The sequence below is a fragment of the Collinsella aerofaciens genome (assembly GCF_964243765.1).
Lineage (GTDB): Bacteria > Actinomycetota > Coriobacteriia > Coriobacteriales > Coriobacteriaceae > Collinsella > Collinsella aerofaciens_BU.
The window spans coordinates 1-57,671 of record NZ_CAXTGI010000012.1; the positions used below are offsets into that span (position 1 = coordinate 1).

Annotated in this window: 52 protein-coding genes (1 of these 52 running past the window's edge); 18 read left to right on the forward strand and 34 right to left on the reverse strand. The window is 60.2% G+C overall.

The window, feature by feature from the left end:
• Positions 1-92: 92 nt before the first annotated feature.
• The 11 genes from ACESSC_RS08305 to ACESSC_RS08355 all read right to left on the reverse strand — a co-directional run bounded on the left by ACESSC_RS08305 (position 93) and on the right by ACESSC_RS08355 (position 10,502).
• The gene (locus tag ACESSC_RS08305) at positions 93-1,406 is read right to left on the reverse strand and encodes a DUF4013 domain-containing protein (protein WP_373162414.1); all 1,314 of its coding nucleotides are present in this window, start codon (positions 1,404-1,406) and stop codon (positions 93-95) included.
• A gap of 149 nt (positions 1,407-1,555) precedes the next feature.
• Entirely contained in the window at positions 1,556-2,578 is a 1,023-nt protein-coding gene (locus tag ACESSC_RS08310) for a YitT family protein (protein ID WP_373162416.1), read from the reverse strand.
• A 206-nt stretch (positions 2,579-2,784) separates the two neighbouring features.
• Positions 2,785-3,300, reverse strand: a complete 516-nt coding sequence (locus ACESSC_RS08315) for an Asp23/Gls24 family envelope stress response protein (protein WP_055251999.1) — start codon at positions 3,298-3,300, stop codon at positions 2,785-2,787.
• A gap of 44 nt (positions 3,301-3,344) precedes the next feature.
• Positions 3,345-3,722: a DUF2273 domain-containing protein gene (locus ACESSC_RS08320; protein ID WP_233502694.1), complete on the reverse strand. Its 378-nt coding sequence runs from the start codon at positions 3,720-3,722 to the stop codon at positions 3,345-3,347.
• Complete coding sequence (locus tag ACESSC_RS08325) at positions 3,715-4,260, reverse strand: Asp23/Gls24 family envelope stress response protein (RefSeq protein WP_373162418.1); 546 nt, start codon at positions 4,258-4,260, stop codon at positions 3,715-3,717. The genes ACESSC_RS08320 and ACESSC_RS08325 overlap by 8 nt, the downstream gene beginning before the upstream one ends.
• Positions 4,261-4,426: 166 nt before the next feature.
• Positions 4,427-5,233 carry a YebC/PmpR family DNA-binding transcriptional regulator gene (locus ACESSC_RS08330; RefSeq protein ID WP_055251993.1) on the reverse strand — a complete coding sequence of 269 codons (807 nt, stop codon included), beginning with the start codon at positions 5,231-5,233 and terminating at the stop codon, positions 4,427-4,429.
• Positions 5,234-5,400: 167 nt separating this feature from the next.
• Positions 5,401-7,584, reverse strand: a complete 2,184-nt coding sequence (locus ACESSC_RS08335; protein ID WP_373162420.1) for a DUF6020 family protein — start codon at positions 7,582-7,584, stop codon at positions 5,401-5,403.
• A 74-nt stretch (positions 7,585-7,658) separates the two neighbouring features.
• The gene (gene lgt / locus ACESSC_RS08340) at positions 7,659-8,480 is read right to left on the reverse strand and encodes a prolipoprotein diacylglyceryl transferase (RefSeq protein ID WP_373162422.1); all 822 of its coding nucleotides are present in this window, start codon (positions 8,478-8,480) and stop codon (positions 7,659-7,661) included.
• Positions 8,481-8,589: 109 nt separating this feature from the next.
• Positions 8,590-8,868: a NifU family protein gene (locus ACESSC_RS08345; protein WP_099432127.1), complete on the reverse strand. Its 279-nt coding sequence runs from the start codon at positions 8,866-8,868 to the stop codon at positions 8,590-8,592.
• Between the two features lie 172 nt (positions 8,869-9,040).
• Positions 9,041-9,565 (reverse strand): deoxycytidylate deaminase, encoded by a 525-nt coding sequence (locus ACESSC_RS08350; RefSeq protein WP_117640262.1) that lies wholly within the window; start codon positions 9,563-9,565, stop codon positions 9,041-9,043.
• Between the two features lie 85 nt (positions 9,566-9,650).
• Complete coding sequence (locus ACESSC_RS08355) at positions 9,651-10,502, reverse strand: type III pantothenate kinase (protein WP_373162424.1); 852 nt, start codon at positions 10,500-10,502, stop codon at positions 9,651-9,653.
• 192 nt (positions 10,503-10,694) lie between these two features.
• On the opposite strand from ACESSC_RS08355, the gene ACESSC_RS08360 reads away from it, so the two are divergent.
• Both ACESSC_RS08360 and ACESSC_RS08365 read left to right on the forward strand, forming a co-directional pair.
• A complete protein-coding gene (locus tag ACESSC_RS08360) occupies positions 10,695-12,398 on the forward strand; it encodes an OPT/YSL family transporter (protein ID WP_373162426.1) in 1,704 nt (567 codons plus the stop codon).
• Positions 12,399-12,613: 215 nt separating this feature from the next.
• The gene (locus ACESSC_RS08365) at positions 12,614-13,753 is read left to right on the forward strand and encodes a DUF389 domain-containing protein (RefSeq protein WP_117756877.1); all 1,140 of its coding nucleotides are present in this window, start codon (positions 12,614-12,616) and stop codon (positions 13,751-13,753) included.
• Between the two features lie 125 nt (positions 13,754-13,878).
• On the opposite strand, the gene ACESSC_RS08370 is transcribed toward ACESSC_RS08365, so the two are convergent.
• The 12 genes from ACESSC_RS08370 to ACESSC_RS08425 form a co-directional block, all read right to left on the reverse strand.
• Positions 13,879-14,328 (reverse strand): hypothetical protein, encoded by a 450-nt coding sequence (locus ACESSC_RS08370; RefSeq protein WP_117637650.1) that lies wholly within the window; start codon positions 14,326-14,328, stop codon positions 13,879-13,881.
• Positions 14,329-14,598: 270 nt separating this feature from the next.
• Complete coding sequence (locus ACESSC_RS08375) at positions 14,599-15,558, reverse strand: 3-hydroxyacyl-CoA dehydrogenase (protein WP_373162429.1); 960 nt, start codon at positions 15,556-15,558, stop codon at positions 14,599-14,601.
• Positions 15,559-15,974: 416 nt separating this feature from the next.
• The gene (locus ACESSC_RS08380; protein ID WP_373162431.1) at positions 15,975-20,756 is read right to left on the reverse strand and encodes an acyl-CoA dehydratase activase-related protein; all 4,782 of its coding nucleotides are present in this window, start codon (positions 20,754-20,756) and stop codon (positions 15,975-15,977) included.
• Positions 20,757-20,768: 12 nt separating this feature from the next.
• Positions 20,769-21,479, reverse strand: coding sequence for a TetR/AcrR family transcriptional regulator (locus ACESSC_RS08385; RefSeq protein WP_373162432.1), 711 nt, complete (start codon positions 21,477-21,479; stop codon positions 20,769-20,771).
• A gap of 246 nt (positions 21,480-21,725) precedes the next feature.
• A complete protein-coding gene (locus ACESSC_RS08390) occupies positions 21,726-21,851 on the reverse strand; it encodes a hypothetical protein (protein ID WP_373162433.1) in 126 nt (41 codons plus the stop codon).
• A 156-nt stretch (positions 21,852-22,007) separates the two neighbouring features.
• Positions 22,008-22,865, reverse strand: a complete 858-nt coding sequence (locus ACESSC_RS08395; RefSeq protein ID WP_373162434.1) for an HAD-IIB family hydrolase — start codon at positions 22,863-22,865, stop codon at positions 22,008-22,010.
• 116 nt (positions 22,866-22,981) lie between these two features.
• Positions 22,982-24,244 (reverse strand): MFS transporter, encoded by a 1,263-nt coding sequence (locus ACESSC_RS08400; RefSeq protein WP_373162436.1) that lies wholly within the window; start codon positions 24,242-24,244, stop codon positions 22,982-22,984.
• Positions 24,245-24,342: 98 nt separating this feature from the next.
• Positions 24,343-25,005 carry a TetR/AcrR family transcriptional regulator gene (locus ACESSC_RS08405; RefSeq protein ID WP_373162437.1) on the reverse strand — a complete coding sequence of 221 codons (663 nt, stop codon included), beginning with the start codon at positions 25,003-25,005 and terminating at the stop codon, positions 24,343-24,345.
• Between the two features lie 74 nt (positions 25,006-25,079).
• Entirely contained in the window at positions 25,080-25,418 is a 339-nt protein-coding gene (locus ACESSC_RS08410; RefSeq protein WP_099432138.1) for a P-II family nitrogen regulator, read from the reverse strand.
• 212 nt (positions 25,419-25,630) lie between these two features.
• Complete coding sequence (locus ACESSC_RS08415) at positions 25,631-26,908, reverse strand: ammonium transporter (protein ID WP_373162439.1); 1,278 nt, start codon at positions 26,906-26,908, stop codon at positions 25,631-25,633.
• Between the two features lie 199 nt (positions 26,909-27,107).
• Positions 27,108-28,127 (reverse strand): putative ABC transporter permease, encoded by a 1,020-nt coding sequence (locus tag ACESSC_RS08420; protein ID WP_373162441.1) that lies wholly within the window; start codon positions 28,125-28,127, stop codon positions 27,108-27,110.
• A 3-nt stretch (positions 28,128-28,130) separates the two neighbouring features.
• The gene (locus tag ACESSC_RS08425) at positions 28,131-28,667 is read right to left on the reverse strand and encodes an HD domain-containing protein (protein ID WP_373162443.1); all 537 of its coding nucleotides are present in this window, start codon (positions 28,665-28,667) and stop codon (positions 28,131-28,133) included.
• Positions 28,668-28,895: 228 nt separating this feature from the next.
• Between ACESSC_RS08425 and ACESSC_RS08430 the strand changes: the two genes are divergently transcribed.
• From ACESSC_RS08430 to ACESSC_RS08455, 6 genes are all read left to right on the forward strand, one after another.
• Positions 28,896-30,677, forward strand: coding sequence for a 1-deoxy-D-xylulose-5-phosphate synthase (locus ACESSC_RS08430; RefSeq protein ID WP_373162444.1), 1,782 nt, complete (start codon positions 28,896-28,898; stop codon positions 30,675-30,677).
• Between the two features lie 455 nt (positions 30,678-31,132).
• Positions 31,133-32,125, forward strand: a complete 993-nt coding sequence (locus ACESSC_RS08435) for a glutamate ABC transporter substrate-binding protein (RefSeq protein ID WP_373162445.1) — start codon at positions 31,133-31,135, stop codon at positions 32,123-32,125.
• Positions 32,126-32,263: 138 nt separating this feature from the next.
• Positions 32,264-32,923, forward strand: coding sequence for an amino acid ABC transporter permease (locus tag ACESSC_RS08440; protein WP_373162446.1), 660 nt, complete (start codon positions 32,264-32,266; stop codon positions 32,921-32,923).
• Entirely contained in the window at positions 32,920-33,753 is an 834-nt protein-coding gene (locus ACESSC_RS08445; RefSeq protein ID WP_373162447.1) for an amino acid ABC transporter permease, read from the forward strand. The genes ACESSC_RS08440 and ACESSC_RS08445 overlap by 4 nt, the downstream gene beginning before the upstream one ends.
• 36 nt (positions 33,754-33,789) lie before the next feature.
• Complete coding sequence (locus ACESSC_RS08450; protein ID WP_373162449.1) at positions 33,790-34,554, forward strand: amino acid ABC transporter ATP-binding protein; 765 nt, start codon at positions 33,790-33,792, stop codon at positions 34,552-34,554.
• A 52-nt stretch (positions 34,555-34,606) separates the two neighbouring features.
• Complete coding sequence (locus ACESSC_RS08455) at positions 34,607-35,416, forward strand: gamma-glutamyl-gamma-aminobutyrate hydrolase family protein (protein ID WP_373162451.1); 810 nt, start codon at positions 34,607-34,609, stop codon at positions 35,414-35,416.
• 110 nt (positions 35,417-35,526) lie between these two features.
• Here the strand turns inward: ACESSC_RS08455 and ACESSC_RS08460 are convergent, their stop codons facing one another.
• From ACESSC_RS08460 to ACESSC_RS08495, 8 genes are all read right to left on the reverse strand, one after another.
• Positions 35,527-36,345 (reverse strand): hypothetical protein, encoded by an 819-nt coding sequence (locus tag ACESSC_RS08460; RefSeq protein ID WP_373162453.1) that lies wholly within the window; start codon positions 36,343-36,345, stop codon positions 35,527-35,529.
• On the reverse strand, positions 36,329-37,153 hold the full coding sequence (locus ACESSC_RS08465) for a hypothetical protein (RefSeq protein ID WP_373162455.1): 825 nt from the start codon (positions 37,151-37,153) through the stop codon (positions 36,329-36,331). The genes ACESSC_RS08460 and ACESSC_RS08465 overlap by 17 nt, the downstream gene beginning before the upstream one ends.
• The gene (locus tag ACESSC_RS08470) at positions 37,150-37,911 is read right to left on the reverse strand and encodes an ABC transporter ATP-binding protein (protein ID WP_316368590.1); all 762 of its coding nucleotides are present in this window, start codon (positions 37,909-37,911) and stop codon (positions 37,150-37,152) included. Before ACESSC_RS08470 ends, ACESSC_RS08465 begins: the two co-directional genes overlap by 4 nt.
• Before the next feature lie 144 nt (positions 37,912-38,055).
• Entirely contained in the window at positions 38,056-38,385 is a 330-nt protein-coding gene (locus tag ACESSC_RS08475) for a helix-turn-helix domain-containing protein (protein ID WP_089572320.1), read from the reverse strand.
• Between the two features lie 8 nt (positions 38,386-38,393).
• Positions 38,394-38,933, reverse strand: coding sequence for a hypothetical protein (locus tag ACESSC_RS08480; protein WP_147345481.1), 540 nt, complete (start codon positions 38,931-38,933; stop codon positions 38,394-38,396).
• Between the two features lie 251 nt (positions 38,934-39,184).
• A complete protein-coding gene (locus tag ACESSC_RS08485) occupies positions 39,185-39,541 on the reverse strand; it encodes an Hpt domain-containing protein (protein ID WP_199407877.1) in 357 nt (118 codons plus the stop codon).
• A 24-nt stretch (positions 39,542-39,565) separates the two neighbouring features.
• A complete protein-coding gene (locus tag ACESSC_RS08490; protein ID WP_373162457.1) occupies positions 39,566-41,446 on the reverse strand; it encodes a diguanylate cyclase in 1,881 nt (626 codons plus the stop codon).
• 211 nt (positions 41,447-41,657) lie between these two features.
• Positions 41,658-42,455, reverse strand: a complete 798-nt coding sequence (locus ACESSC_RS08495) for an alpha/beta fold hydrolase (RefSeq protein ID WP_373162459.1) — start codon at positions 42,453-42,455, stop codon at positions 41,658-41,660.
• A 225-nt stretch (positions 42,456-42,680) separates the two neighbouring features.
• Between ACESSC_RS08495 and ACESSC_RS08500 the strand changes: the two genes are divergently transcribed.
• From ACESSC_RS08500 to ACESSC_RS08510, 3 genes are all read left to right on the forward strand, one after another.
• Positions 42,681-43,457 (forward strand): radical SAM protein, encoded by a 777-nt coding sequence (locus ACESSC_RS08500; RefSeq protein WP_148331948.1) that lies wholly within the window; start codon positions 42,681-42,683, stop codon positions 43,455-43,457.
• Positions 43,458-43,617: 160 nt separating this feature from the next.
• Entirely contained in the window at positions 43,618-44,505 is an 888-nt protein-coding gene (map, locus tag ACESSC_RS08505; RefSeq protein ID WP_373162460.1) for a type I methionyl aminopeptidase, read from the forward strand.
• 130 nt (positions 44,506-44,635) lie between these two features.
• A complete protein-coding gene (locus ACESSC_RS08510; protein WP_373162462.1) occupies positions 44,636-45,571 on the forward strand; it encodes a D-2-hydroxyacid dehydrogenase in 936 nt (311 codons plus the stop codon).
• 237 nt (positions 45,572-45,808) lie between these two features.
• Here ACESSC_RS08510 and ACESSC_RS08515 read toward each other — a convergent pair whose 3' ends face one another.
• The 3 genes from ACESSC_RS08515 to ACESSC_RS08525 all read right to left on the reverse strand — a co-directional run bounded on the left by ACESSC_RS08515 (position 45,809) and on the right by ACESSC_RS08525 (position 48,264).
• Positions 45,809-46,276 carry a type II toxin-antitoxin system VapC family toxin gene (locus ACESSC_RS08515; protein WP_373162464.1) on the reverse strand — a complete coding sequence of 156 codons (468 nt, stop codon included), beginning with the start codon at positions 46,274-46,276 and terminating at the stop codon, positions 45,809-45,811.
• 16 nt (positions 46,277-46,292) lie between these two features.
• Complete coding sequence (locus ACESSC_RS08520; RefSeq protein WP_118081124.1) at positions 46,293-46,673, reverse strand: translation repressor RelB; 381 nt, start codon at positions 46,671-46,673, stop codon at positions 46,293-46,295.
• Between the two features lie 214 nt (positions 46,674-46,887).
• Entirely contained in the window at positions 46,888-48,264 is a 1,377-nt protein-coding gene (locus ACESSC_RS08525) for a M18 family aminopeptidase (protein ID WP_373162465.1), read from the reverse strand.
• Between the two features lie 262 nt (positions 48,265-48,526).
• Here ACESSC_RS08525 and ACESSC_RS08530 point away from each other — a divergent pair, with 262 nt between their 5' ends.
• The 7 genes from ACESSC_RS08530 to ACESSC_RS08560 all read left to right on the forward strand — a co-directional run.
• Positions 48,527-52,309 carry a penicillin-binding Tp47 domain C-containing protein gene (locus ACESSC_RS08530; protein WP_373162467.1) on the forward strand — a complete coding sequence of 1,261 codons (3,783 nt, stop codon included), beginning with the start codon at positions 48,527-48,529 and terminating at the stop codon, positions 52,307-52,309.
• Positions 52,310-52,409: 100 nt separating this feature from the next.
• A complete protein-coding gene (locus ACESSC_RS08535; RefSeq protein ID WP_373162469.1) occupies positions 52,410-53,903 on the forward strand; it encodes an FMN-binding protein in 1,494 nt (497 codons plus the stop codon).
• A complete protein-coding gene (locus tag ACESSC_RS08540) occupies positions 53,896-54,369 on the forward strand; it encodes an FMN-binding protein (protein ID WP_195535551.1) in 474 nt (157 codons plus the stop codon). The genes ACESSC_RS08535 and ACESSC_RS08540 overlap by 8 nt, the downstream gene beginning before the upstream one ends.
• Positions 54,369-55,406, forward strand: a complete 1,038-nt coding sequence (locus ACESSC_RS08545) for a 4Fe-4S binding protein (protein ID WP_373162471.1) — start codon at positions 54,369-54,371, stop codon at positions 55,404-55,406. Before ACESSC_RS08540 ends, ACESSC_RS08545 begins: the two co-directional genes overlap by 1 nt.
• A gap of 89 nt (positions 55,407-55,495) precedes the next feature.
• Entirely contained in the window at positions 55,496-56,569 is a 1,074-nt protein-coding gene (locus ACESSC_RS08550) for an FAD:protein FMN transferase (protein WP_373162473.1), read from the forward strand.
• Between the two features lie 8 nt (positions 56,570-56,577).
• Complete coding sequence (locus ACESSC_RS08555; RefSeq protein WP_373162475.1) at positions 56,578-56,991, forward strand: NusG domain II-containing protein; 414 nt, start codon at positions 56,578-56,580, stop codon at positions 56,989-56,991.
• Between the two features lie 9 nt (positions 56,992-57,000).
• A protein-coding gene (locus tag ACESSC_RS08560) for a Gx transporter family protein (RefSeq protein WP_373162508.1) crosses the window boundary here: on the forward strand, positions 57,001-57,671 show its 5' portion. The gene runs 481 nt beyond the window's last position; the window shows 671 of its 1,152 coding nt (coding positions 1-671); it begins with the start codon at positions 57,001-57,003; the stop codon falls past the right edge of the window.

A 57,671-nucleotide genomic window follows, 5' to 3' on the forward strand; every position in this document is an offset into this window, starting at 1 on the left:
GGGGGCGGACGTTTCGACACGTCCGCCCCCGCTCATTTGTCAGGCTCTATTTCTACCATTTCTACCCCGTCCCCAAATGGCAGGTGGCAGGGCTACTCGTCCTGCGGCTCTTCGTCGGGACTCGGCTCGGGCTCGGGATCGGGCTCAGGTGCGGGCTCGGGCTCCGATTCCGGCATGGGCTCGGGTGCGGGCTCGGGCTGGGGCTCGGGTGCGGGCTCGGGCTGGGGCTCGGGTGCGAGCTCGGGCTGGGACTCGGGCTCAGGCTCGGGCTCAGGCTCGGGCGCAGCATCCGGAGCGCTATAACCCGAAGGAGCGGACTTCTTCTCAAACGGCAGCACAAAGGTCAGAACGTCGTCCTTATCCTCATCGGCCCACTCGCTTGCGTAGCGCGCAACCCAATAGCCAACGGCACGGTGCTTGAGCATCTTGCCAAAGACCGTAAGAAATACGGTGACGAAAGCGACCAGCACCAGGAACAGCACGAGTATAAGGCCACCACCGGAGACAATCGCCTCGATACCCGTGGGGCGATAGTAATAGCCGTACGCGCCAATTCCGGCAATGGCGCCAAAGACGACCGTCAAGATCCATGTGACAACGTTGGCGACCAGGCCCGTCAAAAACTCGGGAAGGAACGAAGCACAGAACAGCTTGGTCTTGTTGTGCTTAAACGCCGCCCAAACCTTGTCGAGCGAAAACGCGCTCTCGACGCGACCGGTCACCGCAAAGTGCATCACGGCGATGTCGGCGAACATCTTAAAGAAGACCCCCAAGACCGCCGTGGCAATCATAGCCAGGACAAGCAGGCCAAGCGAGCCAAACAGCGCTGCCTCGAGTGCATAAGAGCCGTAATACGAATACGAGCCCGCGGCGCCAATTACCACGCTCTCCACCAGCGAAAGCACTACACCGATAACGGGAATGGCAGCGATAACCTCGAGCACGACCGAGATAACGCTCGAAAAGACTCCGAGGCCAAACGACGTGGAACGCATGAGTGGACGATCCATACCGTCATCAACCTTGAGCGACAGATCGCGACCCCACTCAATACCAAAGCCGGAACCACACACGCTCGCAATGCAAGCTGCCAAAAAGCCGATGGCAGCTGCAATGCCGCCAATAACGGGAATAAGCAGCACGAGTACCGACACAACACAAATCAGCGCCGGTAAAAAGGCAATCTGGCACACGCGCTGCAGCACGCCCGGAGTCTTGGTCATATCTTGGAACGCCTGAGCCACACAGCCCTTTGGCGCATTCGCCACGGGCGGTTGAGGGGCAAACTGCTGAGGCTGAGGCTGACCCTGAGGGGCAGAGGCTGCGGCACCGGCATTGGGGGCACCACACGCGCCGCAGAACTTATCGCCATCGCCCATAGGGGCGCCACACTGCGAGCAAAACATAGAATCATCCCTTCGTATCTTGAACGAATCACTTGGATCGCAAACGATGTCTTTAGCATCATTATTGCCCAATGTGGGGTCAAATACTCAAAGATGACCGATTTGCAAGGTACACGGCGCCAGCAGGCGGTTCGTTGAATACGTCTGCGTTAGTTCGTTCCGCGGAAACCCTTGCCGACGATCTCGGAGCTGTCGACGATCGTGATAAAGGCACCCGGATCGACTTCGCGCGCATAGCGGCGCAGCTGCACGGCCTCGCGACGGCTTAGCACGCTCATGATCACCGTCACGCACTTGCCCGAGAAGGCACCGTAGCCGCGGCTGATCGTTGCTGTGCGGTTGAGATGTTTGACGATAAACTCCTCGACCTTAAGGGGCTCGGAGCAAATGACCGTGCAGACTTTGCGCAGGTGAATGCTCTCGATGGCCTTGTCGACCACAAGCGTCTTGGCAAACAGGCCGAGCACGCAATACAGACCGACGCGCGGACCGTACAAGAAGGCCGCGATGGTCACGATGCCGATATCGACCAACAGCAGGGCGCGGCCAATCTCGAGCGTCGTGCGACGTTTGAGGATCATGGCGAGAATGTCCGTGCCGCCCGTCGAGGCGCCGATGTCAAAGACAATGGCGCTGCCGAGCGCCGGCAGAATCACGGCAAAGCACAGGTCGAGCCACATATCGCCCGTCATCGAGACATCGGTCGGAATAAAGAGCTCAAACAGCGAAACATAGGCGGACAGCGCAAACGAGGCAAAGACACTCCACAGGATTGCCTTGCGCTCCAAAAAGATAAAGCCCAGGATGACGAGCACCGCATTGATAATCCACATAAAGACACCGACGGGCAGGGTCGGGAACAACGTGGAGAGAATGACCGACACACCCGAGGTGCCGCCAAAAGCAAAGTGATTTGGGGTTTTAAACGCGACGATGGCAAAAGCCGTAAGAATCAGGCCCAGGTTGAGCTCGGCGAAAAAGCGCGGGAAGCCCGGCTCCTGGCTGCGCTTGCGACCAGCGCGCTCGCCCCGCTCGATAACATCGCGATCGACCACGCGCTCCATCGGCACTACGGGAGGACGATGCACCTCCTCGGCAGCACGCGACGCCGCCTCTGCCGCAGCGGCCTCAATTGCCCATGCCTTGCTTTCTGTTTCGTGCTCGTCGGCCATTACGGCAACCCCTCGTTAACAATTTGGAAACAATGCGCCCATTAGGGTAACGCGGAACGTGGGGATTGCAACCCTTAGTTAGACGAGCGGTATGGCTACATCGGGAGCGTACAAAAACGGCCGGCCACGCTTTTGCTTGCGCGGTCGGCCGTTTAACGTTTTCGCAGATAAAACCTGCCGAAACAAACCTGTCCCTTTTTGGAAGGTTATTCGTGCTGGCTGGTGCGGTGCTCGTACTCCTCGGGGGTGATGACGTCCTCGATGCGCAGGTTGACGCCCGCCACCTCAAGGCCGGTCATCGCTGCCAGACGCTCGGTGACACGTGCCTTAACATCGTCGAAGATCGCGGGCGCATAGGCGCCGTACTCGATGATGACGGAGATGTTGACGACCACGCGATTGTCATCGGTGACCTCGACCGTCACGCCCTTGGTCAGATTCTCGGCACCAAACTGCTCCTGCACAAAGTGCATGAGGTTACCCTTCATGCCCAGAACGTGCGGAACCTCGCGAGTGGCCATGGCAACGATCTTCTCGATCACGCCGTTGGAATAGGTCAGCGAGTCCTCGGACTCGTCTGCTTCCTCGTCGTCCTCATCCGTATCGGACTCGGCCTCGACGAGAGCCTCGTCCTCGAGCGTCACATCCTCAGCTTCGGCGACGACCGCCTCGTTCTCCTCGAGCTCGGTATCGGCTACATCGACCTTCGTATTAAAAGCCATGGTTCCTCCTTATGCCTGCCGCGAATGCGACAGTCGAATACATATTAGCGGCCGCTAAACAGACGACCGAAGAAGTTGACGATCCCGTTCTCGCCGTCGCGAATTTGGCCGATCACAGCGCCGATCAGCACGAAGAATGCAATGACGAGCGTGTCCCACAGGCCCAACGTAAGTACCAGCACGGCGAGGATAAAGCCTGCCACGGCGCCGAGCGTAGTGTTGGGGTGGCGCACGGCGTAGCTCCAGATAGCAGCGCCCGTACCTTTGATGAGACCCATGGCCTCGTCAAAGTCGTTGGCGGCGCTGTCGTGCTGCTCGCCGGCCTCGGGCTTGGTGTCGGCGGACTCGCCTGCCGGCATAGCGTTCTGATCGATCGTCAGGCGCGGCGTGCGGGCGGTCTTATCTTGATTGGTATCACTCACCGGAAACCTCCACGGTCTGGACGGTAGTCTTGGACGGCAAAAAACGGACACGCGCGGTCGTACCCGGCGTGCCGAGCATGGTGTCGCAGGCCTTCTCGATGCGCTGCTGCATCGAGGTGGCAAGAGCGGCAACGTCCTTATCATCGAGCGCGATGGCCTCGACCTTAAAACGGACGTGCGAATCGTCGGAGCCTTGGACGCGGGCCTCGACATGCTCGACCATCACGCGGTCGTCACGCTCGGCAGCAGCCCTGGCGCACGAAGAAAGCGCCGCAAGGGTAACCTCGATATTGCGCTCCCCCGCCGGATGCACGCAGGACGGTTCGCGACGGGCGAACATCAGGCGGAAAAAGCTCAGCAGTACGCCGATCGCCACGACGCCGGCGCACGCCGTCACGACGATGCGCGGCATGGGGTCGCGCATCAGCAGCATAAAGCGATACGTATACGGCCCCCAAAACTGGCAGACAAGCGTACCCAGTGCCACGATGGTGGCGGCAAGATACACGATCGCTAGGGCTCGTTTGAGTACGCGCACGCGGCGCTCCCTTCAAATCTCGGCTCTCGAAATGCAGAACGGTTCGCATCATTATAAAAGAGCCGGGTCCGGTGCTCTACGCACGCGGATCCGGCTCATCTATTCCACGAGGCTTGCATGCTCGCTTCATTATGCCCAGATATGCACGGCTCAATCCGTGCTGGCGCTACTCCTCCTCGAGGGCAGCGATGACCTCGTCGGTCATGTCCATGGTGCTGTAGACGTCCTGGACGTCGTCGAGCTCCTCAAGACGGTCGATGAGGCGCTGGACCTTCTTGGCGTCGGTACCAGAGACCTCGGTCGGGGTGGTCGGGACCATGGTGGTCTCGGAACCCTTGACCTGGACGCCCTGCTCCTCGAGCGCCTTGGAGACAGCCATGACGTCGTTGGCAGCAGTCCAGACGATCCACTCCTCGCCGGCATCCTCGTAGTCCTCGCCACCGGCCTCGGCGATGGCCATCATGAACTCATCCTCGTCACCGGCAGCACCGTTGGCGATCATGGTCTCCTTCTTGGCGTTCTCGTCCAGGATCTCCTTGGCGACGACGATCTGGCCCTTGCGCTCAAACTGGAAGGCGACGGAGCCGGAGGTGCCCAGGTTGCCACCAGCGTGGGAGAAGGCGGAACGGACATCAGCGGCGGTACGGTTGCGGTTGTCGGTCAGGCAGTCGACGTAGACGGCAACACCGGCGGGACCGTAGCCCTCGTACACGATGTTCTCGTAGACGGCGGCGTCAGCACCCGAACCAAAAGCCTTGTCGATAGCGGACTTGATCTTGTCCTTAGGCATGGACTGAGCCTTGGCCTTGGCAACGGCAGCGGCGAGGCTGGCGTTGTTCTCGGGCAGCGGGTCGCCGCCGAGACGGGCAGCAACGGTGATGTTGCGGCTGAGCTTGGAGAAGAGGGCGGAACGCTTGGCGTCCTGCGCGCCCTTACGATGCTTGGTTGTGGCCCACTTAGAGTGTCCGGACATACGTGTCTCCTATCGGTTTCGACCTAAAGCCCAGCGCAGATGCTCGGGCAATATAAACAAACGTCGTTATGATATACCTACTGGCCTGCAAGATAAACCCCAAAATGAAGGCGTCGTGATGATGGCCCCTTTGGTGCAGCAAAGAAACCTGACCCCAATGCACCAGGTTAGGACCAGAGGAAGTCACTGCGGGTGACGGTGGCGCCGATGGCGAAGGGCATGCAGGCGATGACCGGATACAGGTAGCGCATGTAGGTCGAGCCGTTGCACGGACCAATCAGGCACACGGCGAGCACGCCCAACAGCGGCACCCAGATCGCCAGCGCACGCCATGAATGACGACGCAGCAGGTAGACCACCACGGCGATCATAATCCACACATAGGTGGCCGAGCTCATGGTGAGCGAAATAAACGGGATGCGCTGCACCGCCACACGGTACAGATTGATCAGGTGGTCGCACCAGCGCACCACGTTGCTGTCAACCGGATGGAAGTCGAAGTACTTGAGGTTGTCGGGACGCGCCATGATCTCGGCACTACGCGCCGTGCTGTAGACCCAGGCATCGCGCGCGCTCGGATAAAAGTAGCCGTAATAGTTATTGATGAGCGCCGAGATATAGCACTCGGGATCCTTTTTGAACATCTGCGCCCAGACCTCAAAATAGGCCTTGATGTCCTCCTGCGAGGCGTACTCGTTAAAGCAGTTCTTGACGGCATCCGACTTATCCGGGTTGTAACGGCGGCCCAGATTCTCGTACTTGAGCACCCGGTCGATCACGGCGCGCTCCTCGTCGGTCACCAAGCCGTCGCAAGGAGCCTCCACGATGGTGCCGTCCTCCTTTACCGTGGGGTTGACGCCCGAGTTGAGGCCGTCGTGCTTTTGGACGAAACGAGCCGTCTGTTGGAACGGAATCGAGAGGATTTCGCGCTTGGAACCAGGCGTGATGTCGTGCGCCGGCATAAAGACCTTGGTGAAGTACATATTAGAGGCAAGGCAGAGTGCGAGCACCGCGAGGACGCCAACCCAGCGGAAGCGCGGCGTGGCGCATGAGACCGCGGTGCCCGTCTGCTTAGCCGCACGACGGGCGACATGTACATCCCATGCGCAAAACGCCGCCGCAATCACGCAGGCCGCCAACGGAAAGACCAGACCGCCATTGCGCAAAAACGTGGAACCCATAGCAGCCAGCGCAAGCAACAGCCAGTCGTGGCGCGCAAAGAGCACGGGCCTCTGTTCGCCCGCACGCTCGGCATTGGCATCACGACGGGGCAAGCCACATGCCACGAGCTTGACGGTCTGCACCAGCAGCACCAAAAACGCGTCGGCAAAGAGCACGTCTTTGGTAAGCAGGGCCGCGTAGTTAGAGAACATCGGCATAAACGCAAAGAACAGCAGGATCACACCGCGAACCGGCAGGCTCACGCCCAGTTTGCGCAGCGACGAAATGGAATAGGCCATGCAGGCAGCCGTGATGACAAATTGAGCGCAGGTATAGATGATGAGGCCCGCGTTAGCGCTGTTGAACAGCGAAAGCCCCAGTTGAACGCACGAGCCGATAATGGCCGTGTGTACTACGGGATGATGCCCGTTGAGCAGCACGTTGGGGTTGAGTAGGCGCAGGTAGTCGCTCGTGCCGTTGGGATAGTTGAACCACTGGCGAATCTGCGCACCCGTATCTCCCATAAAAAGGCCGGGCAGCGAAGCGATGAGCGTGGGCGCCCAGGCGATCATAAGCACCAGGAAGGGCCCGGCAAAGGGATGGACCGAGAGCACGGCGTGAGCCACACGCCATATGCGGCCAAAGTGCGCCTCGGAAAACGGGATGCGTCGGGAGCTCAGCCAATCCAGACACTCAAAAGCCAGATAGAAGGCCACGATCGCTAGGAGCATCCAGCCCGCGCCGCCAATCCAGGCGCAGATGATGCGGGCCTTGTCGCCAAGAACAATCTCGGCCGAGTCGGTGAGGTCGTAGCTGCGGCCGAACACCATGCAGATGGCGAAAAACAGCGACGGCAGAATAATCGATGGGCGCCAGGTGTCGCCACGGCCAAAGAATACGTAGCGAAACGGCAGCGTGAGCAGGCAGGCAAGCGCAAGCAGCATGACCGCGTCGGTATGGCCGGCAAACGAGAGGAGCACCTCGTAGCACACGTACAGCATGCCCGAGGCTTTGGGGTCAATCGCCAAGACTGCGTTGCTCGACACCGGGGCGGGATCGATGGAAAACGCCGTGGTCGCCAACAGCGCGAGCAAAAATGCGGCGAGCGTCTGCTTGGCGGGGTAGCGCTTAAACCAGACGATGCGGGCCGCGTCGCGCGCAGCCGTTGTGGAGAGATCGGAATCCTTCACAGTCCGAAAGCCTTTCTAGAAACCTATCAAACTCGGCAAAACCACCGCAAAGGTGCCTGTCCCCTTTGTGGTGGTTAGGCGTCGAGGTAGATGCGCTGGGGACGGTTGCGGTGTCGCGCGAAGATGATGAGCGCCAGGCCGGCGATCACGAGCGGAAGACTCAGCAGCTGCCCCATCGTGATGACGCCGCCCAGCAGATAGCCAAGCTGGGCGTCGGGCACGCGCACGAACTCGACGAGGAAGCGGACGATGCCGTATCCCATCACGAACACGCCCATAAACGTACCCTGGGGCAGCAGCGGCTTTTTGCGGCTGAGCACCTGCAGAATGCAAAAGAGCACGATGCCCTCAAGAAATGCCTCGTAGAGCTGGGAGGGGTGACGCGGCATATCGCCCGCAGTCCCGCCAAAGACCACGCCCCATGGCAGATCGGTCGGCTTGCCCCACAGCTCGCCGTTGACAAAGTTGGCGCAGCGTCCCAGGCACAGGGCCAGCGGCGCGCCAATGACGGCAAGATCGGCCAACGTCCATGCATCGAGCTTATACATGCGGCACACGATGATGCCGCCCAAGATGCCGCCGACCAGGCCACCGTGGAAGCTCATGCCGCCCTCGTTGGTGGCAAAGATCTCGAGCGGGTGCGCCCAGTAGTAGCCGTCGCCGTAAAAGATGACGTAGAACAGACGGGCGCCAATGATAAGGCCAAAGACCACGCCGACCACGACACTCGTCAGGTCGTCAATCGTGATGTTAAAGCCCCAGCGACGCTGCGTGCGATACATGACGACCGCCGTGAGCAGAGCTCCGACCACATAGGCCAGACCATACCAGTAAATCGTGATGGGCCCCGCTGAAATCGCGACGGGATCAAGCATATGGTAGAAGTCGTTGAGCATGTCGACCCTCCTACTCCCTACATACAAATGCGGCCGCGGGCCTTACGCTCGCAGCCGCATATTTGGGCGTAACGTCTATGCGGAGTATGCCGTCCGCAGCTTTCGCATCTTAGAACGGCGCGTACTCGTCGTACAGGTCGTCGGTCTCGCCGGAGGCATTGACCTGCTCGACACGGGTAACGCCGGGCACATGCTCCTTCAGGATGCGCTCAATACCCATGGACAGGGTCAGCGAGCTCATGGGGCAGCCGGCGCAAGCGCCCTGCAGCTCCAGTTTGACGACGCCCTCGTCGTCAACGCCCACATACTCCATATCGCCGCCGTCGGCCTGCAGGTTGGGGCGAATCTCTTCAAGAACCTTCTTAAGCAGCTCTTCGTTAACAGCCACAGGGGCTCCTTTCTCACAATTACGCGGGCGCGCCCGCGGACAGAAGCTATGTTACTACAGCCGTGTACCCGCTCACGAGCCGTCCATGCGCGCAGACGCGACTTTCACGAGTAGTCAATTTGGGACGGGGATCTTTTAGCTGCCTGTTGTTACCAGCTGGCGTTGGCACGCGCTACTGCCGAGCCTGTCCCCCGGTACCAATCTGGACATCGACGATAACCTGGCGGTAGCTAATACCGCAGGAGTCGAGAATGCGGCGGCTGATGCGGCCGTCGTCGGTGTCGGCGTACTTGTTGTCCAGGTAGACAACCTCGCCCACACCCACCTGTGCCAAAATCTTGGCGCAGTCGTGGCACGGGAACAGCGTGACGTAGACCGTGGAACCCTCGAGGTCCTTGAGCGAGCCACGGTAGTTGAGCACGGCGTTGGCCTCGGCATGGACCACGTAGTTGTGCTTGTCCTGCAGCGGGTCGTCGCTCGTACCCCACGGGAAAAAGTCGTCGTTGAGCGCCGAGGGCGTACCGTTGTAGCCCACCGAAAGGATACGGTGGTTGGTGCTGGCGATGCACGCACCCACCTGCGTGTTGGGGTCCTTGCTGCGGCGCTGTGCGGCGATGGCCACGCTCATAAAGAACTCGTCCCAGCTAATGACGTCCAGGCGCTTGCCTGACGAAGTTTGATGAAGATCGTCCGACATGGCAGACACCTCCGTAATCGCAATAGTTTGACCCATTGTAGCAGGTGAAAGGTGGGGGGCGTTTGTCCCACCGGCGCCCTCACTTTTACACGCGGCGGGGCTTTTGGTTGATGCGGTAGAGCTCGGCGAGTCCTCGCAACGTCAGCGCGTCGTCTACCGTCAGGCTGTGGCCGACCAGCGACGCGAGCGCCTCGGCATCGTCGCCGGTAATGACGATGGGCACGTCGCCCTCCCCCGCGGCCTTGGTCGCGCGCATCTCGGCGAGCACCATGTCGAGCATGCCGTCGATGCGGGCCACCTCGCCCAGAACCACGCCCGAACGCATGGCCTCGCGCGTGTTGCGGCCGATCACATGCGTGGGTGCCGAGGGCTCGACCTGCGGCAGACGCGCCGCAGCAGCCGAAAGCGAGCGGGCGCCAAGCGCCAGACCCGGCGCGATGACGCCGCCCACAAAGGTGCCGCGCGCGTCGATGACCTCGATATTGGTCGTGGTACCCAAGTCGATCACGATGCACGGAGAGCCGTAGACGGCACGGGCCGCCACGGCGTCGGCAATGCGGTCGGGGCCGATCTCGGCCGGGTCATCGTAGTGCACGGGTATGCCGGTCTTGAGGCCCGGTCCCACGGTGAGCACGCGCCCCGTGCAGGTGCGGGAAAGCGCCGCCTTCCACGGGCGCTCGAGCGCGGGGACCACACAGCTCAGTACGGCAGCCGCGGGCACAAGCGCACCCGGCATGCCCGCATCGGCCGCCAGTGCGGCCATGACCTGCACGAGACGCATGCGCGCCTCGTCTGCTGTGATGCTCGACGGCGTGGTGATCTCGCACGTCGCAAGCGGACATTCCTGCGCCGCGGCCGAATCCCCTGCAAACAGGCCAAAGCGAATGAACGTGTTGCCCACGTCGACCGTCAATATATATGCGCACCCATTAAGCATCGTCGGCGCTCCTTTCGTCTGTCCAGCAGTATATCGCCTACCTAAACCAGTCATCCCAAAATGACTAGCTTGCGGCTATACTGGTGCGCGGTCGCGCGCGAGCTCATGCGGCGGCCCTTGGTAACCCGACTTCCCGCGCCGTATCCGTAACGGCGCTCCCGGGGGAAGCGGATATACGCAAAGGAGTTTTATATGAGCAATCCCTCGAACCGCGCTTCGATGCGCGGGCAACTCACGCTGCGCGGCGTCGTCATCGGCGTCCTTGGCTGCGTGATCATCACGGCAAGCTCGGCCTACACGGCCCTCAAGATGGGTGCACTCCCCTGGCCGATTATTTTCGCTGCCGTCATCTCGCTGTTCTTCCTGAAGCTCATGGGTGACGCCAGCCTCAACGAGGCCAACGTCACCCACACCATCATGTCCGCGGGCGCCATGGTCGCCGGCGGCCTGGCGTTTACCATCCCGGGCGCCTGGATGCTGGGCTATGCCGACCAGATCAGCTGGCTCGACATGTTTATCGTGGCACTCGCCGGCACCATCTTGGGCCTGCTGGCAACGGCGCTCATCCACCGCCACTTTATCGTGGACGCCGCGCTCGAGTTCCCCACCGGCAATGCCGCAGCTCAGACACTGCGCGCCACCGAGGCCGGCGGCAAGACCGGCAAGCAGCTCTTTGGCTCCATGGCCGTCGCCGGCATCTACAGCGTGCTTCGCGACGCTCTGGGCGTGGTGCCCAGCATGCTGTGCACGCTCAATATCCCCGGCGTGACCTTTGCCATCTATAACTCGCCCATGCTGCTCTCCATCGGCTTTTTGGTTGGCTTCGCCCCGGTTGCCTTCTGGTTTGCCGGCGCGCTGCTAGGTAACTTTGGCATCATCGTGGGCGGCACCGCTGCCGGTCTATTCGACGTTGTGACTGCGCAGGGCATCGTCAAATCGCTCGGCATGGGCCTCATGATGGGCTTTGGCGTCGCCGTCGTCCTCAAGGACATCCTGCCGCAGGTCGCCGGCATCGCCCGCGGCCTCGCCGCCGACAGCTCCAGCGACACCGACGAGCAGTCGCTCATCTCGGGCTCGCTTAAGCTCGACGCCGGCATCATCGGCCTGGGTACTGCCGCCATCGCCGTGATCGTCGCCATCGCGCTCGACCTTGGCCCCGTCCCGGCCGTCATCGTCACGCTGTTCACCTTTGTCACCACCATCATGAGCGCGCAGAGCTGCGGCCAGACGGGCATCGACCCCATGGAGATCTTCGGCCTCATCGTCATGCTCATCGTGGCTGCCTTCGCACAGATCGCCCAGGTCAAGCTGCTCTTTATCGCCGGCATCGTGGCCGTGGCATGCGGCCTTGCGGGCGACGTCATGAACGACTTTAAGGCCGGCGCCGTGCTGGGCACCAATCCGCGTGCGCAGTGGATCGGCCAGGCCATCGGCGGCATCGTGGGCGCCCTGGTCGCCGCTGCCGTCATGGTCGCGCTTGTCACCGCCTATGGTCCGGATGCTTTCGGCCCCGACAAGAGCTTTGTGGCCGCGCAGGCAAGCGTCGTCGCCACCATGGTCTCGGGCATCCCGAGCGTGCCGTGGTTCGCAGGCGGCTTTATCGCCGGCATCGTCATGTACTGGCTCGGCATTCCGGCCATGATGATCGGCCTGGGCGTGTACCTGCCGTTCTACATGTCGCTCACGGCCTTCTTGGGCTCCTGCGCCAAGCTCGCCTACGACAAGTGGGCCGCACGCCGCGACGCCGCTGCCGGTCTTTCGGACGAGGAGAAGGCCTCCAAGGATGCCGCCTTCCAGGAGCAGGGCCTGGTCGTCGCCAGCGGCCTGCTCGGCGGCGAGTCCATCGTCGGCGTTATCCTGGCGTTTGTCTCTGTTGGTCTGAGCCTGCTGGGGTAGGCCGAACAACAACGCACCAGCGCAGAGCGCGGGGTCGGAATCAAACCGGCCCCGCGCTTTTTTGTCTATTTGACTCTTATGATCCTCACGGCGTTTTAGCCATGTCGATTGTCCTGACTTCCAGGTCAACAAACCTTGTCTGACACCTCGCCTAACGCGGTGTAGAGTAAAGACGACAGACGCAAGAAGCGGCTCAGAAGCTAAACGAGGTAAGCATGGAACTCGACAAACAACAGATCAAGCGGCTGCGCGAGCGTCATCATCGTCGTCACGGTATACGCCCTGCACACAGCGAGGCCATGGAGAATGCCACCCGTTTCCTTAAGCAGGCGTTCAACATACGCGAGGGACGCGCGCCCTATCACGTGATTCGCAAGCGCTTTGTAAACGGGGCGCGCCTGACTGGCTCGCACTTATGCATCCTGATCATTGCCATGTTGATCGCGAGCATCGGCCTCGATATCGACTCGGACATTGCCATCGTGGGCGCCATGCTCATCTGTCCGCTCATGGGCTCGGTCCTTGCCATGGCATACGGCATCGCCACGCTCGACCGCGAGATTGCCGTCGAGGCAATTGCCGGCCTCGCGCTGCAGATGGTCTTTTGTCTAATCACGTCCACGCTGTACTTTAAGCTCTCGCCCCTTGGCACCACCACGGCCGCCATCATCGACAACTCGACACCGACTGTGTGGGACCTTGCCGTCGCGCTCGCGGGCGGCTTTGCGGGCGGACTGGGCAACTCGCGCGACCAGGAACCCGCCACGCTCATCGCCGGCGTGGCCGTGGCGACCGCGCTCATGCCGCCCCTGTGCGCGGCGGGCTATGGCATCGCCATCGCGAGCGGGTCGCTGTTTCTCTCGGCCCTCTACGAGTTTGGCATCAACGTCGTCTTTATCGCGCTGGCGGCCGAAGCCGTACTACTTCTTTTGCGCGTGCCGCTCAAGCGCGACCTCAACGGCGACGGCATTGTGACCGCCGAGGAAAATGCCGAGGTCGATGAGCTGTCACACAAGGTGCGCCGCCGCATCATCGTGGGTACGGTGATCTTTGCCATCCCCTGCATCGTCATGACCGCGGGGTCCATTGGCTCGGCACAGGCCGGCGTGCAGGACGGCTACGGCGTCACCGAAACCACGCGCGAGCTTGCCGCGGTGCTGCCGGGCTTTAAGGATTACACCGTTGCCGTCGAGACCTCGGCCACCGAAGGCGAGGAGGAGGGCCTTGTCGAGCGCGAGGTTGTCGCCCACGTGACGACAAGCGAGGCGCTTGGGGCACACGACCGCCGTGTAGCCCGCAAGCTCATCGACCTCAATGTGCCCGAGCTCGATCGCGTGGAGTTTGATGTGCAGTAATACGCGACGTGGGATGGATGCGCGCAGCCGCGAGTCACGACATGGCGCAGACGTGACGCGGGCCACGAGCAAATAGCGGGGCGCGGTCCATGGCCGCGCTCCGCTCGCTGATTTATTGCCGTGAATCATCTGTCCGCATCGACATCGCCAGACTCCACTGTAAACGCCGGACCGGTACTCACCAGATAAAAACGGGTCACCCTGGTATCTCTAAATAGGTAGAGCAAGCCCTGATCGCGTCGGCGCGAAATATACGCCACGTGGACCGCACCGAATTCTTCGCCGTTTTCCTTCTTTAATATCAGGATGTTGGGGTCATCCGTACGCTTAAACTGCCCGTCCGTGCAGATTCCGTCTTGGTCGACCAGCTGCCATCGACAGTTGTCCTCCTCAAGAAAAGCCAGGGTTTCCCGACTTGTTTCGTCATCCCGATAGTAACCATCAATGGCAAAGCCTTCGGAAACGCATTCCTGCATATAGGATGTTTCTCGATTTATAGCAAACTGCCCTGCAGCGCCCAGGAGCACAGCCAGGCAGACCACTGCGAGGGCTATCGAGATAGTACGGCGGTTCATGTCAACCAGCCCGATACTTGTTTAACGGAGTGCAAAACATACTTGGTACCTCCGGTATCATGACGAACGTCACCTACGGCCTGCCGGCAATCATATGTTTACAACATCAAACCATATGGCAACCACTCGCGAGAGGAGTATCGGCGAACGGTGCATTTTTGCGTTCTATTGGCCAAACGTCAACGCGCGCTACGGCTCTTGCTCGACCTATTCAGATCTTGTCGCATACTACCGTAGATCCCCAACGCTTCCGCCCCCAAGAGATCATTTTTAGTACGTAAAGAAGCCCTCGCCCGAGCTTTCGCCCAGCTTACCTTCGTCGAGCATCTTCTTGAGGACGGACGCCATAGCCTTAAAGTTGTAGGGCATCATCATCTTCTTGAGCAGCGGGCTCACCAAGCCCGGCACCTTCTGATACTGCATGACGATGTTGTAGGCCGTCTGGATACCCACCGTGTCGAATACGTGGAACGGGCCCTTGGGAGCGCCGGTGCCACGCGTCCATGCGAGGTCAATGCTCTTGGGGTCGCTCACGCCCGAGACGTACAGGTCAAGACCCGAAAGCAACCACGGTACCAGCATGGAGTTGAGCAGGTAGCCGTTCTTTTCCTTGTTGACGGGCAGGGCAAGCATGCGGATGTCGTTGGCGAAGTCGACGAGCTCGTCGAAGTAGCGCTTGTCGGTTTGGTCCTGTGCCATGACCTCGGTCATGTTGTTCTTCCAGATAGAGTTGGCAAAGTGCAGCGACAGGTACTTCTCGGGACGGCCGGTGTACTTGGCAAAGGTGCTCGGCAGCAGCGTGGATGAGTTGGTCACGATGACGGTCTTTTGCGGCAGAACCGGGGCGAGCTTCTTGTAGAAGTCGATCTTTGCCTGGGTGTCCTCGGCCATAGACTCGATGACCAGGTCGGCGTCGGCCACGGCCTTGGCAAGATCGAGCTCCAGCTTGAGTGTGGAGTAGGCACGCTCGACGGCGGCGAGCGCCGCTTCCTTGTCGAAGGGCTGGGTGCCATCGGCGATACCGGCGCACCACTCGCCCGTACCGTCCGCCATGCCCTCGATTGCCGCAATGTACTCCTTGCGCACGCGATCGATCTTGGGCTGGGTGCGGCCGATGCTGCCCTCGCTGCGCAGCCAAATCGTTACATCAAAGCCGCAGTAGGCAGCCTGAAAGGCAATCTGGCTTCCCAACACGCCGCCGCCGGCAACACAAACGGTCTTGTAGCTCATGGAACGGTCCTCTCTTACGTAATTCCATAGATGTGTATTTATTCAACCGTAAGGATGACGCGCGCTGGGGGTGGGTTCTATAAACGGGCGGTATTTCGCGGCAAACGGCTACATATGTTCATTATCTCAGGGTTCCGAGGACAGTTTTTGGTGCCACCGAGACGTCGTTTTTGGAAGTATGCGGCAAATTCCGGAACTCTTGAGCACATCCTGGTTTTTCGCCAATAAAACCGCAGGTACAGAGCTTGGACATATCAGGTGTGCTCGGCCTATTCAAATTTTGCCGCATACTTCCGAAATCTAAGTTCGCAGGGGGTGATAGTTGGACCGTTTACGCAACAGATGTCCAGTAAAAACGGGTGGTAACCGGTACGGCTGCCACCCGTTTGTCCCATATCTAGCCCATAGCAGGCCAGTTACTTCTTAATGCCGCGTCCCAGACGCTCGGCGACCGATGTTACGGCCTCCTCGCTGGCCGGCCCGCAGCTCACGCAGCCATCATGGGCGCGCATCTGGCCGGTGACCTCGTCCATCGCGAGCGGCGCCACCTTCTCGAGCTTAAAGCCCTTGCCGGCGCGCATGTTCTCCTTGGCCACACTGATCATGAGCTTAATACGGTTGAGCTGGTTGACCTCGGATGCACCGGGGTCGTAGTCCACCGCGACGATGTTGCTCTCGGGGTGCTGACGGCGCAGTTCCTTGATCACGGCCTTGCCCACCACGTGGTTAGGCAGGCACGCGAAGGGCTGCGTGCAGATGATGTTGGGCGCGCCATGGTCAATCAGGTCGAGCATCTCGGCCGTGAGCAACCAGCCCTCGCCCATGTTGTTGCACACCGAAAGCACCGTGCGGGCCTTGTCGGCCATGGTGCCGATGCGCTCGGGCGCCTCAAAGCGGCGGGACTTCTCGAGCAGCTCTTCCACCGGCGTACGCATCCAGTCCACGAGCTTAATAAGCGCTTGCATGCCCGCACGCGTCGTGGCAGAGCTGCCCAACTCGTCCTTCTGCAGCTCGGCGTTGCTCATGGAGTACAGGAAGAAGTCGAGCAGGCCCGGCACCACGGCCTCGCAGCCCTCGCGCTCGATGACATCGACCACGTGGTTGTTGGCCGTGGGGTGGAACTTGACCAGGATCTCGCCGACCACGCCCACACGCGGCTTGGTGCCCTCGCCCACAAGTGGCATGGTGTCGAACGCGCGAATGGCCTCACGGCACAGCTTGGTGTAGTTATGCCTGTTGAACTTGGGCGCCAGCTTGCGAGCGCGCGCCATGTACTCCTCATAGAGCGCGTTGGCGGCACCGGGCGTGGCCTCGTACGGGCGGCAGCGATAGAGCATCTGCATCATCACGTCGCCAAAGAGCACCGCGTAGACCGCCTGCTTAAGCAGCGCCGGCGTCAGCTTAAAGCCGGGGTTGTCCTCGCCCAGCGCCACGGCCGAAAGCGAGATCACGGGGATCTCGGGGTGACCGCTCTCGCGCAGGGCCTTGCGGATGAGCGCGATGTAGTTGGTGGCACGGCAGCCGCCGCCGGTCTGGCTGATGACCACGGCCGTCTTGGACAGGTCGTACCGACCGCTCTCGATCGCTTCCATAATCTGGCCCGTCACCAGGATCGACGGGTAGCAGATGTCGTTGTTCACATAGCGCAGGCCAGCCTCGACGGCATCGTGGTCAGTCGAGGGCAGCAGCTCCAAGTTGTAGCCAGCACCGCGGAACACCTCTTTGACCAGGTCAAAGTGGATCGGCGCCATCTGCGGGCACAGGATGGTGTAGCCCTCCTCGCGCATCTGCTCGGTAAAGGGCACCTTGGGCCATGCGGTCGAAGCACTCTCGCGCTGAGCCTCGAACGTGTACTTGCGGCTCGCGAACGCGGGGGCATCCGTGGAGGGAGCCACCGGCGCGGCATCGCCCTGCTCGTAGGCCTCGCCCGCGGCCGTGGCCTCGGCCAAGCGCTCGGCCTCCTGGTCCTTGAGCGCCGCCATGAGCGAGCGAATGCGGATGCGCGCGGCGCCCAGGTTGGACACCTCGTCGATCTTGAGCACGGTGTAGATCTTGCCGCTGGCTTCCAGGATCTCCTGCACCTGATCGGTGGTCAGAGCGTCCAGGCCGCAGCCGAAGGAATTGAGCTGGATCAGATCCAGGTCGTTGCGCATCGTCACAAAACGGGCGACGGCGTACAGGCGGCTGTGGTACATCCACTGGTCGACGACGCGGATGGGGCGCTCGGGCTTCACGAGATGCGCAAGCGAATCCTCGGTAAAGACCGCAAAGCCAAAGCTCGAGATAAGCTCGGGCAGGGCGTGGTTGATCTCGGGGTCGTTATGGTAAGGACGGCCGGCGAGCACGATGCCGTGGCCGCCGTGGTCCTCGACCCACTTAAGGGCCTCCTCGCCCATGGTCTGGATATCCTCGTGGAAGCGCGCATCGGCCTCAAAGGCAGCATTGACGGCGGCATCGACCTCGGAGCGCGTGATCTTGGGTCCGCGCACGCGACCGCGACCGGCCTCGGCATCGGCCACACGGTCGACGGCGAGCACCTGGTACAGGCGGCGCTTGAGCTCGGTCTTGTCGTGATAAGGCACAAACGGATACAGGAACTCGATGTTCTGCTCGCGGATCTCATCGATGTTGAGCGCCAGCGCCGTGGGGTAACTCATAACGATGGGGCAGTTATAGCAGTTGCCAGCCGTCGGATCCTCCTTGCGCTCCCAGCGCACGCACGGCATCCAGATGAAGTCGACGTCACGGTCGATGAGATTCATCACGTGGCCGTGGCTCATCTTGGCCGGATAGCACACGCTCTCGGACGGCATGGACTCGATGCCCGCCTGGTAGGTCTTCTTGCTCGACTGGTCAGACAGCTGCACGCTAAAGCCCAGGCGCGTAAAGAACGCGTGCCAGAAGGGGTAGTTCTCGTACATGTTGAGTGCGCGCGGGATACCCACGGTGCCGCGCGGGGCCTCATCGGGGCTCAGCACCTCGCGGTTAAAGAGCAACTCGTTTTTCTTTTTGAAGAGGTTGGGGGCCTCGGTCTTCTGCTTTTTGTGGCCGGCACCCTTCTCGCAGCGGTTACCGGTAATGAAGCGCCTGCCGCCGCCAAAGTCGTTGACGGTGAGCTGGCAGTTGTTGGAGCAACGGCCGCAGCGGACATGCTTTTGCGTCACGGTGAGGTGCGCGATGTCTTCGGCAGAAAGAATGGTCGAGGTGCCGTCGGCGCCGGCGCGATCGCGGGCGAGCAGGGCCGCACCGTAGGCGCCCATGCAGCCGGCGATGTCGGGGCGCACGGCATGCACGCCGGTGAGCTGCTCAAACGCGCGCAGCGTGGCATCGGACATAAAGGTGCCACCCTGGACGATCACCTGACTGCCGATCTCCTTGGGGTCGCGCAGCTTAATGACCTTGAACAGGGCATTCTTGATGACAGAATAGGACAGGCCGGCCGCGATGTCACCCACCGTGGCGCCTTCCTTTTGCGCCTGCTTGACGCGCGAGTTCATAAAGACCGTGCAGCGGCTGCCCAGGTCGACGGGGGCCTTGGCATGGATGGCGGCATCGGCAAACGCGCGCACGTCCATGTTCATAGACACGGCGAAACTCTCGATAAAGCTGCCGCAGCCCGACGAGCAGGCCTCGTTGAGCATGATGTGCTCGATGACGCCGTCCTTGACGCGCAGGCACTTCATGTCCTGGCCGCCAATGTCCAGAATGAACTCGACGCCGGGCAGGAACGCCTTGGCGCCGCGCAGGTGCGCGACGGTCTCGATCTCGCCCGAGTCGGCCTTGAGGGCCTCGATGAGCAGCGCCTCGCCGTAGCCCGTGGTGGTCACGTGGCCGATGGTGCAGCCCGCGGGGATGTGGTTGTAGAAATCGGCCATGATGACCTTGGCCGTGCCCAGAATGTCGCCGTTGTTGTTGCCGTACCAGGTGTGCAGCAGCTGGCCGTCCTCGCCCACGAGTGCGGCCTTCATGGTGGTGGAACCGGCGTCGATGCCGATGAACACGCGGCCGGTGTAGCCGTCGAGCTTGCCCTTGGGGACGACCTCGGTGTCGTGGCGACCCTTGAACTCGGCAAAGTCCTCGTCGGTGGCAAAGAGCGGATCCAGACGCTCGACCTCGGCACCCTGTGTGTCACCCAGGGCATCGATGGCATCGATGAGCTGTGGGAACGTGCTGAGCTTGTTGGACTCGTGCGCCATGGCGGCGCCGCTCGCCACAAACAGGTGAGCGTTTTGGGGCACGATACGGTGCTCCTCGTCCAGGTTGAGCGTGAGGTAGAAGCGGTGGCGCAGCTCGGAGAGGTACTGCAGCGGGCCGCCCAGGAAGGCGACGTTGCCACGGATGGGACGGCCGCACGCCAGGCCCGAGATGGTCTGGGTCACGACAGCCTGGAAGATGGAGGCGGCCACGTCTTCGGGACGGGCACCCTCGTTGAGCAGCGGCTGGACGTCGGTCTTGGCAAAAACGCCGCAGCGGCTGGCGATGGGATAGATGGTGGTGGCGTTGGCCGCGAGTTCGTTGAGACCGCTCGCGTCAGTGTGCAGCAGGGTGGCCATCTGATCGATGAACGCGCCCGTACCGCCGGCGCAGGTGCCGTTCATGCGCTGCTCGATGCCGTTATCGAAGTAGATGATCTTGGCGTCCTCGCCGCCCAACTCGATGGCGACGTCGGTGGCCGGGATGATGGTCTCGACGGCACGCTTGCTGGCGATGACCTCCTGGACAAACTCCAGGTCGAGCCACTGAGACAGCAGCAGACCGCCCGAACCGGTGATGGCGCAGGTCATTTGGGCAGCCGGCAGCACAGTCGCAGCACCCTCGAACAGGTCGCGGGCGCAGGCACGGACGTCGGTGTGGTGGCGCTGGTACTTGGCGTAGACGATCTGGTTGTCATCGTTGAGCACGGCGAGCTTAACGGTGGTGGAGCCCACGTCGATGCCCAGGTGCAGGTTGCCACGAGCGTTCTCGGGGTTGAAGATCGCGCCTTCGGGGGTGTGGGCGGCGGCTACGGGCTCAGCGGCGGTGGCGGGCTCGCTAGCGATGGACGTCTCCCCTGCCGCGTTCTTGGCATCGGCAACTGCCTCGGCAACTTTCTCGGCTGCCGCGGTCGCGGCCTTCTGCGCCGCGTCCACCACGGCGGGCGCGGCCTCGCGTGCGGCAGCGACCACACGATCCTTGATGCCCTCGACGAGTTTGCTCATCTGTCTCTCCTCTTAGTTGTTGGACTCGACGGTTGCGACGGTGTCGGCCGCGTCCTCGAGCTGCAAGTTCAATAGCTTCATGCCGTATTCCGGCACGTTGATATCGATGGGTTGGCCATACAGGTCACCAGGGCGCACAAAAGCGAGCACCGTCATAATGCGTGCCATGGCCTCGGGCGATTCGGTGAGCCCACGCTCAAACCAACGCTGAATCATGCCGACCTCGGCGCTCACGACGTAGGTGACGTAGTAGTCAAAGAACGTGCCCAGCGCCAGGCCCAAAATGCCCGTCTGCGCACGCGGCACCACAGCCTCACGCGCGGTGTCGATGATCCTTTTAATGAAGGCCTGGTCGCCGCCCGGACCCAGCAGCGCACCGATTAAGTCGCGGTTGGCCGCAAGATAACGCAGCAGCTCAACCGAACCGGGCGCCGGCTCGAGCTCATCGATGTTGTGATAGAGATCGGGCAGCTGAGCTGCGGTGATGAGCTCAATGCGCTCACGGATCTCGGCCAGCAAGCCGTCCTCGATTTGATTGATAAAGTCGGGGATATCGCGGTAGTGCGAATAGAACGTGCGGCGCGTAAGGCCAGCGCGCTCGGTGAGCGACGCGACATTAATGCGCGAAAGGTCGCCGCTTTCGGCAAGCTCGCTGGCAAGTGCCTGGCGAAGGGCACGCTGCGAGCGAAGGGACCGGCGATCGCATTTCTCGAGCTGGGACAAGCGTCCTCCTTGTTACTCAGCCTGTGCGCTATTGCACAGTGCGAGTATTATTGCACACCGTGTGCATCAACACGTAAAGGCAATATTTAGATTGTGGCAAAGGGGCAGTCCCTTTGTCCCTTTGTCCCAGCCTGAAGCGACATTGCCGATTGTCCAAAATGTCATTCGTGGGTAGAATAGTGTCGACGGCAGCCCAAGTTCTGGAAAGCTGGGCAGCGCCGTTGCTTGTTTTAGGGGGTCAACGCCTTAGCGGCGGCGACCCCTTCTGTTACGCTTCGAGCGTTGCTTGAGTGCCTCGGAAAGTCCGATAAGCGTCGTAAGAAGCGAGACCAATGCGGTCAGGAGCCTCACGAAATCAATCAAATCGGTCATGGGCATCACCTCCCATCAGATGGAGGGCGCTGCCCGGCACATGGAACTGCCGCCAACGATACCGATTCTATCAAAGCGCAGTTAAATATGCGAATATATGTTCGTGTTTAAAGAAGCTAGTCCCCACTGTGACAAAGGGACAGTCCCTTTGTCACATTATTCGATGACGGTGCAGGAGTTCTGCTTGCGCATGGTGGCGAGCATGTGTTTGGGGACGGCGTGGACCATGCAGTTGCCGATAGTTGCGCTCGCGGCGGCCTTAGCTGCATCGTTTGCGTTTTTGGTCGCGTAGCTGTGGCGGAAACGCTTGAGCATGGCGATATCGTTGCCGCCGTCGCCGTAGACCGCGACCTCGTCCTCGTCAATACCGTAGTAGCCCGCTAGCCAGGCCACGCTCTCGCCCTTGTTGCACGCCACGTCCGTGATCTCGAACATCACCGGGTCGAACGGCGCGTTGACCACGCGGTTCGATCGCTCGGCCAAATATGCCTTAAGGTCGCGCTCTAGCTCGGGCGAGGTCACGCGACAGTTGATCTTGCACACATCGTGGCGCAAGATGTCGCCGATCGACTGGTCGAAATACTGCTCCTCGTGATAGCCGCCACGTGCACGCATGCCACGCATCACGATACGCTTGATGGGGCTGTCCTTTTTAAAGCCCGCCTGATGCATCTCGAACGATCCACTCGAAAACATGCCGTCGGGCGTGGAGCAGTCAAAACAGATATCCGGAAACTCCTTGAGTAGCTCCTCGGTGATCTGCGGGTCGACGGTCCAGGTTTTGAGCACCTCGCCATGACTGCCGCGCACGATGGATCCGTTGGAGCAGCAGGCGTCAAGCGCCAGGCCTGTAAAGCCATGCTCGCCGATCGGCAGCGTCGAGCGTCCGGTCGCGGGAACCACATGCAAGCCAGCCTCGGTCAGCTCGCGAATGGCGCGGCGGATAGTCCCATCTGCCTCGTGCAGGGCGTTAAGCAGCGTTCCGTCTAAGTCACTCGCGAACATCTTGATCATGGGCATTCCTCTCCTTCGTCTGCACGTTATTTTAGACGAAAGAGAAGCATGCCCATGCAAGGGTGTTCCAACGCGCCAGGACATTCGCTTCCGCAAAGCAACGGTGCCCCAGCACGTTAAGACAATCGCCGCAAGCGATTTTTCAGCCGATAAAACAGAGCCGTCGTCAACGTCAGCACCGCCAACATGGCTGCGAATACAATCGCCGGTGTCCATCGATCATATGCAACCCCGTACGTCAATTGGCCGATAGGTGTTGCGCAGGAAAGGACCATGTAAACGACCGAAAGCACTTTTCCGCAGAGCTCAGTCGGCGCCGCCCGCTGAACAAACGCGATAATTTCAACCGACGCAATGCTTGCCCACACCATGACCCATGCCGAACCAACCGCAAACACGGTGAACATGCATGCATCTGCGCCGAACAGTAGCGTGACAATGATCGGTGCGACTCCAAAACAGATCATCGCAACATATCGACATATGCCATTGAAAGAAAAACGATGCGGCCAAATGCCGACCAGGCCACTGCCGGCAAGACCACCCAAGCCCATAGCCACCTCAACTATCCCAACGCAGGACGATTGCATGCCGAGATGCTTTGTAACAATAATGGGAGCGCCAATCGTTAGCCCAACCAACGCAAAGTTCAAAACAGCCGCAAGCAAAATCACAGCGACCAATGATGCATTTTGCAACAGATACCGAATCGACTCCCAAAAATCGTTTCGGCATGTCGTACGAGTCGCGCCGTCTCCCATCGTTTCAGATGAGGCATTTTGCTTGAGTGCGCCCCCAAACAAGAGAGCTGACATCGCAAACGCCACCGACGCGGTTGTGCAAAGAGCATCGATGCCAAAGCACCCATAGACTGCCGTCCCGACCACAGGGCCCAAGATATTGCTCACCATGGTCATCTGCGAAACCAATGCAGTGGCCCGCTCAACCTTCTCTTCACCCGTCATGCGCACCGTCTCAATTTGGAGCATTGGCTTCAGCAGCGATTGAACACCATATTGAACACAAAGTATCGCTACTACGACGACCGCAAGAGGCAACGAGCGCTTCATGGGGATAGACAGCAGCGATGCAGTCATCAGAGCAATGCCGAGGGCCACGAGGACCTCGCGACGTCTTCCCCTATCCGCCAAGATTCCGCCAGCCGAAGTTGCGAGTACGCCGGGTATGAACGCCGTCGCCACGACGGCGCCATATAATGTTGACGATCCGCTGCAATCGAACAAGTAAAGCGGATACGCAAAGCACAGCGCTGACAGCATCGAATACGTGCACAACTGCGCAACCAGAAGTTCCGCGAGCCTGATTGACCGCACTGTTTTTGATTTCAATGAGACGCCGACGTCTCTCAGCCCAGCCATAAGTCCCCCCTATACATACCGCTAGTATGTATTTAATGACTTGAAAAGGGCAGCCGTGGCTACCCTCACAAATCAATTACATACCGTTGGTATCTATATTACCACCCGGCGCGGTCCCATACGTCCCAAATCTGCGCCGTTGTCTGAAGCACTTCTTCCCCCAAATCGAGTCCCACCGCGGCAGCCATCTGCGCCAAACATTGAGCGCGAGCGAGCATTCGATCCTTGGTCTCAAGCGGACGGAACAGCGGCAGCAGCCAAAGATTCGCCAACAACGATACGGCCTCCGCCGCTTCACGCGGGCATTCGCACGCAATGGAGCCGTCGGCGATGCCCTCCTCGATCACCGGCAAGAGATAGCCATCGGCAGACTCGTTAAACGAGCCCTGGTACTGCATCGCCAGAAGACGCGAGCTTTTTACCGGATCTGCTGCAGGACGCATACGTGCCCATAGCTCAATTTGCGGAACTACGGACTCGGGCGCGTACAGTCGCTTGAGCTTTTGGGCACCGGTCATATTACCGATATCAAGCGTTGAGCGACGGTTCTCAACAATCGGAGCCATTGCCCGATCAAACGCGGCGTTGAAAATCTCTTCTTTGCTCTTGAAGTGGTGATAGACAGCGCCCTTGGTCATGCCATCGAGACGGTCAACGATATCTTGAATGCTCGTCCCCTCATAACCCTGTGCGCAGAATAGCTCCAGTGCCGCGTCGAGAATCTTCGCGACCGTCTCCTCGGGATATTTATTGCGACCCATAATCCGCCCATCCGCAAAGCAAGTCTTGTGCCTCATTGCAGCATTTTAACGTTGCGGATGGCAGACGGTCGATTCTACACCGCGGCGGGGCCGTGTTCGCCGGTGCGAATGCGGATGACTTCTTCGACCGGCTCGACCCAAATCTTGCCGTCGCCGACGGCACCGGTGCGGGCGGCATTGCAGATGATGTCGACAATGCCGTCGACGTGCTCATCGGCGCAGATAAGGGTGAACTGCACCTTAGGGATCGTGTTGACAAGCAACTCGTTGCCGCGCACGTATTCCTTCCAGCCATGCTGTGCGCCGCAGCCCTGCACCTGGTTGATAGTCATGCCGCGAACATCAGCAGCAAACAGCGCATCTTTGAGAACCTCAAGCTTCTCCTGGCGCACGATAGCCGTAATTTTCTTCATAGTGAATTCCTCTCTTCAATAAAAGAAATGAATTGTCCTTCACATGGCACGGGTTTTCCAGGTGCCGCAAACCAACCTCAGAGATCAATAAGTTCAACTGACTGGTCTTAGCAGGTTTCCCAAGTGCCGCAGATTGCCGTGAAAGAGGAGCGAAGCGTACTTAAGTACGTGAGCGACGATTGAACGGCAAGGTGCGGTGCTTGGGGAAGCTGCTAATCGAGTCCGGAGAAAGAAGGATAGGCGCTCTCGCCGTGCTGGCTGGCATCCAGGCCCAGCGCCTCGTCGCCCTCGTCCACGCGCAGGCTGCCGTGGAACAGCGCCTTGACCACCGCGGCGATCACCAAGTCGAGCACCAACACAATGGCGACCGTCACCACAATGCCCAGGACCTGCGAGATGAGCAGCGACACGTCGCCCGTGTAGAACAGGCCGCCCTTACCGGTCCACGAAAGCTCCGGCACGCAGAACAGGCCCGTGAGCACGCCGCCCAAGATGCCGCCGATACCGTGGCAACCGAACGCGTCGAGCGCATCGTCGTAGCCGAACTTGGTCTTAAGATGGCTGATGGCCAAGTAGCAGACGGGCGATACGATCAGGCCCATGACCAGCGCCGCCCACGGCTCGACAAAGCCCGCGCCCGGCGTGACCACCACAAGGCCCGCGACCAGACCGGTGCTGGCACCCACCAGCGTGGGGCGACCGGTATGCACGCGCTCGACGGCAAGCCACGAGACCATGCCCGCCGCGCTGGCCGTAACGGTGTTGAGGATGGCGAGTGCCGCCACGGCGTCGGCCTTAAACTCGCTGCCGCCGTTAAAGCCAAACCAGCCAAACCAAAGCAGACCGGCGCCCAGCGCCACAAACGGCACGTTATGCGGACGGTAGCTCACCATGCCAAAACCGCGACGACGGCCGAGCATTAAGCAAAGAATCAGGCCCGTAAGTCCCGACGAAATGTGCACCACATCGCCGCCGGCAAAGTCGAGCGCACCGATGATGTCACCGATAAAGGAGCCCTCGCCGCCCCAAACCATGTGGGCGAGCGGCGCATAGACCACAAGCAGCCAAATGCCCAGGAAGGCCATCATGGCACCAAACTTAACGCGACCAGCCAGGCTGCCCGTGACGATAGCGGCCGTGATCATGGCAAACGCCATCTGGAAGGCGATGTTGATGGTCTGAGGGTAGACGGCACCGTCCGTAGCACTGCCCTCGGCCGCCTGCAGCACCTGGTTGAGCACCGGCAGGCACAGCAGCTGGTCAAAGCCGCCAATAAACGGGCTGGAACCGTCGCCACCGTAGGCCAGCGACCAGCCGGCGACAATCCACAGCACACCAACCAGGCCAATGGCGCCAAAGCACATAAGCATGGTATTGATGACGTTTTTGCGCCTGGACAGGCCACCATAGAAAAACGCCAGACCCGGTGTCATTAAAAACACGAGCATGGTGCAGATGAGCATAAACGTTGTTGATCCCGTATCGTACATTCGCTCCCCCCTTGGTCGCATGAACGTTGTCGGCGCCCATAATGCGGCCGAGGGGCAACTGGTGTAGACCAGATACGGCGTTGTTAAACGCTGCGTTGTCGAATGGAAACGGTGCCGCAATCTTGGAAACGGCGCAGCAACGGGCGCGAAACGAACGGGAAATGTGCGAACGAGAAGGGCGCGCTTGGCCCCACTCTGGCTAGCGCCGGAACAGCTCGCGGGCTCGGTCGCGGAGGTCGGTAGCTCGGATGACGCCCTCGTAGCGATTGATGCGCAGACGCGGGAAGGCGTTAAAGAAGCGCAGGTCACGACGGCTGAGCGACACACTCGGCACCGGACGGCTCATGCGCTTGCCGGCAAGGCGACGACTGAGCGACGGACGCGGCATGCTCGGCGCGACATCGGCAACGCGGCGGGCAGCGAGCGCCAGGCCGCGAGCACCATCCGAGATAAACGTCGGCATCGAAGCCTTCTCGCGCAGGGCATCGAGCGCGGCGTCACCCAGCTCGGCCAGCCACGCGTTAACGGCACGGCTACGGATGTGCGTCTGTGCCACCGAGTCAATCGTAGAATCGGGAATACGTTCGAGCATAGAGTCGGAGGCGTCGGCAAGCGACTCATTGATGCGGTCGGCAAGGTCGGCACGCACACGCTCAAGCTGATCGGACAGGCGGCGCCAGCTGGCCAACGAGCACACCGCATCGACCATCATCGCGACCGCGACGATAAAGGCGGACAGCCGCACAATCAGCACCGGCAGATGGCCAAGCAGCCCCAGCAATGCCGGCTCCACTAAACGGCAAATACACAACGCACCCAAGCCAAACGCGCAGGCCCAGTACAGGCAGATGCGTCCGTGCAGGTTAAACGGCAGATGCGAGTAATCCCAAAACCGGGCACCCGTCGTTTTTTCCAACAGCACGCCCACACTATATTCGATCACGCTGCATACGAGCGCGGCAGCGACAAACTGGCTCGAGGCGTCTGGGATTCCACGCAGCAGCAACCAGCACGCGATGCCGCCCGCACCGTAGATGGGACAACACGGCCCTAGCAAAAAGCCGCTGTTGGCAAAGCGTCCGTGGTTGAGCATGGCGCAGACCGTCGACTCCCATACCCAGCCGCAAAAACCGTAGAAGGCAAACGAGAGTACCAGCGCCGAGAGCGGACAGGCGGCAAGCGTCGCGCCGTCAAATGCCATGTCGATCGCGGTTCCCACCGTCTACCCTCTCCTCTTTTCGTTCGATTCGCTGCTCACGTCATCGTCCGCCCTGTCTTTGCGCGGCAGACGGCCGGCAATCGTCTCGCGCAGCGCGCACCATTTATCCGCCAGGCACACAATCCATGCCTCGCGACACGTCGGCGGCACCGGTACCAGCGGAAACATATGGCGCGCGATGATATTCCGCTCGCGCGACGTCAGCTCAAAATCTTCCTCCGCACGCGCCAGGGCAAAAAACGGATGCCGAAAGCCATGCAGTCGATGGCTTGGGTCGGGATCGTGCCAGTCATAGAGAAAGTAATCGTGCAGCAGGGCCCCGCGCAGCAGCGACAAGCGGTCGACGGAGATACCGACGCGGCCCAGGCGCTCGGCAAAGGACAGACTTGCCCGCGCCACCGAGGTCACATGCGTATACACCGTCACATCGCCATGCTGGATAAACTCGCGCGTCAGGTCCAGACGGCCCTCCTGTGCCAGTTGACGGGCAGCATGGTCTACTTCGCACGCGATTTTCTCGGCACGAACGGTATCGGACATGCGGCCTCCTTCCGGCGGCGCTCGGCGGCAAGCCACAGCCTGCACGCAATGAATAAAATCATCATGGAACTTATCAGTATGGCATCGGACAAAACGTTTTGCCCCACCAGTTGGCGAATTACCGCGCCGCCGTCACATATCAAACGCCAAAATGTGCGAGACTGTCTTGTGCAATTGTGCCGGCTGAGGGAGCGCCGGCACTCGATTCGCATGGAGTAACCCACAACGATGCTGCTTACGCAAACGACAACGCCCGAGGACGTCAAGGCTCTCGACCGCGCCGAGCTTCCGCTGCTCTGCGGCGAGATCCGCCAGGCAATCCTCGAAAGCTCCGCCGCCGTCGGCGGGCACGTTGCCCCCAACCTGGGCGTCGTTGAGCTCACGGTTGCGCTTCATCGTGTGTTTAACTCCCCCATCGACAAGATTGTCTTTGACGTTTCGCACCAGACCTACGCCCACAAGGCGCTGACGGGGCGCGCGTACACTTATATCGATCCGGAGCGTTATGGTGAGGCTTCTGGCTTTGCCAATCCCGACGAGTCCGAGCACGACCTGTTCGCCATGGGCCATACCTCCACGTCGGTGAGCCTGGGCTGCGGCCTGGCGCACGCTCGTGACCTGGCGGGCGATGCGTACAACGTCATCACCATCATTGGCGACGGCTCGCTTTCGGGCGGCTTGGCGTTTGAGGGCTTTAACAATGCCGCCGATCTCGACAGCAACCTGATCATCATCGTCAACGATAACGACCAGTCCATTGCCGAGAACCATGGCGGCCTGTATCGCAATCTGGCCGAGCTGCGCGCCAGCAACGGCACCTGTGAGCGCAACGTTTTCCGCGCGATGGGGCTCGACTACCGCTATCTGGACGCCGGTAACGATGTGTTGGCCCTAGTCGACGTGCTGCAGGAACTGCGCGATATCGATCATCCCATCGTGCTGCACGTCTCCACCGCGAAGGGCAAGGGCTTTGAGCCGGCCCAGAGCGACCCCGAGCGCTGGCATCATGTAGGTCCGTTTGACATGGCGACTGGGCGCAAGCTCTGCCCGGGCCATCCGAGCGAGCCTGCGCCGCGCACCTATGCCGACATTACGGGCGAGGCCCTGAGCGCTGCCATAGAGCGCGATCCGCAGGTTGTGGGCATCACGGCCGCAACGCCCTACATCATGGGCTTTACGCCCGAGCTTCGCGCCGCGGCAGGCAAGCAGTTTGTTGACGTGGGCATTGCCGAGGAGCACGCCGTGACCTTTGCCACCGCGTTTGCGCGCTCGGGCGCCAAGCCAGTCTTTGGTGTGTACGGCACGTTTTTGCAGCGCGCCTACGACGAGCTGTGGCACGACCTGTGCCTCAACGACGCCCCCGCAACCATCCTGGTATTTGGCGCGTCGATCTTTGGCACCACATCCGAGACGCATCTCTCGTTCTTTGATATTTCCATGCTGGGCGGTCTTCCCAACATGCACTACTTGGCGCCGGCCTGCATGGAGGAATATCTGTCCATGCTGAGCTGGTCGCTCGATCACCGCGAGCATCCTGTGGCGATTCGCGTGCCCGGCATTGGCCTGGTAAGCCGCCCCGACTTGGCGCCTGCCGAGGACGCCGATTACGGTGTCGCGCGCTACAACGTGGTGCGCCAGGGCCGCGACGTGGCCGTGCTCGCGCTCGGCGATTTCTTTGAGCTGGGCGAGCGTGTGGCAAACCGCTTGGCAGCCGAATACGGTATCGAGGCCACGCTCGTCAACCCTCGCTTTGCAACCGAGCTTGACCGCGAGTTCCTCGACAGCCTTGCCGCCGAGCATCGCGTTGTCGTCACCCTCGAGGACGGCATCTTGGACGGCGGTTGGGGCGAACGCGTCGCGTGCTACTTGGCCTGCACGCCCGTGCGCACGCGCACCTTCGGCATCGCCAAGGGCTTCCCCGACCGCTACGACCCCAACGAGCTGCTCGCTCAGAACGGCATGACGGTCGAGAACATGGCCGCCGAGGCCGTAAGGCTACTCAACGAGTAAAAAACCTCCGCAAGGGAAGCACCCCTGCGGAGGTTTTTATTTTTGAGCTCAACTATCTCGATCTGTAACATCTAGGGCCCGAATTCCCGTCTAACTGTTACAGATCTAGACAAACCGTCTTTGCTCCTGACCTTTGTCTCAATCTGTAACAGATAGAGGCCTTTTGGCCGTCTACCTGTTACAGATTGAGACATTCGAATTCCCCTGAAGAGAAAATCTCAATCTGTAACAGTTACTCGGCAAAAATGGCTGCAGATGTTACAGATCGAGACATAACAGCAAGGCATGCCGCTGCATCGGCCAGAACCACCACAAAGGTGCCTGTCCCTTTTTGGTAGGAAGAATTACCCATAAGGTAAGTATGTTTCTGAGTTATTTCGTGTTGACCCATCTGAGCGGGATAGGGTATAACTCTACTCAACCGCTAGGGATTTTATTGAGAAAGGTGTTCTACCATGAGCAAGAACCTCTCCCAGCAGGTCGTTCTCGACCGCCGCGGCTTTGTCGCCGCCACCTTCGCAACCGTCGCCGGCCTTGGTCTTGCCGGCTGCTCCGACACCAGCGCCGAGGCCGACAAGGGCTCCGCCGCCTCCTCCAAGAACTCCGAGGATACCGAGGTTTCCACCACGCTCGATGCCAAGGCATTCGACAAGCTCGTCGACAACGGCCCCAAGGCCGATGACGACGCCATCGCCGCCAGCGCCTGGGCGACGGCCGTCAAGGACGCCGGCGTCTTTAAGATCGGTGGCGTTCAGACCTCCACGCTCTTCTCCCTCCTCAACGAGAAGGACGGTCAGACCCGCGGCTTCGACGCCGGCATCGCGCAGCTTCTGTCCAACTACATTCTGGGCGAGAACAAGGTCGAGATCACCCAGGTGACCTCGGACACGCGCGAGTCCGTCCTGCAGAACGGCCAGGTCGACGCCGTCTTTGCCACCTACACCATCACTGACGAGCGCAAGAAGCTCGTCTCCTTTGCCGGTCCCTACTACTACACCCAGCAGGCTATCCTGGTGCTCGCCGATAACGACGACATCAAGAGCGTCGACGACCTGGCCGACAAGAACGTCGCCGTCCAGTCCGGCTCCAACGGCCCCGCCATCCTGGAGGAGTTCGCCCCCAAGGCCAGCCAGCAGGAGTTCAAGACCGACGAGGAGGCCCGCCAGGCACTCCAGCAGGGCCGTGTTGATGCCTACGTCATCGATAACAACATGCAGCAGAGCGCCCTGGTCCGCGAGCCCGGTAAGTACAAGATCGCCGGCAAGCCCTTCGGCAGCAAGGAGCCCTATGGCATCGGCCTGCCGCTCGATTCCGACGGCGTCGCCTTTGTCAACGACTTCCTTAAGAAGATCGAGGACGACGGCACCTGGACCGAGCTGTGGCAGATCTGCATCGGCGACCGCACGGGTGACACCAATGTTCCCGAGCTGCCCGAGGTCGGCGCCTAGGCAGCGAGCCTAGTAACGGCCGCAACGAAACAATACGGAAACGTGCGATGCGCTTTATTGCGCTAAACTGTTTCCTCACTGAGTTGTCGGGGCTTCCGTACACGCGGGAGCCCCTTTCCTTATCGGTGGGAGGTCCGCATGAGTCTCTCTGAGCTCTGGTCGCTCTATGGCCAGAACTACATTGACGCGCTGCTAGCAACCTGGGGCATGACGCTTGAGTCGTTTGCCATCGCCATGGTGCTGGCCGTCGCTGTCACCGTGATGCGCGTGTCACCGCTCAAGCCGCTGCGCGTCTTTGGCGACCTGTATGTCCAGGTCTTCCGTAACATCCCCGGCATCGCGCTGCTCATCATCGTCGTCTATGCGCTGCCGCCGCTCAAGGTCGTCCTGCCCTACCGCACCTGCGTTATCGTCGCCACGGTCCTTTTGGGCTCGGCCTTTGGCTCCGAGAACTTTATGAGCGGCATCAACACCGTCGGCGTCGGTCAGATCGAAGCCGCACGTTCGCTCGGCATGAGCTTTAACCGCATCCTCGCCAAGATCGTGATTCCGCAGGCACTGCGCTCAAGCGTATTGCCCATGACCAACCTCTTTATCGCCGTCATGCTCACCACCGCGCTCGGCAGCCAGGTGCCGCTTAAACCGCAGGAGCTCACCGGCGTGGTGAGCTACATCAACACACGCTCGCTCGGAGGCGTCGCCGCATTCTTTATCTCGGCACTCGGCTACCTGGGCACGGCCTTTGTGGTGAGCCACATTGGCAACTACATCGATAAGAAGGTGAGGATCCTCCGATGAGCAAGCACTCCTCCCCCGCGCTTACCATGCGCGATGCGCTCTACGAGGCTCCCGGCCCCAAGATGCGCGCCAAGATTCGCATCGGCACCGTCATCTCACTTGTTGCCGTTGCCGCACTCGTTGCCCTCGTGTTGCAGCGCTTTTATGTGACCGGTCAGCTTTCGGTCCACTATTGGTATTTCTTTACGCACCTCACTACCTGGAAGTTCTTGCTTGCCGGTTTTGAGGGCACGGTAAAGGTCGCGCTCACCGCTGGCGCCATCGCGCTGGTACTGGGTCTGGCCCTCATGCTCGGCCGCACGAGCGACATCAAGCCGCTGCAGCTGGTCTGCCGCGTACTCACCGATTTCTTCCGCGGCGTGCCGAGCCTTCTGTTCATATACTTCTTCTTTTTGGTGTTGCCCCAGTACAAGATCGCGCTGCCGTCGTTTTGGATGCTCACACTTCCTGTCGCGCTCGCTGCGGCCGGCGTACTGGCCGAGATCTTCCGTGCCGGCGTCAACGCCGTGCCGCGCGGCCAGGTCGAGGCAGCCCAGGCGCTCGGTCTCTCCAAAGCTAAAATCACCTTTAAAATCGTGTTACCGCAGGCTATTCGTTTTATCATTCCATCGTTGATTTCGCAGCTTGTGGTCGTCGTCAAAGACACCACCGTCGCCTACGTGGTGAGCTACCCCGACCTCATGCAAAATGCCCGCGTGCTCATTACCAACTACGACGCGCTCGTGTCGGTCTATCTGGTGATCGCGGTCATCTACATCCTCATCAACGTTGCAATCAACAAGGCCGCCGTCTACGTCTCGCACAAGACCGGCGCGACCATCATTCGCTAACGATTTACCATTTCGAGTCATAAGGAGCCGAGCACCATGGCACAGAGCACTTCTTCCACCGGCAATCAGCCGCTGATTGAGCTCAAGCACGTCGATAAGCACTATGGCGATCTGCACGTCCTCAACGACATTAATCTCTCGGTCGATCGCGGCGAGGTTGTCGTCGTGATCGGCCCCTCGGGCTCGGGCAAATCGACCATGTGCCGCACCATCAACCGTCTGGAAACCATCGACTCGGGCGAGATCCTCATCGAGGGCGAGCCCCTGCCGCAGGAAGGCAAGGATCTTGCCCGCATGCGCGCCGAGTTGGGCATGGTGTTTCAGCAGTTCAACCTGTTCGCACATATGACCGTGCTGCAGAACGTCATGCTGGGACCGGTCGATGTGCTGGGCGTCTCCAAGAACGAGGCCCGCGAGCGCGCCATGGACCTGTTGAGCCGCGTGGGCGTGGCCGAGCAGGCCGACAAGGTGCCCGCACAGCTTTCGGGCGGTCAACAGCAGCGCGTGGCCATCGCCCGTTCTCTTGCCATGCAGCCCAAGGCCATGCTTTTTGACGAGCCCACGAGTGCGCTGGACCCCGAGATGATCAATGAGGTGCTCGAGGTCATGGTCCGCCTGGCCCAGCAGGGCATGACGATGATCGTCATCACGCACGAGATGAACTTTGCCCGCCGCGTGGCCGATCGCGTCGTCTTTATGGCCGACGGCCAGATCGTGGAAACCGGCACGCCCGACGAGTTCTTCGACCACCCCCAAACCAAGCGCGCCCAGGACTTCCTCAACTCCATCAAGGGCCACTAACCCAATTGCCATGTTCGCTCGCCATGACCATCCAAACTCGAAAGCAACACCTATGATCGGAACTCGCACTTCATCGTCATACACCCCGCACGTCGACGTCGATCCCGCCGACCGCCCGCTCATCCTCGTCGCGCCGCGCTGGGAAGAGGCGAAGCCGTTTTTAAGCGAGACGCTCTCCCCCAACGAGGAAATCGCAAGTGTCTTTGTCGATGCCATCCTTGCCGCCGGCGGCTTGCCGCTGCAGATGTCCATCACCGAGGACATTGAGGTCATCCGCCATTACGTCGATATCGCCGACGGTATCGCTATTCCCGGCGGCCCGGATGTCAACCCCAAACGCTGGGGCGATGATCGACCCTACGACCCCACCCTCTGCTGCGAGATCCGCGATAGCTTTGAGTTTAAGCTGGTCGGCGAGGTGCTCCGCGCCAAAAAGCCGCTCTTTACCACCTGCCGTGGCACGCAGTTGCTCAACGTCGCCACTGGCGGCACCCTGTGCATGGACGTACCGAGCCTGGGCGCTCGCGAGGGCCGCACGCAGTGGCGCCATACCCACGTGCTCAACGACCCCGTGCATCCCGTCGAGGTTGTGCCGGGCTCGCTGCTCGACCGCGCGGTTGGCGGACACAGGCTGATCCAAACCAACTCCGCACACCACTGCTGCGTCGATCGTCTGGGTAAAAGCACGCGTTTGGTCGCCAAGGCAACCGACGGCGTTCCCGAGTGCATCGAGGTCGAAGGCCAGCCTTTCTGCCTGGGCGTGCAATGGCATCCCGAGTACACCTGGCAGACGATCGAGACCGACTTTAACCTGTGGAAGTCGTTTGTCGAGGCAGCGGCTAAGGTTAAGCAGGCCCGTTAGCTCGCAAGCCACACAAGTTAAAGCCTCCTAAGCCAGGGGGGGCGTACACCAGCCACGGTGCCCGCCCCCCTGTATTCGGTATGCTCGGTATGTTTATCCCTCACAAACAATCAAAGAAATCTCGACCGCAATCGGTCGACGGTAAAGCAGATGGCAAAAACGCTTGCTACGTTTATGAGGCAGTCAATTAAAATCGAGGTGCATTGACCGTCCTCCAACGGGGTCACGCCGCAAATCCACATGAGCATCGAGGCCGGAAGTGGAAGCATGGAATTGGCCCCGACCTGTATGTAGATCGTTACGACGTTGACAAGCAACAGCATGCCAATAGGACCGAAGCCGGATCCAAAATAGGAAACAACGATCACGCAAGAGACCACGTATGCAAGGCAGACCGCACTCGCCAGAAGAAGTCGATCGCAAAACATATTCAGGTTGAAATACTGCTGAGCATCCAAAACGATCGCGCAGTTAAGACAGTACAAAACGACACTCGACAGGATAAACGCGCCCAAAAGGGCAAAAGAAGACAGCGCCGCTCGAGCAACGATAGCGCACACACGCTTCCCTCCCCGAGCCTCCGACAACCCCCACGGTTCCTCAATAAAGCCCGAACTGACAAAGCGCGGCACAATGCAAGACGCGATAAGCGGAAAGAACAATGCATGGGCCAACGGGGCTACGTTGAACAGCAGACCGCGAAAAACCTCTGCATTACCAAATAGAAGGACATCCTCCGCCGATAGCCGAAGCGTCGGGTCTGGGAAAAAGCCCAAGAAACTGTTCTCACGGAGGCTGCAGAACCACATCGGGAAAGAATTAAGCTGCAATACCACCATGCACGCATAAATTACCGGGATTAAGGCGTACGTCCATTTACTCACGTGCTTCAATTCTGAATGGAGGAATCTTTTAATCTGACGAGCCATTGAGCACACCCCCAGCACGAAAGCTCACGAGAGCGTAAATCAATACCGATAAACAGCTGGCTGCCACGCCATAGCCCAGAAGCGCCAGTTGCCCCATATCGCTATACCCAAGGGCACATCCGACTCCAAGGTACGGCCCAGGAAGGAAGAAGATCCATCGCAAGGATGGTATAGGTGCCTGAAGGAAGGCTCCGTAGAGCGTCAAGCTCATGACAAATCCGATTATTATTGCAGCCCCGCTCAATACAGCGCTGCCTGTAATCCGATAGATGGTCACCGTCTCCAGCGCAACCGATATCATCAATACGGTGTTGACTATCATTGCAGGCAAAAATGCAGCCAGCATGCCATGCGCGTAGCTATGCCCTCCACGTATTATGGCTATTGCAAACAGAAGAAAGCAAAGCGCACTATATGCTGCGCCAATTATTAAAGCAGACGAAAGCGCATGAGCTAGAGCCCCATAAATGCGGGTAAGACCTCTTGCTGAAGAAATTCGGTATCCCTCTTTATAGCCATGCTCCTGTAAAAGCGCCAAACAAACGATGAGTGGAACGAACAGGGATGTACCGGCAAAAGCGCTACGCGCAAGGGACTCATCAGGCGCAGAAGGATCGATTGCATTCCAGAAGAAACCAATATCCTCCCCACAAACGCCATAGCCAAAGGCTAGCAACGTTGTTCCGTTTTTTAGAAAGATGCCGAAGAGAAGGCCGAACGCCAGCATAAGCGCAAGACCAAACTTCGCCGGAAATATCCTGTGCAAACGCATCATATCTGCCTTTATGGGATGGATCGCCCGCTTCATAGCGAGACCGCCTTCATCAAGCGCCTGTAATACTCTTTTAGGGATGGCGCCTCATCCCTTATGACGTCCATCGATTCCTTTTTTAGCAGTTCACCGTCATGAAGAAACAGGCAGCTTGTTGCAACCGATGCCAGCTCATCCAAGTCGTGGCTAGAGATAAGCATGGTTTTGCCCTGCTCCCGATTCAATCGACCGATAAGGGCCCATATACTCTCGATGCCCAACGGATCCAATCCATTTGCCGGCTCATCGAAAATTAGTACGTCGGTGTCGCCCAATAAAGCCGTAGCTATATCCAGTCGCCGTTTCATTCCCAGAGAAAAACTGCTCACGCTCTTTTTCTCATCGACGTCCAGCCCGACTAGGCCCAAGACGCGAGGAACCTCACGTTTCTCATCGAGTCCCCATTCCGCACATCGGATCCGAAGATTCTCAGCCGCACTGAGGGATTGGTATGCTCCGCAGGAATCTGGCACATAGCCGACACGCGTCCGCATCAGGCTCAGCTCTTTTTTCGACTTGCCTCCAAAGAGCTCCACGCTCCCCGACGATGGCTCACAGAGGCCCAATACGATTTTAATAAGCGTGCTTTTGCCCGCCCCGTTTGCACCAACAAGGGCGCAGAGCTCAGACTGATGTACCTCGAAGGAAACGTCATGCAAAACGCGGCGCCTCCCATAGCGCTTTGACACCCTTGATAGCCTTATCGTTGATACGTTCATTGGCCTCCCGTTCCGCTTGATAGCAAAACCGCTCATATCGTTCCTTCTTTACTTTATCGTTTTCCATAGTTGTTATTGTTTTTCGATAACTCATATTTGTCAAGATAATCTAAAAGAAAGAACCCGTGTTAGACACGGGTCCCTTCACGCTGATATTTCGTTTTAGTTGTTCGCCTTAAGCTACTCGTCGCTCAAATCGACAGCAAAGACTGATGTCGGAAGCGACGCCTCGTTGCCTCCGCCGTCCCGCATCTGCCTCACAACGTTTTTTGCACGCTCGACAATAAGCTCCTCAAGCTCTTTCTCGCTCACGCGCTGAATAATATCTCCCGGTTGACAATCAAGCTCATCACAGATATCGAGGAGCGTCTTTAGGCGAATAGCTTTTATCTTTCCGTTTCTAAGCTTTGAAATATTAGCCGGAGTATGCCCCGTCGCTCGAATCAGATCAGCACTGGTCTTTCCGGTCTTAAGCAGCTGCGTCTCAAGCTCGATGATGAGATAGCTCATGTTTCCTCCTACACAAGCTCGTCAGACTGCTCTTGGAGCAGCGAGGCATAACTCCAGATCGCCGAGATAAACAAACAGACAACTGCGCCGATAAACGACCCCGCATCAAAGGTAGCGCCTTGGCAAATCTCAATAACGAAGGAATGAGGCACAATGTAAAGCTCCAGTCCGCCAATGGTGAGATTGACCGATCCATAGGCACCAACAAGCGAAACCGCGGCGTTAACAGCAAAGGCAAGCGCGAGAACACGGATAAGCCGCACATGCGCCTTGGTAAAGGGCGAGACGCCCCGAGAGATGTTATGGCTGATTCCGCACAAAACGACAAGCGAAACACCCACGACGAGTGCCAGGCACAGCCCGCTTGGGATAACGATGCTCCCGCCATCGAGAAGCGTCACGACACCGAAAGAATCGACAGAAACAACGTTTGCAACCGCATACCAGATCACGTAAACAACCAACGCGGCAAAAGCGACGAGCATCCCTGCAAAAACGGCTGCCATGCAAAAACCAAGCTTCCTGATATTTTCGCCCGCCTTGGCCATACGCTGAACGCTGTTGGACATACACTCACCCTCATCGACTCTATCGTTATTCGAACAGTTTATCGAACAACGATATGGATTGCATGCGGAAAGCCCCGCCAGTGCGCATGGGCCATTCACTAATCAGAAGGGGTGAGAGTGGATTTTTGGACATGTATCGAACGAGAGTGGACAATCTCCCACTTTGAGGCCGCCACCGGGCCTAAAACGGGAGATTATCAACTCTCATAGTCATCAAAGCTCGCGAGCTCTTACTCGGCCGCCTCGCGCAAGGCCGACATCGTTGCCGCATATTGCTGCTGCAGCGCATGCATTCCCTCGCGAGCGCCGTCAACGGCATCGGCGCCGCGCAGCGCTTCGGTCACCACAACCGCCGGCTCGTACAGATTATCGAATCCCAGGTTCTGGCTCACGCCCTTGAGCGTGTGCGCTGCCATAAACGCACCTTCGGCGTCTCCTGCCGCCATGGCGGCCTCCAGCTTGCCCATGCTCTCGTCATCCAAAAACTTGAGGGCAAAGCGGGCAAGCATTTCCCCGCCCATCAGCCGAGCGCACGCGTCGTCATAATTAGCGCCGATCTTCTCATACGCCTCACGCATGGAAATCATGGATTAAAAACTCCTTTGGTCAAACTAAATCGTGGGAAACGCGACAACGTCGGCGGGGCGTGCCAACGTCTCGGCAATACGGTCTTGCACCTCGAACAGGCAGTCGAGCAACAGCGGGTTAAAGGTGCCGCACTTACCGTCCAGGATCATCTGGATTGCCTCCTTGTGCGGGATAGCGTCTTTGTATACGCGCACGCTCGTCAGCGCATCGTACACGTCAGCCACCGAAACCACCTGCGCGGCGATGGGGATATCGTCGCCCTTAAGGCCATCGGGATAACCCTTGCCGTCCCAGCGCTCGTGGTGCCAACGCGCAATCTGGTACGCATATTCCATAAGCGCATTACCGGCGTGATGGCTACCCAGCTCAAGCAGCATGTCGGCGCCGATCGTGGTATGCGTCTTCATAATCTCGAACTCATCGGGCGTAAGGCGTCCGGGCTTGTTGAGGATCGCATCGTCAATCGACATCTTGCCGATATCGTGCAGCGCCGAAGCCAGGGCGATCGTAGAGCGTTCCTCATTGTCGAGGGAGACCGTGCCGCTACGCTGGACCAGACAGCCAAGCAGCAGCTCGGTCAGCTTCTCGATGTTCGTAACGTGCCTGCCGCTCTCGCCGTTGCGAAGCTCCATGACGCCGGCCATGATGTCGATGAGCATGCGACTGTTCTTGACGCGCTCGTTGTACTGCTGGGACAGCAGGCTCGTCAGGCGGCGCTGTTTGGCGTACAGGCGGATGGTGTTGCTTACGCGGCGGCGCACGATACGGGAGTCAAACGGGCGGTTGATATAGTCCGAGGCGCCCAGCTCGTACGCGCGCAGAACCATATCATCGGAATCTTCGCTCGAAATCATGATGACAGGCAGATTATCGATACCCGTTCGGCGCGACAGATCGGCCAGCACCTCAAAGCCGCTTATGCCCGGCATGACAATGTCCAGCATTACGAGCGACAACTCATCGCCATAGCGGTCGACCATGTCGAGCGCTATACGACCGTTATCGGCCTCGAGGATGCAATACTCGTCCTTGAGCATCTCGCTGAGAATGGCTCGGTTCATCTCGGAGTCATCGATAATAAGCACCAAGGGCTTTTCGCTTTGGAAGGCCTCGATGGAATCGGCATCGGTCACGACCGTACCGGCTTTTGCCTTAGCGCGGCTCAATAACTGGGCAGCGCGGCCAACGCCCTCATCGACCGTCTCGCCATGAATGCGAACGCCACCAACACATGCCGTCAAGCTCACGTACTCATGGCCCGGAATAATCGTGGAACGAACGGCATCGGACACCTGATGCAGGCGACGGGTGAAGTCATCGGAGGGAATATTGGGCATGACAACCACAAACTTGTCGCAGCCATAGCGCACAAGCTCGTCAGTCGAACGGATTCCGCTGCGTATGGCTGTCGCCACAGCACCGAGCGCAAGGTCGCCGGCATGACGGCCACATGTATCGTTGAAGACCCTAAAATCATCAAGGTCGATCATCGCAACGCCGGCATTCATGCGGGCGCTTCGGAGCTTTTCCTCGTAATATCGGCGATTGCGCACATTCGTCAGCACGTCGGTGTAGACAAGGTCCTCTTCTGCAGCCTCTTGCTCATCAATCGGACGCACCATCAGCAGGACGTGAGGCTCGCCCTCGACCTTCAGAGGGCGCAGGCGAGCGCGGTACTCAGTGCCATCATTGAGCAGTTGCTCCGACACCTCATCGGAGTCTGCCAAAGCCTCAAGACTCGACTGGCGCAAACAAGGACACCGATCGCCGGCGAGCAGGCAGTTAGGCTCGCTCTTAATCTGATCGGCCGACAGCAAACGCACCACGGGGTAGGTCTTCGCGACGCGGGCGACCTCAGCGGCAGCCTCCTCGTCGGTTAGATTGACCTCGTGATTATTGAGCATATGGGGCCCTTTCGATAGTTTCGCATGGTAGCGGTGGGTTCCAAATGCTACAAGGGTAACACCTTGTCGATGCAGGTAAGTACGTGAATGCTGTTACATTTTTATGAGTTGGCAGGCGGCGCGATTGAAGTCGCAGACGTGAGGTTTTGAGCACATTTGTTAACACGGCCGAAACGTTTGCGGGTGAAGCCTGCTTTAGCCATTGCGGGTGTTAGAGCCCCAGGATGCCACGGACAGCCCGGGCAGCCGCTGCCGGGCGATCGCGCAGACCGTTATGCGCGCCCGGGATCGTCACGAGAAGACAATCGAGATATTCGGCAGCCGCTCGCGTACCAGCCTCACGGGGCGTGCCAATCGAGAGCTCGCCCAGGAGCACGGCGGCCACCGTTTTTGACGCGCGAACGCTATCCCAATCGGGAACGCAGGTCATAGTAATCCCGTATTCGTTTGCCATGAAACTGCGGCCGTTGCGCAGGGCATGCTTGGCTTCTGCTTCGGTCGTTCCAGGAGCCTCGGGGTCCAAGTCGCCGAGGGCTCCAAGGAAGGCCCGTAATGCCCTGGAGACCTTTCCCGCGGCGATCATCTCGAGCAAAACCGGGGCAGCGCCCAGACCGGCACCCTCATCCGTCACGGCGGGTTCATGCAGAATCGCACGCGAGATTATGGCGGGGTTTGCACGGAGAAGCTCCAGGGCCACCAACGTACCGGCACTGTGCGCGAGTACGTTTGCCGGAGCGCCAATATGCTCGATAACGGCCTGCAGGTCGGCGGCCTGGGCGGCGAGGTCGTAGCGTCCGTCCGCAGCGTCGCCGCTCTCGCCGCAACCGCGGCGGTCGTAGGCAATTACGCGGTAGTTGCGACTGAGCTCACAAGCGATGCCGTCGAAAAATGTGCCGTCGACACAAGCGCCGTGCACGCACACCAAGGCAGGAGCATCAGGCGACACAACCGGGCCGGCATATTCGCGACAGGCAATCGTGGTGCCCGCATTCTCGACCGTAAAATCCATGTTGTGCCCCCATCATCAATGCCCATCCGGCTGCACGTCAGTACGGCTGGATGGGCCCGTATTGCCTTACGCCTTGTTAACAGATTAACTTTACCCGACCCGAGGCTTTTCATGGCACGGCATCATGAGCGACGTGAAAAAACGAGACTTGTAAAGCAAGAGCCCGCACCTTGCTTTGGAGCCGATGCTATGCTTAGGCGCAATAGTCTTGAGGAGCATATGCCTATGTCTACGTTTTTGAATGTCAGCCCCATCTTTGGGCCCGTTCGCAGCCGTCGCCTTGGTCTCTCGCTCGGCGTCAACATGATGCCGGCCAGCGGCAAAATCTGCACGTTCGACTGCATCTACTGCGAAAACGGCCTCAACGCCGAGCGCCCCTGCCATGAGCCGTACAACACAGCTGCCGTGGTACTCGACGCGCTCGAGGCAAAGCTGCGCGAGATGGCAGCCGAGGGCGAGCTCCCCGATGTGATCACCTTCGCAGGCAACGGCGAGCCCACCGCCGCACCGGAGTTTCCGCAGGCCATCGCCGGCGCCGTCGCGCTGCGCGACGGGCTTGCCCCAAACTCCAAGATCGCCGTGCTCTCCAACGGCACGCGCGCCGACCGTCCCCAGGTACACGATGCGCTCATGATGGTCGACGACAACATTCTTAAGCTCGATACCGTCGACCCGGCGTTTATCCAGCTGCTCGACCAGCCTGTTGGCCCCTACGACGTCGAGCACCAGATCGAGACGTTCGCAAGCTTTGACGGTCACGTTATTATCCAGACGATCTTTTTGACCGGCGAGTATCAGGGTAAGCTCATCGACAACACCGGCGAGGAGTACGTTGCCCCCTGGCTCGCGGCGCTTGAGCGCATTCGCCCGCAGGAGGCGACCATCTACACGGTGGCGCGCGAGACACCGGTCGCCGGCCTTGCTAAAGCGGCGCCCGAGGTGCTCGACAAGATCGCCGCACGCGTGCGCGCCCTCGGCATCCCCTGCCAGGTGAGCTACTAGCAAAACCACGCAGCAGCTAGTGCCCGTCATCCCACTCCATCGGTTGCGGTGATATAGTTCCTGTTTATGCTGTTAAACCGCTTAAATCGGAACTATATCACCGCAACTTTTATGGACGCGTGGGTGGGCTATACTAGCTGCGGATGAAAGGAAGTTAGCCATGTATGACAAAGGACCCGTGCCCGGCCGCAACGACGCTTGCTGGTGCGGCAGCGGCAAGAAATACAAGAAATGCCATAGCGCCTTTGATGAGCGTCTCGAACGCTTGTGGGAAGAGGGCTGGGAGGTTCTGCCCCGCACGCTCTACAAGACGCCCGCCGATATCGAGGGCATCAAGCGCTCGGCCGCCATCAACGTGGGCGTGCTCGACTACGTAGGCGAGCAAATCGCCGCGGGCATGACCACCAACCAGATCGACCAGATGATCTACGACTACACCATCGAGCACGGCGGCACGCCGGCCGACCTCAACTACGAGGGCTACCCCAAGAGTGTGTGCACCTCGATCAACGACGTGGTCTGCCACGGCATCCCCTGCGATACGGACGTGCTGCACGAGGGTGACATCATCAACGTGGACTGCTCCACGATCCTAGACGGCTACTTTAGCGACTCGAGCCGCATGTTCTGCATCGGCGAGGTCTCGGCCGAGCGCCAACGCCTGGTCGACGTCACTCGCGCCAGCGTGGAGGCGGGTCTGGCTGCCGTCAAACCATGGCTGCCGCTGTCCGTGATGGCCGAGGCCGTGCAAAAGACGGTCGAGGACGCCGGCTTTAGCGTGGTGCGCGAGTACGGCGGACACGGCATCGGTAAGGAGTTCCACGAGGACCCGTTTGTGGGCTTTACCACCGAGGCGCCCGATGTGGACACCATCATGGCTCCGGGCATGGTCTTTACCATCGAGCCCATGGTCAACGCCGGAGCGCCCGACATTAAGATTAGCAAGGGCGATGGCTGGTGCGTGCGCACCAAGGACGGCAGCGATTCGGCCCAGTGCGAGGTACAGCTCGTGGTGACCGAGGATGGTTACGAGCTGCTGAGCTGGTAGCCGTGGATGCGCCGGATGCTGACGGGCACGCTCGTCTAGCATCCGGCGTTTTTGTTTGAACGTTTTGCCTGATAAAACCTGCCAAAATAAACCTGTCCCTTTTTGGTAGGTTGAGCGGAGAGGACTGCTTGTGAACATCCTGGTTTTGTTGCCCGTCAACGGCCGTCATCGCGCAATTCTTGAGTCGAGTGCTCCGGGCGAGGACTTTATCTACACGAGCTCCGACGCCGCCACGCGCGAGCAGGTCGCCGATGCCGACGTGATCCTGGGCAACATAGACCCTGCCCTGCTTACCGTATGCGAGCACCTCCAGCTGCTACAACTGCAGACCGCGGGCTATGACGATTACTTGGCCGCCGGCACCGTGCCAGCCGACGCTAAGCTTTCCTGCTCGGTGGGCGCCTACGGCCAGGCCGTGAGCGAGCACATGTTTGCCATGGTCCTTTCCATGATGAAGCGCCTGCCCGGCTATCACGACTTGCAGCGCGAACATCGCTGGGAGGATTTGGGGCCAGTTACCTCGCTCAAAAACGCCAACGTGCTGGTGCTGGGCGCGGGCGATATCGGCGGCCACTTCGCCACGCTCTGCCGCAGCATGGGTGCACACGTCCGCGGCATCAAGCGCCATCCGCTCGTCTACCCCATCGTGTTTGAGGACATGGACGGCATGGACGCCCTACCCGAGCGCCTGGCCGAGGCCGACATCGTCGCATCCTTTATGCCCAGCACGCCCGAGACCCGCGGTCTGGCGAACGCCGAGTTCTTCGCCGCGATGAAACCGGGCGCCTTCTTTGCCAACGGCGGCCGCGGCGACCTTGTGGTCGCCGACGACTTGGTTGCCGCCCTGGAGTCGGGCCATCTCGCCGGCGCCGCGGTCGACGTCACCGACCCCGAACCGCTGCCTGAGACAAGCCCACTGTGGGATGCACCCAACATGCTCATCACGCCGCACGTCTCTGGCTGGTTCCATCTAGCCGCCACCCTCAACAACGTCGTCGACATTGCCGCGGAGAATCTGCGTCACCTGCAGGCCGGCGAGACCCTGCGCTGCTGGATCGAGCATTAGGTTGTTCCGGCGTTTTACCAAACGCCGGAACCCCTCGACGCTGCGAGCCCGCCAGAGCGGCAATCTGCCTTTCAATCGTCGGGCATAACCAGAAGGTCAATGCCCTCCTCTTTCAAGGCACCTTGCTCACTCTGGCGGGCTCTCGCTGACTTTTGTTCAACCTATAGGGACTGGCTGGCGCGGCCCCGCCTGGGGACATTCGCTGACTTTTATTCGACCTGCGGGATCTTCAAATTGTTAGAGCGTTGCTAAGTAATTCTTTGCGTCTTCTACGCTCATTGCTGCGACAGGCGCGTGTGAACAGAGTTTGACATCGTTGGTGACCAGTAAATCTGCTTGGGAGCGCATCGCTGCCGCGATGATTAAATCGTCTTCGTAATCGCTATGGAGCTTACGCTGCTTACTCGCCATCCACATGTCGCTCAGGTCGCAGGGCACGGGCGTAGCAAGTTGCGACAACACGTCGAGGCAATCCCATGCAAGCGATGTCGCTGCCGTAGCGGCATACTGGGAAAGCGAACCGTGCTCTCGTCGATACCATGCCTTATGTTCGCTTGAAATCAAATAGAACAGGTCTTTGGACGATGTCGCCGCGTACAGCAAATCCACCTGCGCCGTGCATGCATCGCGTAAAAACTCAATCGCCACCGAACGACCACGTCGTGAGGGAATGAAGTAATCGAGCCACACGTTGGTGTCAACCAAGATACGCCTTGGAGCCTCACTCATAGAGCCAGCTCATCTCCTCGCCATAGCGATCCGCATAGGCATTCCGTTTGAGCTCTTCGTCGTCCGATGGCTGAGCCCTGACCATATCGATTCCCGACTCACGGCAAGCGGCAGCGAACAGCTTCGACCCCTGATCCATGAGCTCGAGCTTACGTTTGGCGGCCTTTTCGCGCTCGCGCTGTTCCGCCCGGGCACGACTGGGCAGCAGGATATCCTCGAGCGCGCCGGGCCGATCAGCCAGAGATGCCGCAAGTTGCCAGAGCGCACGCACCGCTTGGCTCGGCGTCATACCGGCCCTGGAGAGAGCGGCGTCCCCACTCCTTTTAAGATCGGCATCGAGACGCACGTTGATCTGAGCGGCTGTTGTGGTCATGACACCTCCTTAATACTTCAAAACTATCATAAAACTCTATGGTAAATACGTAAAGCATGTATAGCATTTATAAGCATTAGCCGTACTCTGTACACAAAAAGCCGCCGAGGCACACTGCACCTCGGCGGCCACGTATCACAGATCTAACTCGGTTTCACCCTTTGCATTTGCCCAGATAAAACCTGCCGAAATCAACATCCCTCTTTGGCAGGTTTTAGAGCTCCGCGCTTTCGGCTCCGTTGATATGGAGGTCGCGCTCGTAGAAGGCGGTGAGGGCGCGGATGGCGTACATCACGTCGCGTACGCCGCCGGTCTCGTAGCTTGAGTGCATGGCCAGCTGCGGCAGGCCCACGTCCACGGCATGCATGCTCGCCTGCATATTGGACAGGTTGCCGAGTGTGGAGCCTCCGGCCATATCGCTCTTGTTGGCGAAGGCCTGTGTGGGTACGTCGGCGTCATCGCAGATGGCCTGGAACACCGCGCGGCTAAAGGCATCGGTGCAGTAGTGCTGGTTGGCGGCTTCCTTAATGACGATGCCGCCGTTGAGCACAACCTGGTTGCGGGCATCGCACTTCTCGGCGTGGTTGGGATGCACGGCATGCGCGTTGTCGCAGCTCACAAGCATCGAGGCGGCAAGTGCGCGATGGTACGACTCGTCGTCAAAGCCCAGCGATCCGTTGATGCGGCGCAGCGCGTCGGCCAAGAACGTCGACATGGCGCCCTGCTTGGTCTCGGAGCCAACCTCCTCGTTATCAAAGCAGCAGAAGACCGAGATGTCATGCGCATTCTCGGCACCCAAAAATGCCTGCAGCGAGGTATAGGCGCAGGCCAGGTCGTCAAGCTTGGGCGTCGAGATAAACTCGTCGGCCCAGCCCCAAATGCGCGCATCCTGACGATTGACCAGGAACAGGTCGCGACCCAGAATCTGCTCGGGCTCAACGTCCAGTTCGTCAGCGATCAGTGCGTCAAAATCTCCCTGTTTAAGCTCGCCGACGCTGATGAGCGGGCACAGGTCGACGGCTCGGTTGGGAGCAAAGCCCTCGTTAACGCCGCGGTTCATGTGGATGGCAAGGCTCGGAATGATAGCGACCTCGCGCTCGGTGGCAAGCAAGCGGCTCTCAATACGGTCGCCCTCGCGCACCAGCACGCGGCCCGCGAGCGCCAGCGGACGATCGAACCAGGTGTAGTCGATCATGCCGCCGTAGGCCTCGGTGTTCAGGCGCAGCGTCTCACCCGCACCGTCGAGCTCAGGCACGGCTTTGACCTTAAACGTCGGAGAATCGCTGTGCGATGCCGTGAGCTGAAAATGATAGTCGCCGGCAACGCCGTCCTCGCCCCACGTTGCGGCCAGGTCCTCGCCAACCTTAAAGGCGATGACGCTCGAGGTGTTGCGCTGCGTGTAATAGCGACCGCCCGGCTCGATATCCCACGCCGCGTTCTCGGGCAGGTAGGTAAAGCCCGCCTCGTCGAGCTCGGCCATAATGGTCGCCGCCGTATGAAACATGCTGGGGCATGCCTCGATAAAGTCGATGAGGTCGTTGGCGGCCTCGATATCGTCGGCTGTCACATGTGTGGTAGTCGTATCTTCCATAACCGTCCTCCCGGTCTTGTCGTACTCCTGTTTAGGGTAGCGCTTATGCGCGGCAAATGCGCCCGCACAATCGCAGGTATGTGAGTTACCCAAGGTTAATTTCTGTTATTTTTGTTAACCCCGTAGAACTTATCTGGCAAATGTTTGGCAAGTTACCCAAATCAAACTTAAGATACTTAAGCAACATTTATGCAGAAACGGGTGCCCTAACACGGGAAAGGAGATTGGCATCCGACGTAAAACCCCTGATGAAAGAGGCAATATGCAAAAAGAGAACGCTGTGCTGCGGCATCTTAACGCCTTTGGCAGCAACGCATGCCGTGCAGCCGTGATTACCGCCATGGTGACCTCCATGGCCCCGACCACCGCAATTGCGGCAACCATGACGAAGACCGGCACCGAAGCTACCAACAACGCGCCGGTCTCCATCCAAAACGAAGAGGCGAACCTCCTCACAACCGATTCTAGCAGCCAAAACGCGTCCTCGGGCACCTCGTACGACCTGTCCAAGATTGCTGACGGAACCTACACGGGCAAAGCCGTGGCCGATTCCAACGATCCGCATAACAAGGGCGACGAATGGGATGCCAAGTCCTACGACGTCAGTGTCTCCGTCACCGTCTCGGGCGGCAAGATTACCAAGGTCGATGTTGCAGACTACGAGTCCCTGGGCGACAACGACTACGAGAAGATGAACCTTGCCGTCAAGGGCAGCCGAAAGGCAAAGGGCGTTCCCGCGCAGATTGAGGCGGCCGGCAACACCGACAGCATCGACGCTGTGACCACAGCTACGATCTCGTCCAACGCCATCAAGGCTGCCGTCGATAATGCCCTGCAAGCTGCCTATGACGAGCAGAATCCGTCGACCCCTGCGACCGACGAGTACACCTACGGTTACGCTGGCCTGACGTGGGCCGAGTATTGGGCTGGTGAAAACGTGCAGGCGGCAGGGTCCTCCGCTTCGTCGAGCGAGCTCGATTCCCGCAACGAGGCCGACAAGGGCGCTTTTGACGTGGTGACCCGTGCAACCGCCAACCACGGCCTGCACCGCGGCAGCTACCAGTGCATGGCTACCATCTACGCCAACGAGGGCGCGACGTTTGACCTGGCCACCTGGGCCGCCGACGGCAAGTCGTTCACCACGACCGACGGCAAGACCGTAACGTGGAACCGCGGCGCCATGACCTGCGACGGTGCAAGCTACACGCTCAAAGACTACGAGGTCACGGGACTCAAGTACGTTCCCGTCAAAATCAAGACCAGCGACCTCGAGGCTTTTAAGGCGAGCCACAGCTTTGTCGCCAATGGCGAGACGCTCGCCGGCGGCTACACCGAAAATAACCTCCAGGCTTACTCCGGCCTGGTTGCGGACGTCGATGCCAACACCAACGGCATTAAGACCGTGACCAACAATAACGGAACCTTCAGCTTCTCGGCCGCCACCACCGGCACCGACTCAGGTATCAAGGGTCAGGAGCTCAAGACCGCCACGGACATTAAACCCACGGTTAAGGACGCGAGCGGCTCCTACGGCGAGTTCCTGCGCGTAGACCTCAACGGCAACTATGGCGACCTGGGCGCCAATATGCAAAGCGTCACCTGGACCTATTACGGCGACGATGCGACCTACACCAACGCCCTTGCCACCTACGGCACCAAGTTCGCGGCCGACAACTGGATGCACAAGTCCATGGGCATTCAGCTGGGCCTCACTAAATCCGAGCGCTGCCAGCTGCCCGAGGGCACCAACGGTACCGGCTACTGGAAGCTTACCGTCCACGCCTTGGGCTACAACGATTACACCTACACCTTCCAGGCGACCGATGACAACATCGTGGGCGCCAAGGAGCCGGTGACCGACGCCACCAAGGCCCAGCTGCAGGAGCTCTACGACAAGGCGAAGTCCCTCGATAAGTCCAAGTACACCGAGGACTCCTGGACCGCCTCGTCCATCGAGACCGAAACTGCCGAGACCAAGGACCTGCTCGCCAAGAAAAACCTGGGCGAAGCCGAGGCCGCCGAGCAGATCACCCACCTGCAGGGCGCGCTCGACGCGCTCGTGAGCCTGTATCCCCAGGCCGGCGACTACGTGCTCATGAACATCCCCTACGCCGATTTCTATGCCGCCGAGAACAACAACGCCGGCACCGACATTGTGACCTCGGCTACGCGGCAGAAGACGCGCTCCAGCTTGGCGAGCGGCTCCTACCACGTCAATTCCGACGGTACGGATATCTCGGGCGTCACGTTTGCCGTCAAGGTGGGCAAAGGCGACATCGATTGGTCCAAGTTCACCCGTGTGACCGACGACAGCTCCGTTACGATCACCACCTCGATCAAGGGCAAGGTGTCCACGACGACCTACACGGGCAAGGACGCCCTGTTTGAGTCTGCGGACTACTCTTACTACGTGCTGCCCGCCGGCGAGGTTCCAACCAATTACAAGGAGCTCACCGCCGATTCCGAGGGCAACCTGCGCTTTGGCGCTGTCGAGGGCAAGAAAGCCACCGAACTTGAAAACGTCAAAGCCGACTTTAAGACCTCCAGCAAGTACGGCGACTACGAGATCGACTTTAAGAACCTGCGCGAGCAGATGGTCGACGCCGACGGCAACCAGGCGACCGTATACGGTGCCGTGGTCAATGCCGCCGATGCGGACGGCACCACCGAGGGCTATGGCATGCGCACCGTCGAGAACATCTGGAAGGGCAAGGAGATTGCCTGGAGCTGCGGCCTGGTCAACGTGTCTCACGGCAGCCCATTGAGCTCGCGGCACTACAAGTCCATGATGGGCAAGACCATCAAGAGTGTGACGTTCTACACCTCTACGGGCACCTACACCGTTGCCATGAACAAGTACGTCCCCATCAAGGATGCCGACGCCGCCATCAAGGCCAAGGATGCCTCGCTTGACGGTGCCAACGCCACCGTCAATGCCGATGTCACCTTGCCTGAAGGCTTTGACGCCGCCTACCAGATTGACGGTCAGGATGTCGAGCCGCTCGCCAGCAACGCGCGCAGCTCCGTGTCCGTCACGTTTGACGCCTCGGCTCTTAAGCCCGGTAGCCACACGCTGACCGCCATCGACAAGAGTGGCAAGTTTGCCGATATCAGCACGAGCTTTACGGCAACCACCTCCAAGCTCGTTGCCAGCTTTGACGCCGCAAACCTTAAGCTCATCGCCGCCAACGATGCCACGGACGAGGATCTTGCCAACTACCTCGCGAACATCTCCAAGGTCACTGTCAACGGTACCGAGTACAGCGCGCAGGGCCGCGGTGCGGTAAAGATCTTCAACGCCGACGGCTCGCTTAACCTGGCGGCCGCCAATCAGGATAAATCGCTGGTGTTCAATGCCAACGGCGACTACCAGTTTGAGGTCGAGGCCACCGGCTACACCACCAACCTGCGCTTCACCTACACCAAGTCGGCCGACAAGACGGCGCTCAACGCCGCAATTGAGGCCGCTGCCAAGTTGAGCAACGACCAGGGCACCTACACCGCCGCATCTTGGGCTGCGTTCCAGGACGCGCTGAGCGCTGCCCAGGGCGTTAACGAAAGCCCCGCGGCTTCCGACGACGAGGTTGCCAACGCCCTCTCGACGCTCCAGAACGCTCAGGCCGCGCTCGCCAAGGCCGCAACGACCGACCAGAAGACCGACCTTAAGGTCGAGATTGGCCGTGCCGATGCGCTGAACGAGTCCGACTACACCGCCGACTCCTGGAAGGCATACCAGTCCGCGCTGGCTGCAGCCCAATCCGTGCTTTCGAAGGACGACGCCTCTGCCGCCGACGTCGAGGCGGCAACGACTGCGCTCAAGGCCGCCCGCGAGGCGCTCGCCAAGCCCAGCCAGAGCTCCAAGGGCAACTCCACGAGCACCACGACGACGACCACCGATACCAAGAAGGCCAATGCATCCAAGAAGGACGCAAGCGGCCTCCCCGGCACCGGTGATACCCAGATCGCCACGGTCGGCATCTTCGCCGGTATCGGCGCCGCCATCGCGGCCGCCGGCGTCGCCATCCGCCGCCGCATGCAGCACTAGCGCCTAAAACGCGCGCCACGCGCTCGCAACGCAAGCGCCCGCAGCCCCAACCAGGGCTGCGGGCCTTTTCTCATACTCGACCACGGGAGACCACCCACAAATGGACAACTACCAACCCAAGCACTCAAAAGCCAAGGCGCTCGGCCACGGCCTCGCCACGGCAGGCTTCATCGTGCCCTCGATCGCCGTGGGCGCAACCGTGGCCCTCGTGGTGTCCCAGTACACCCCGCTCGTGGCCAAGACGGTCGCCGCCACGCCCGCGCAAGAGGCCGCAGGCGCCGACCTCAAGACCGTCGACACCTCCAACGTCCAGAAGGAGACGGCAACGCCGGCAACCGAATCGCTCGACCCCTCGGCCTATGGTATGGACGCCGCAAACCTCAAGGACGGCACCTATGAAGGCACAGGTACCGGCTTTAGGGGCAGTATCACCGTGCGCGTGACCATCGCGGGCGGCAAGATCGTGGCAATCGACATAGTGTCGTCTGCAGACGACCCAGCCTACTTTGGACGTGCCCGGGCGATCACCCAGTCGGTGATTAGCGCTCAGTCGACGTCGGTCGACACTATCTCGGGTGCCACGTATTCATCAAAAGGCCTGCTCATGGCCATCAAAAACGCACTGGTCAAGGCATCGGGCGGGCTTGCCGAGGCTGTTGCCCCCGCCCCTGCGGCCGGCGGCTCCTCCAATAAGCCCCACCACACCATCGACCCCTTCACGCCCGCCGGCGGCTACGCAGACGGCGTCTACACCGACTCCGCCTGGGGATACAGCGAGGACACGCCCGTCAGCGTGCGCGTGACCATCGCGAACGGCAAGATCGCCAACATAGAACTCGTGAACACGGGCGACACGCCCGAGTATTGGAGCCGCGCCTGGAACGCACTCCCTGGGCTCGTCATGCAAAAGCAAAGCGTCAATGTCGACACTGTGACAGGAGCCACGTATTCGAGCGAGGGCATCCTGGGCGCCATCCAGGGCTGCCTTAAGCAGGCCGCAGCCGGCACAAAGGACCCCGAGCCCGCACCCGGCCCCGACCCCGCGCCCAACCCGGACCCCTCGCCCGACACGCCAGACGAGGTCCACTACGCCGACGGCGACTTTACAGGCTACGCCCTCTGCAAAAACGAGGAGGACGACGAAGCCTTCAGCCCCTACTACGTCAAGCTCACCGTCACCGTTAAGGACGGCAAGGTTACCGGTATCCACGATATCGAGGGTGTAGGCGGCAAGCCTGACGAGAGCCTCTCCGACGCGCTTGATCCCTTTGACGAGGATAACGAGCCCTACCTCGATAACGCCATCGACGGCCGCACCTTCCGCGGTACCGTCTACACCGGCATCCCCGAGCAGCTGCTCGCGGGCACCGAGGCTGGCAAGATCGACGTGGTGGCGCGCGCCACCTACTCCAGCCGCGCCATCGCCAACGCCTACACCGACGCCCTCGCGCGCTCGGCCGCGGCTTATAAGGACGCGAACGACAGCAAAGGCGACAAGGCAGACGCTTCTGACAAGACAAACGCCCCCGATGAGCCTACGGCCAACCCGACCGCCGCAAACGGGGCCACCGAGGAGGCTGGCGCCCATGCGTAACCCGTTTGCCCTCCTTGGGCGCCACCTCTGGCGCAACCGCAATTTCTATCTCAAAGCCGTCAACGCCGCGGCCGTCGTCGCCATCGTGGCGGGCTACAGCAGCTGGGCCGCCCAGGCGGCAGAGGCCGACGCCCGCACCCAGGCGGAGGCTGTCCAGGCCGAGCGCTCGCAGACGCGCGGCGCCTACGACACCGACGGCACCTTCGAGGGCAGCGCCCAGGGCTACGGCGGCACTGTCACCTGCCGCGTGACCATCGAGAACGGATACATCGAAAGCGTCGAGGTCACAGACCACGCCGGTGAGACCCCCGCCTACTTTGCGCAGGCCGAGGGCCTCACGCAGACCATCTGCGATGCCCAGGGAACCAACGTCGACACCGTCTCGGGTGCCACGTTCTCGAGTGCCGGCATCCTAAACGCCGTCAACGCGGCGCTTGAGCAGAGCAACGCCGGAGGTACGCAGTAATGGCCAGGACTGCATCCACCAAGACCCGCGGCGCAAAGCGCCCCGCGGGAACCCTTGAGAGCCTGCGCAACGGCGCAAACGTCATCGCACACCCCAAGAACAAGATGCAGGAGCGCCTGCGCCGACAGTACCTCCATCGCGGTGTGCGCTGGTGCGTACAGTTCGGCTTTCTCATCTGCTTCCCGGCCGCCTGGAACGCCGCCTTCAACGGCGTCAAGTACATCTTCACGCAGCTCGGGAGCCATGCACCCATCGAGCTCACCGGCTTTTTATCCCTGCTTTTGGCCCTCTTGGCCTTCACCTGCGTGTTCGGCCGTTTCTTCTGCGGCTTTGCCTGCGCCTTCGGTACGCTCGGCGATATCGTCTACGCGCTTGCAACCCCGCTGCGCCGGACACTCCGCCGTGAGGGCAAGGGCGCGCACCGGCTCCCCGCGGGCGTGCAGCACGCGCTCCAGCTCGTCAAGTACGCCGTCCTCGTGGGCATCTGCGCCCTCTGCGTGATGGGTATCTGGCCCCAGGTCTCGGGCGCGAGCCCCTGGGTCGCCTTCGCCGGCATCACTGCGCGCTCGCTCGAGGGCATCGTGCCCACGGCCTTTGCCGCGCTTGGCGCGGTCATGGTTGGGATGGCCTTTGTCGAGCGTTTCTTCTGCCAGTTCCTCTGCCCCTTCGGCGCCATATTCTCGCTGCTGCCAGTGTTGCCGGTCTCGCTTTTCAACCGCCGCCGCGAAAGCTGTGCGCGCGGTTGCAACCGCTGCCAGGACAGCTGCCCGGTGCGCATCCACCCCGAGCGCGCCGACCTGCGATCGGGCGAGTGCATCGCCTGCGGGCGCTGCGCCGATGGCTGCCCCATGGCCAACGTGACGCTCGCCCGGCTCGACGGCTTTAAGCGCGATCAAGCAACCGACGATGCCAGCGAGCTCGCGCAGAGCAACACCCGCAAGCGCCCGCCCGCAGGGCCCGCCATTCGCGGGACCGAGGTTGCGCTCACGCTCGTCAAGGCTGCCATCCTCGCCGCGCTCTGCTACCTGCTCATGTAGGGCACGCGCACCCGCGGCCCGGCACCCCGTCAACACCGAGTCGTGCAGGCGCAGGCTCATCCGTAACGCCACCGACCAGAAAGCTCACCATGATCCAGACCCCCCACACCATCGACCGCCGCACGTTTATCGCCCTCGCAGGCGGGGCCCTCGTCTCTTGCGCCGGTGCACTTACCGGCTGCTCGGGCACGCAGGGCGACTCGGGCTCTGTAACCGCGTCCAAAGCGGGCTCCGCGGGCTCCGACAGCTCGCCCAAGGTGCAGAGCACGACGCTCTTTGTCTTCGACACTGTCGTGAATATCAGCGCCCAATGCAGCAAAAAGGTCATGGACGAGGTCGCCGACCGCTGCACCTACTTTGAGAACAAGTTCTCGCGCACCGCGGAGGGCTCGGATATCTGGAACATCAACAATGCAGGCGGCAAGCCCGTGGAAGTCGCGCACGAGACCGCCGAGGTCGTCGAGGCAGCCATCCGCTACGCCGAGGAGTCCGACGGGCTCTTTGACATCACCATCGGCGCCGTCTCGAGCCTCTGGGATTTTGACAACGAGGTCAAGCCCGCAGATGAGGACATCCAGGCGGCACTGCCCCATGTCGACTATCGCACCATCACGGTCGACGGTACCACCGTCACCCTCTCCGACCCCGAGGCCAAGCTCGACTTGGGTGGTATCGCCAAGGGCTACATCACCGACGACCTCGTGGCGCTCTTTAAGAAGAGCGGCGTCAGAGATGCTTCCATCAGCCTGGGCGGCAACGTCTACGTGATGGGCAAGAGCTTTGACGGCGACGCCTGGAACGTGGGCGTGCAAGACCCCAACGGCGCGCAGGACGACGTGCTCGCCACCGTCAAGACGCGCAACCGCTCCCTTGTGACGAGCGGCCTCTATGAGCGCGGCTTTGAGCAGGACGGCACGTTCTACTACCACATCCTCGACCCCAAAACGGGCTACCCCGCCGCCACCGACCTCAAGAGCGCCTCGATTATGACCAAGAAATCCGTGCTTGGGGACGCCTACTCTACCATCCTGTTTTTGCTCGGCCACAACCGCGCCATGGAGCTCATCGAAAGCGATGAGCGCTTTGAAGGCGGCGTTTTAGTCGATATGGACGATCGCGCCACCAAGAGCGACGGCTCGACGTTCAAGATCTTGCAGGACTAGGAGCCATGATGGTCAAGCGCAAAGGTGCGCGCGATGGGCGCGACAACAAAAGACTCAACCTCATCCTGGTTTTGGCGATAGCGGCCGTCGCATGCGCCGGCTTAGCCGCCACGCGTCTGATGGGAGCAAACACGAACGCCGACACGGCCACAGTCGTCATCCGCGATGGAGAGCAAAACGTCTACGAGCTTCCTCTGAACCAGAACACGACCAAGACCGTTACAACCGACTTGGGAACCAACCTCATCGAAATCAAAGATGGACGCGTGCACGTCGAGAAGGCAGACTGTCCCAACCAGGACTGCGTGCACCAGAGCTGGATTGACGCTGCCGGGGAGCAAATTGTCTGCCTTCCGCACAAGCTTACCGTCGATATCGTCGACGCGAGCGCCGAGACCACCTACGACGTAGTGGGGCGCTAATCCGTGGAGATGGTCGATATCGAGCACGCTCGCCGCCTGGCGCGCGTTTCGCTGTTGTGCGCCTGCGCATTAGTGCTGTCCTATCTGGAGACCATGATTCCGCTGCCCGTCGCGGTGCCCGGCATTAAACTGGGCCTTGCCAACGTGGCCGTAGTCATCGCACTCTATACGCTCGATGCCAAAAGCGCCGGTGCCGTTGCGCTCGTCAAGGTCTTTGCATCGGGCTTTTTGTTTGGTTCGCCCATGATGCTCGTCTATAGCCTAGGCGGCACGGTCCTCGCCTTTATCGGCATGGTCGCCCTTGCTGCCGTGCCGGGTGTTGGCTTGGTGCCCGTGAGCATGCTTGCCGCCGTGCTGCACAATGTAGGCCAGCTGGGCGTTGCCGCCATGGCGCTGCAGACCCCGGCAGTCTTTATCAATCTGGGCGTTCTGGGCGTCGCCGCCTGCGTCACCGGCGGCATTACGGGCGCGGTGGCAGAAGGTGCGCTCGCCGGTATTGAGCAAGCCGATGACACACGTCCCTCCGTCGATTGCGTTGCACTTGCCGCCAATATCGTGGCAGGAGAGCGCATCGCCTTTGTCGGCACCAACGGCAGTGGCAAAAGCACCTGTGCACTCGAGCTTGCGGGGCTGCTCAAAGACGTGAACGGGCACGCTATGTGCGTGCAGGGCACCGTAGG

Bases quoted from the DNA above. Each gene is read 5' to 3' on its own strand.
- ACESSC_RS08305 (WP_373162414.1), bottom strand. From the start codon at position 1,406: ATGTTTTGCTCGCAGTGTGGCGCCCCTATGGGCGATGGCGATAAGTTC.
- ACESSC_RS08310 (WP_373162416.1), bottom strand. From the start codon at position 2,578: ATGGCCGACGAGCACGAAACAGAAAGCAAGGCATGGGCAATTGAGGCC.
- ACESSC_RS08315 (WP_055251999.1), bottom strand. From the start codon at position 3,300: ATGGCTTTTAATACGAAGGTCGATGTAGCCGATACCGAGCTCGAGGAG.
- ACESSC_RS08330 (WP_055251993.1), bottom strand. From the start codon at position 5,233: ATGTCCGGACACTCTAAGTGGGCCACAACCAAGCATCGTAAGGGCGCG.
- lgt (WP_373162422.1), bottom strand. From the start codon at position 8,480: ATGCTCAACGACTTCTACCATATGCTTGATCCCGTCGCGATTTCAGCG.
- ACESSC_RS08350 (WP_117640262.1), bottom strand. From the start codon at position 9,565: ATGTCGGACGATCTTCATCAAACTTCGTCAGGCAAGCGCCTGGACGTC.
- ACESSC_RS08355 (WP_373162424.1), bottom strand. From the start codon at position 10,502: ATGCTTAATGGGTGCGCATATATATTGACGGTCGACGTGGGCAACACG.
- ACESSC_RS08360 (WP_373162426.1), top strand. From the start codon at position 10,695: ATGAGCAATCCCTCGAACCGCGCTTCGATGCGCGGGCAACTCACGCTG.
- ACESSC_RS08365 (WP_117756877.1), top strand. From the start codon at position 12,614: ATGGAACTCGACAAACAACAGATCAAGCGGCTGCGCGAGCGTCATCAT.
- ACESSC_RS08370 (WP_117637650.1), bottom strand. From the start codon at position 14,328: ATGAACCGCCGTACTATCTCGATAGCCCTCGCAGTGGTCTGCCTGGCT.
- ACESSC_RS08375 (WP_373162429.1), bottom strand. From the start codon at position 15,558: ATGAGCTACAAGACCGTTTGTGTTGCCGGCGGCGGCGTGTTGGGAAGC.
- ACESSC_RS08380 (WP_373162431.1), bottom strand. From the start codon at position 20,756: ATGAGCAAACTCGTCGAGGGCATCAAGGATCGTGTGGTCGCTGCCGCA.
- ACESSC_RS08390 (WP_373162433.1), bottom strand. From the start codon at position 21,851: ATGACCGATTTGATTGATTTCGTGAGGCTCCTGACCGCATTGGTCTCG.
- ACESSC_RS08395 (WP_373162434.1), bottom strand. From the start codon at position 22,865: ATGATCAAGATGTTCGCGAGTGACTTAGACGGAACGCTGCTTAACGCC.
- ACESSC_RS08400 (WP_373162436.1), bottom strand. From the start codon at position 24,244: ATGGCTGGGCTGAGAGACGTCGGCGTCTCATTGAAATCAAAAACAGTG.
- ACESSC_RS08405 (WP_373162437.1), bottom strand. From the start codon at position 25,005: ATGGGTCGCAATAAATATCCCGAGGAGACGGTCGCGAAGATTCTCGAC.
- ACESSC_RS08410 (WP_099432138.1), bottom strand. From the start codon at position 25,418: ATGAAGAAAATTACGGCTATCGTGCGCCAGGAGAAGCTTGAGGTTCTC.
- ACESSC_RS08415 (WP_373162439.1), bottom strand. From the start codon at position 26,908: ATGTACGATACGGGATCAACAACGTTTATGCTCATCTGCACCATGCTC.
- ACESSC_RS08425 (WP_373162443.1), bottom strand. From the start codon at position 28,667: ATGTCCGATACCGTTCGTGCCGAGAAAATCGCGTGCGAAGTAGACCAT.
- ACESSC_RS08430 (WP_373162444.1), top strand. From the start codon at position 28,896: ATGCTGCTTACGCAAACGACAACGCCCGAGGACGTCAAGGCTCTCGAC.
- ACESSC_RS08435 (WP_373162445.1), top strand. From the start codon at position 31,133: ATGAGCAAGAACCTCTCCCAGCAGGTCGTTCTCGACCGCCGCGGCTTT.
- ACESSC_RS08440 (WP_373162446.1), top strand. From the start codon at position 32,264: ATGAGTCTCTCTGAGCTCTGGTCGCTCTATGGCCAGAACTACATTGAC.
- ACESSC_RS08445 (WP_373162447.1), top strand. From the start codon at position 32,920: ATGAGCAAGCACTCCTCCCCCGCGCTTACCATGCGCGATGCGCTCTAC.
- ACESSC_RS08450 (WP_373162449.1), top strand. From the start codon at position 33,790: ATGGCACAGAGCACTTCTTCCACCGGCAATCAGCCGCTGATTGAGCTC.
- ACESSC_RS08455 (WP_373162451.1), top strand. From the start codon at position 34,607: ATGATCGGAACTCGCACTTCATCGTCATACACCCCGCACGTCGACGTC.
- ACESSC_RS08460 (WP_373162453.1), bottom strand. From the start codon at position 36,345: ATGGCTCGTCAGATTAAAAGATTCCTCCATTCAGAATTGAAGCACGTG.
- ACESSC_RS08465 (WP_373162455.1), bottom strand. From the start codon at position 37,153: ATGAAGCGGGCGATCCATCCCATAAAGGCAGATATGATGCGTTTGCAC.
- ACESSC_RS08470 (WP_316368590.1), bottom strand. From the start codon at position 37,911: ATGAGCGGTTTTGCTATCAAGCGGAACGGGAGGCCAATGAACGTATCA.
- ACESSC_RS08475 (WP_089572320.1), bottom strand. From the start codon at position 38,385: ATGAGCTATCTCATCATCGAGCTTGAGACGCAGCTGCTTAAGACCGGA.
- ACESSC_RS08480 (WP_147345481.1), bottom strand. From the start codon at position 38,933: ATGGCCAAGGCGGGCGAAAATATCAGGAAGCTTGGTTTTTGCATGGCA.
- ACESSC_RS08485 (WP_199407877.1), bottom strand. From the start codon at position 39,541: ATGATTTCCATGCGTGAGGCGTATGAGAAGATCGGCGCTAATTATGAC.
- ACESSC_RS08490 (WP_373162457.1), bottom strand. From the start codon at position 41,446: ATGCTCAATAATCACGAGGTCAATCTAACCGACGAGGAGGCTGCCGCT.
- ACESSC_RS08495 (WP_373162459.1), bottom strand. From the start codon at position 42,455: ATGGATTTTACGGTCGAGAATGCGGGCACCACGATTGCCTGTCGCGAA.
- ACESSC_RS08500 (WP_148331948.1), top strand. From the start codon at position 42,681: ATGTCTACGTTTTTGAATGTCAGCCCCATCTTTGGGCCCGTTCGCAGC.
- map (WP_373162460.1), top strand. From the start codon at position 43,618: ATGTATGACAAAGGACCCGTGCCCGGCCGCAACGACGCTTGCTGGTGC.
- ACESSC_RS08520 (WP_118081124.1), bottom strand. From the start codon at position 46,673: ATGACCACAACAGCCGCTCAGATCAACGTGCGTCTCGATGCCGATCTT.
- ACESSC_RS08525 (WP_373162465.1), bottom strand. From the start codon at position 48,264: ATGGAAGATACGACTACCACACATGTGACAGCCGACGATATCGAGGCC.
- ACESSC_RS08530 (WP_373162467.1), top strand. From the start codon at position 48,527: ATGCAAAAAGAGAACGCTGTGCTGCGGCATCTTAACGCCTTTGGCAGC.
- ACESSC_RS08535 (WP_373162469.1), top strand. From the start codon at position 52,410: ATGGACAACTACCAACCCAAGCACTCAAAAGCCAAGGCGCTCGGCCAC.
- ACESSC_RS08540 (WP_195535551.1), top strand. From the start codon at position 53,896: ATGCGTAACCCGTTTGCCCTCCTTGGGCGCCACCTCTGGCGCAACCGC.
- ACESSC_RS08545 (WP_373162471.1), top strand. From the start codon at position 54,369: ATGGCCAGGACTGCATCCACCAAGACCCGCGGCGCAAAGCGCCCCGCG.
- ACESSC_RS08550 (WP_373162473.1), top strand. From the start codon at position 55,496: ATGATCCAGACCCCCCACACCATCGACCGCCGCACGTTTATCGCCCTC.
- ACESSC_RS08555 (WP_373162475.1), top strand. From the start codon at position 56,578: ATGGTCAAGCGCAAAGGTGCGCGCGATGGGCGCGACAACAAAAGACTC.